This window comes from Kitasatospora sp. GAS1066B, from assembly GCF_041262605.1.
In the GTDB taxonomy this organism is placed as follows: domain Bacteria; phylum Actinomycetota; class Actinomycetes; order Streptomycetales; family Streptomycetaceae; genus Kitasatospora.
The window spans coordinates 1-57,450 of the sequence record NZ_JBGCCO010000036.1; the positions used below are offsets into that span (position 1 = coordinate 1).

The 57,450-nt window shown below is 68.4% G+C and carries 49 protein-coding genes and 9 pseudogenes; 34 read left to right on the forward strand and 24 right to left on the reverse strand.

The window, feature by feature from the left end:
- Positions 1 to 134 precede the first annotated feature (134 nt).
- From ABH937_RS31355 to ABH937_RS31365, 3 genes and pseudogenes are all read right to left on the reverse strand, one after another.
- Positions 135 to 2,744, reverse strand: a complete 2,610-nt coding sequence (locus ABH937_RS31355; protein ID WP_370220189.1) for a ricin-type beta-trefoil lectin domain protein — start codon at positions 2,742 to 2,744, stop codon at positions 135 to 137.
- Between the two features lie 865 nt (positions 2,745 to 3,609).
- Positions 3,610 to 4,929, reverse strand: a pseudogene (locus ABH937_RS31360) (transposase); the annotation flags it as partial.
- A gap of 19 nt (positions 4,930 to 4,948) precedes the next feature.
- Positions 4,949 to 5,967: pseudogene (locus tag ABH937_RS31365) on the reverse strand (IS5 family transposase).
- Positions 5,968 to 6,104: 137 nt separating this feature from the next.
- On the opposite strand from ABH937_RS31365, the gene ABH937_RS31370 reads away from it, so the two are divergent.
- Both ABH937_RS31370 and ABH937_RS31375 read left to right on the forward strand, forming a co-directional pair.
- Positions 6,105 to 7,355, forward strand: a complete 1,251-nt coding sequence (locus ABH937_RS31370) for an IS701 family transposase (RefSeq protein WP_370220190.1) — start codon at positions 6,105 to 6,107, stop codon at positions 7,353 to 7,355.
- Positions 7,356 to 7,559: 204 nt separating this feature from the next.
- On the forward strand, positions 7,560 to 7,886 hold the full coding sequence (locus ABH937_RS31375) for an antibiotic biosynthesis monooxygenase (protein WP_280694720.1): 327 nt from the start codon (positions 7,560 to 7,562) through the stop codon (positions 7,884 to 7,886).
- A 130-nt stretch (positions 7,887 to 8,016) separates the two neighbouring features.
- Here the strand turns inward: ABH937_RS31375 and ABH937_RS31380 are convergent, their stop codons facing one another.
- Together ABH937_RS31380 and ABH937_RS31385 are read right to left on the reverse strand one after the other, a co-directional pair.
- On the reverse strand, positions 8,017 to 8,730 hold the full coding sequence (locus tag ABH937_RS31380) for a creatininase family protein (protein WP_280694719.1): 714 nt from the start codon (positions 8,728 to 8,730) through the stop codon (positions 8,017 to 8,019).
- A 14-nt stretch (positions 8,731 to 8,744) separates the two neighbouring features.
- Complete coding sequence (locus ABH937_RS31385) at positions 8,745 to 10,031, reverse strand: hypothetical protein (protein ID WP_280694718.1); 1,287 nt, start codon at positions 10,029 to 10,031, stop codon at positions 8,745 to 8,747.
- A gap of 182 nt (positions 10,032 to 10,213) precedes the next feature.
- Between ABH937_RS31385 and ABH937_RS31390 the strand changes: the two genes are divergently transcribed.
- From ABH937_RS31390 to ABH937_RS31460, 15 genes are all read left to right on the forward strand, one after another.
- A complete protein-coding gene (locus ABH937_RS31390; protein ID WP_280694717.1) occupies positions 10,214 to 10,660 on the forward strand; it encodes an ATP-binding protein in 447 nt (148 codons plus the stop codon).
- 163 nt (positions 10,661 to 10,823) lie between these two features.
- Positions 10,824 to 11,129, forward strand: a complete 306-nt coding sequence (locus tag ABH937_RS31395) for a hypothetical protein (RefSeq protein WP_280694716.1) — start codon at positions 10,824 to 10,826, stop codon at positions 11,127 to 11,129.
- 687 nt (positions 11,130 to 11,816) lie between these two features.
- Positions 11,817 to 12,269 carry a DUF397 domain-containing protein gene (locus ABH937_RS31400; protein ID WP_280694715.1) on the forward strand — a complete coding sequence of 151 codons (453 nt, stop codon included), beginning with the start codon at positions 11,817 to 11,819 and terminating at the stop codon, positions 12,267 to 12,269.
- 891 nt (positions 12,270 to 13,160) lie between these two features.
- Complete coding sequence (locus tag ABH937_RS31405) at positions 13,161 to 13,700, forward strand: hypothetical protein (protein WP_280694713.1); 540 nt, start codon at positions 13,161 to 13,163, stop codon at positions 13,698 to 13,700.
- A gap of 206 nt (positions 13,701 to 13,906) precedes the next feature.
- Positions 13,907 to 14,626 (forward strand): ATP/GTP-binding protein, encoded by a 720-nt coding sequence (locus tag ABH937_RS31410; RefSeq protein WP_280694712.1) that lies wholly within the window; start codon positions 13,907 to 13,909, stop codon positions 14,624 to 14,626.
- A gap of 69 nt (positions 14,627 to 14,695) precedes the next feature.
- On the forward strand, positions 14,696 to 15,388 hold the full coding sequence (locus ABH937_RS31415; protein WP_280694711.1) for an SAF domain-containing protein: 693 nt from the start codon (positions 14,696 to 14,698) through the stop codon (positions 15,386 to 15,388).
- 38 nt (positions 15,389 to 15,426) lie between these two features.
- A complete protein-coding gene (locus ABH937_RS31420; RefSeq protein WP_280694710.1) occupies positions 15,427 to 16,215 on the forward strand; it encodes a hypothetical protein in 789 nt (262 codons plus the stop codon).
- The gene (locus ABH937_RS31425; RefSeq protein WP_370220191.1) at positions 16,208 to 17,785 is read left to right on the forward strand and encodes a CpaF family protein; all 1,578 of its coding nucleotides are present in this window, start codon (positions 16,208 to 16,210) and stop codon (positions 17,783 to 17,785) included. The genes ABH937_RS31420 and ABH937_RS31425 overlap by 8 nt, the downstream gene beginning before the upstream one ends.
- Entirely contained in the window at positions 17,782 to 18,699 is a 918-nt protein-coding gene (locus ABH937_RS31430) for a type II secretion system F family protein (protein WP_370220192.1), read from the forward strand. The genes ABH937_RS31425 and ABH937_RS31430 overlap by 4 nt, the downstream gene beginning before the upstream one ends.
- Complete coding sequence (locus ABH937_RS31435; protein ID WP_370220193.1) at positions 18,696 to 19,595, forward strand: type II secretion system F family protein; 900 nt, start codon at positions 18,696 to 18,698, stop codon at positions 19,593 to 19,595. The genes ABH937_RS31430 and ABH937_RS31435 overlap by 4 nt, the downstream gene beginning before the upstream one ends.
- Before the next feature lie 47 nt (positions 19,596 to 19,642).
- Positions 19,643 to 19,840: a hypothetical protein gene (locus ABH937_RS31440; RefSeq protein ID WP_280694706.1), complete on the forward strand. Its 198-nt coding sequence runs from the start codon at positions 19,643 to 19,645 to the stop codon at positions 19,838 to 19,840.
- A gap of 153 nt (positions 19,841 to 19,993) precedes the next feature.
- Complete coding sequence (locus ABH937_RS31445) at positions 19,994 to 20,413, forward strand: TadE/TadG family type IV pilus assembly protein (protein WP_370220194.1); 420 nt, start codon at positions 19,994 to 19,996, stop codon at positions 20,411 to 20,413.
- On the forward strand, positions 20,413 to 20,859 hold the full coding sequence (locus ABH937_RS31450; protein ID WP_280694704.1) for a TadE/TadG family type IV pilus assembly protein: 447 nt from the start codon (positions 20,413 to 20,415) through the stop codon (positions 20,857 to 20,859). Before ABH937_RS31445 ends, ABH937_RS31450 begins: the two co-directional genes overlap by 1 nt.
- A complete protein-coding gene (locus ABH937_RS31455) occupies positions 20,856 to 21,290 on the forward strand; it encodes a pilus assembly protein TadG-related protein (RefSeq protein ID WP_280694703.1) in 435 nt (144 codons plus the stop codon). Before ABH937_RS31450 ends, ABH937_RS31455 begins: the two co-directional genes overlap by 4 nt.
- Positions 21,291 to 21,293: 3 nt before the next feature.
- A complete protein-coding gene (locus ABH937_RS31460; RefSeq protein ID WP_370220195.1) occupies positions 21,294 to 25,067 on the forward strand; it encodes a LysM peptidoglycan-binding domain-containing protein in 3,774 nt (1,257 codons plus the stop codon).
- 240 nt (positions 25,068 to 25,307) lie between these two features.
- Here ABH937_RS31460 and ABH937_RS31465 read toward each other — a convergent pair whose 3' ends face one another.
- On the reverse strand, positions 25,308 to 25,790 hold the full coding sequence (locus tag ABH937_RS31465) for a hypothetical protein (RefSeq protein WP_370220196.1): 483 nt from the start codon (positions 25,788 to 25,790) through the stop codon (positions 25,308 to 25,310).
- Between ABH937_RS31465 and ABH937_RS31470 the strand changes: the two genes are divergently transcribed.
- Together ABH937_RS31470 and ABH937_RS31475 are read left to right on the forward strand one after the other, a co-directional pair.
- The gene (locus ABH937_RS31470) at positions 25,750 to 26,151 is read left to right on the forward strand and encodes a DUF5753 domain-containing protein (RefSeq protein ID WP_370220215.1); all 402 of its coding nucleotides are present in this window, start codon (positions 25,750 to 25,752) and stop codon (positions 26,149 to 26,151) included. The genes ABH937_RS31465 and ABH937_RS31470 overlap by 41 nt on opposite strands.
- Positions 26,148 to 26,486 carry a DUF397 domain-containing protein gene (locus ABH937_RS31475; RefSeq protein WP_370220197.1) on the forward strand — a complete coding sequence of 113 codons (339 nt, stop codon included), beginning with the start codon at positions 26,148 to 26,150 and terminating at the stop codon, positions 26,484 to 26,486. The genes ABH937_RS31470 and ABH937_RS31475 overlap by 4 nt, the downstream gene beginning before the upstream one ends.
- Positions 26,487 to 26,629: 143 nt before the next feature.
- Here ABH937_RS31475 and ABH937_RS31480 read toward each other — a convergent pair whose 3' ends face one another.
- Both ABH937_RS31480 and ABH937_RS31485 read right to left on the reverse strand, forming a co-directional pair.
- A complete protein-coding gene (locus ABH937_RS31480; protein WP_280694722.1) occupies positions 26,630 to 26,998 on the reverse strand; it encodes a hypothetical protein in 369 nt (122 codons plus the stop codon).
- Between the two features lie 5 nt (positions 26,999 to 27,003).
- Positions 27,004 to 27,261, reverse strand: a complete 258-nt coding sequence (locus ABH937_RS31485) for a hypothetical protein (RefSeq protein WP_280694700.1) — start codon at positions 27,259 to 27,261, stop codon at positions 27,004 to 27,006.
- Between the two features lie 297 nt (positions 27,262 to 27,558).
- Here ABH937_RS31485 and ABH937_RS31490 point away from each other — a divergent pair.
- Positions 27,559 to 29,002 (forward strand): annotated as a pseudogene (locus tag ABH937_RS31490) (NF041680 family putative transposase).
- Between the two features lie 147 nt (positions 29,003 to 29,149).
- Here the strand turns inward: ABH937_RS31490 and ABH937_RS31495 are convergent.
- Positions 29,150 to 30,199 (reverse strand): hypothetical protein, encoded by a 1,050-nt coding sequence (locus ABH937_RS31495; protein WP_370220198.1) that lies wholly within the window; start codon positions 30,197 to 30,199, stop codon positions 29,150 to 29,152.
- A gap of 266 nt (positions 30,200 to 30,465) precedes the next feature.
- Positions 30,466 to 30,858 (reverse strand): hypothetical protein, encoded by a 393-nt coding sequence (locus tag ABH937_RS31500; protein ID WP_280694698.1) that lies wholly within the window; start codon positions 30,856 to 30,858, stop codon positions 30,466 to 30,468.
- Between the two features lie 73 nt (positions 30,859 to 30,931).
- Here ABH937_RS31500 and ABH937_RS31505 point away from each other — a divergent pair.
- Positions 30,932 to 31,036 (forward strand): annotated as a pseudogene (locus ABH937_RS31505) (transposase); the annotation flags it as partial.
- A gap of 23 nt (positions 31,037 to 31,059) precedes the next feature.
- A complete protein-coding gene (locus ABH937_RS31510; protein WP_280694725.1) occupies positions 31,060 to 31,239 on the forward strand; it encodes a hypothetical protein in 180 nt (59 codons plus the stop codon).
- A 735-nt stretch (positions 31,240 to 31,974) separates the two neighbouring features.
- On the opposite strand, the gene ABH937_RS31515 is transcribed toward ABH937_RS31510, so the two are convergent.
- Together ABH937_RS31515 and ABH937_RS31520 are read right to left on the reverse strand one after the other, a co-directional pair.
- Entirely contained in the window at positions 31,975 to 32,604 is a 630-nt protein-coding gene (locus tag ABH937_RS31515; protein ID WP_280694697.1) for a DoxX family protein, read from the reverse strand.
- Positions 32,605 to 33,355: 751 nt separating this feature from the next.
- Positions 33,356 to 34,840 (reverse strand): Dyp-type peroxidase, encoded by a 1,485-nt coding sequence (locus ABH937_RS31520; RefSeq protein WP_280694696.1) that lies wholly within the window; start codon positions 34,838 to 34,840, stop codon positions 33,356 to 33,358.
- 1,357 nt (positions 34,841 to 36,197) lie between these two features.
- Here ABH937_RS31520 and ABH937_RS31525 point away from each other — a divergent pair.
- Positions 36,198 to 36,386 (forward strand): hypothetical protein, encoded by a 189-nt coding sequence (locus ABH937_RS31525; RefSeq protein WP_280694695.1) that lies wholly within the window; start codon positions 36,198 to 36,200, stop codon positions 36,384 to 36,386.
- A 186-nt stretch (positions 36,387 to 36,572) separates the two neighbouring features.
- On the opposite strand, the gene ABH937_RS31530 is transcribed toward ABH937_RS31525, so the two are convergent.
- Positions 36,573 to 38,048 (reverse strand): hypothetical protein, encoded by a 1,476-nt coding sequence (locus ABH937_RS31530; protein ID WP_280694693.1) that lies wholly within the window; start codon positions 38,046 to 38,048, stop codon positions 36,573 to 36,575.
- A 930-nt stretch (positions 38,049 to 38,978) separates the two neighbouring features.
- Positions 38,979 to 40,394: a hypothetical protein gene (locus tag ABH937_RS31535; protein WP_280694692.1), complete on the reverse strand. Its 1,416-nt coding sequence runs from the start codon at positions 40,392 to 40,394 to the stop codon at positions 38,979 to 38,981.
- 238 nt (positions 40,395 to 40,632) lie between these two features.
- Between ABH937_RS31535 and ABH937_RS31540 the strand changes: the two genes are divergently transcribed.
- Both ABH937_RS31540 and ABH937_RS31545 read left to right on the forward strand, forming a co-directional pair.
- Positions 40,633 to 41,034 carry a replication-relaxation family protein gene (locus ABH937_RS31540; protein ID WP_280694691.1) on the forward strand — a complete coding sequence of 134 codons (402 nt, stop codon included), beginning with the start codon at positions 40,633 to 40,635 and terminating at the stop codon, positions 41,032 to 41,034.
- A gap of 322 nt (positions 41,035 to 41,356) precedes the next feature.
- On the forward strand, positions 41,357 to 42,130 hold the full coding sequence (locus ABH937_RS31545; protein ID WP_280694690.1) for a CAP domain-containing protein: 774 nt from the start codon (positions 41,357 to 41,359) through the stop codon (positions 42,128 to 42,130).
- 196 nt (positions 42,131 to 42,326) lie between these two features.
- Here the strand turns inward: ABH937_RS31545 and ABH937_RS31550 are convergent.
- Positions 42,327 to 42,494: pseudogene (locus tag ABH937_RS31550) on the reverse strand (transposase); the annotation flags it as partial.
- A gap of 225 nt (positions 42,495 to 42,719) precedes the next feature.
- Positions 42,720 to 43,274 carry a hypothetical protein gene (locus ABH937_RS31555; protein ID WP_280694689.1) on the reverse strand — a complete coding sequence of 185 codons (555 nt, stop codon included), beginning with the start codon at positions 43,272 to 43,274 and terminating at the stop codon, positions 42,720 to 42,722.
- A 250-nt stretch (positions 43,275 to 43,524) separates the two neighbouring features.
- On the opposite strand from ABH937_RS31555, the gene ABH937_RS31560 reads away from it, so the two are divergent.
- The 5 genes and pseudogenes from ABH937_RS31560 to ABH937_RS31580 form a co-directional block, all read left to right on the forward strand.
- The gene (locus ABH937_RS31560; protein ID WP_280694721.1) at positions 43,525 to 43,710 is read left to right on the forward strand and encodes a YidB family protein; all 186 of its coding nucleotides are present in this window, start codon (positions 43,525 to 43,527) and stop codon (positions 43,708 to 43,710) included.
- 469 nt (positions 43,711 to 44,179) lie between these two features.
- Positions 44,180 to 44,443: a hypothetical protein gene (locus ABH937_RS31565; protein WP_280694688.1), complete on the forward strand. Its 264-nt coding sequence runs from the start codon at positions 44,180 to 44,182 to the stop codon at positions 44,441 to 44,443.
- The gene (locus ABH937_RS31570) at positions 44,440 to 44,805 is read left to right on the forward strand and encodes a hypothetical protein (protein ID WP_280694687.1); all 366 of its coding nucleotides are present in this window, start codon (positions 44,440 to 44,442) and stop codon (positions 44,803 to 44,805) included. The genes ABH937_RS31565 and ABH937_RS31570 overlap by 4 nt, the downstream gene beginning before the upstream one ends.
- Positions 44,806 to 44,900: 95 nt before the next feature.
- Positions 44,901 to 45,428, forward strand: coding sequence for a hypothetical protein (locus ABH937_RS31575; RefSeq protein WP_280694685.1), 528 nt, complete (start codon positions 44,901 to 44,903; stop codon positions 45,426 to 45,428).
- A 12-nt stretch (positions 45,429 to 45,440) separates the two neighbouring features.
- Positions 45,441 to 45,782: pseudogene (locus tag ABH937_RS31580) on the forward strand (DDE-type integrase/transposase/recombinase); the annotation flags it as partial.
- Positions 45,783 to 45,862: 80 nt separating this feature from the next.
- Here ABH937_RS31580 and ABH937_RS31585 read toward each other — a convergent pair.
- From ABH937_RS31585 to ltrA, 3 genes and pseudogenes are all read right to left on the reverse strand, one after another.
- Positions 45,863 to 46,384 (reverse strand): annotated as a pseudogene (locus tag ABH937_RS31585) (IS30 family transposase); the annotation flags it as partial.
- A 119-nt stretch (positions 46,385 to 46,503) separates the two neighbouring features.
- A complete protein-coding gene (locus ABH937_RS31590; protein WP_348533721.1) occupies positions 46,504 to 46,899 on the reverse strand; it encodes a hypothetical protein in 396 nt (131 codons plus the stop codon).
- Between the two features lie 87 nt (positions 46,900 to 46,986).
- The gene (gene ltrA / locus ABH937_RS31595; RefSeq protein WP_370220199.1) at positions 46,987 to 48,207 is read right to left on the reverse strand and encodes a group II intron reverse transcriptase/maturase; all 1,221 of its coding nucleotides are present in this window, start codon (positions 48,205 to 48,207) and stop codon (positions 46,987 to 46,989) included.
- A gap of 1,162 nt (positions 48,208 to 49,369) precedes the next feature.
- On the opposite strand from ltrA, the gene ABH937_RS31600 reads away from it, so the two are divergent.
- The gene (locus tag ABH937_RS31600) at positions 49,370 to 49,786 is read left to right on the forward strand and encodes a hypothetical protein (RefSeq protein ID WP_370220200.1); all 417 of its coding nucleotides are present in this window, start codon (positions 49,370 to 49,372) and stop codon (positions 49,784 to 49,786) included.
- Between the two features lie 92 nt (positions 49,787 to 49,878).
- On the forward strand, positions 49,879 to 50,493 hold the full coding sequence (locus ABH937_RS31605; protein ID WP_280694816.1) for a hypothetical protein: 615 nt from the start codon (positions 49,879 to 49,881) through the stop codon (positions 50,491 to 50,493).
- Positions 50,494 to 51,108: 615 nt separating this feature from the next.
- Here the strand turns inward: ABH937_RS31605 and ABH937_RS31610 are convergent.
- A complete protein-coding gene (locus ABH937_RS31610) occupies positions 51,109 to 51,825 on the reverse strand; it encodes an ISAs1 family transposase (protein ID WP_370220201.1) in 717 nt (238 codons plus the stop codon).
- A 476-nt stretch (positions 51,826 to 52,301) separates the two neighbouring features.
- Between ABH937_RS31610 and ABH937_RS31615 the strand changes: the two genes are divergently transcribed.
- On the forward strand, positions 52,302 to 53,444 hold the full coding sequence (locus ABH937_RS31615; protein ID WP_370220202.1) for a hypothetical protein: 1,143 nt from the start codon (positions 52,302 to 52,304) through the stop codon (positions 53,442 to 53,444).
- A gap of 420 nt (positions 53,445 to 53,864) precedes the next feature.
- Here ABH937_RS31615 and ABH937_RS31620 read toward each other — a convergent pair whose 3' ends face one another.
- Positions 53,865 to 54,569 (reverse strand): zinc ribbon domain-containing protein, encoded by a 705-nt coding sequence (locus tag ABH937_RS31620; RefSeq protein WP_370220216.1) that lies wholly within the window; start codon positions 54,567 to 54,569, stop codon positions 53,865 to 53,867.
- Positions 54,570 to 54,713: 144 nt separating this feature from the next.
- Positions 54,714 to 54,985: pseudogene (locus tag ABH937_RS31625) on the reverse strand (helix-turn-helix domain-containing protein); the annotation flags it as partial.
- A gap of 420 nt (positions 54,986 to 55,405) precedes the next feature.
- On the opposite strand from ABH937_RS31625, the gene ABH937_RS31630 reads away from it, so the two are divergent.
- Positions 55,406 to 56,083, forward strand: coding sequence for a DUF4360 domain-containing protein (locus tag ABH937_RS31630; RefSeq protein WP_370147038.1), 678 nt, complete (start codon positions 55,406 to 55,408; stop codon positions 56,081 to 56,083).
- A gap of 480 nt (positions 56,084 to 56,563) precedes the next feature.
- Here ABH937_RS31630 and ABH937_RS31635 read toward each other — a convergent pair whose 3' ends face one another.
- Together ABH937_RS31635 and ABH937_RS31640 are read right to left on the reverse strand one after the other, a co-directional pair.
- Entirely contained in the window at positions 56,564 to 56,788 is a 225-nt protein-coding gene (locus ABH937_RS31635) for a transposase family protein (protein WP_370220203.1), read from the reverse strand.
- A gap of 144 nt (positions 56,789 to 56,932) precedes the next feature.
- Positions 56,933 to 57,274, reverse strand: a pseudogene (locus ABH937_RS31640) (IS1380 family transposase); the annotation flags it as partial.
- Between the last annotated feature and the right edge of the window lie 176 nt (positions 57,275 to 57,450).

Below are 57,450 nucleotides of genomic sequence, written 5' to 3' on the forward strand. Positions count from 1 at the left end.
CGCGCGCCGCGCCGGGGGCGCGGGGGGGGGGGGCGCGCCCCCGCGGGGGGGGGGGGGGCCCCGCGGCCCCCGCCCCCCCCGCCCCCCCCCCCCCCCCCCCCCCACCCCCCCCCCCCAAGACTCCGGCGGGCGCCCTACTGGTCTTGGGGGCTGATGAGGTACCAGTGGAGGGCTGCGACGCAGGACATCAGGGTGAAGGCGGCTCCGGCGGCCCTGTTGTTGCCTTCGCCGGCGCATTTGCCGGTGGGAGGGTTGTAGAGGTCGGAGTTCTCTTGCCACTGCTCGGCGGTGTCACCGGAGACGCAGTGGTAGAGGTGGACTGGGTTTCCGTCGTTGCTCTGATTGCTGTAGTTGTCCAGGCAGCGGCCGGGGTTGCTCGGGGTGCCTTCCCGCAGTGTGCCGTCGCCGGGCTGGGTCCACTGGTAGTTGGAGTTGCCGGGGATGCATTCCCATTGCCGTGCGGCTACGGCGTCGCCGGGCAGGTAGTGGTTGAGGCACACGGGCATGGGCGGCTGGGTGATGGCGCTCCCGCTGACGTTCCAGATCTGGCCGATCTCGTCGGTGTAGCAGTCCTGGATGGTCAGGGCGGCGGAGGAGTCTTGGGCGCCGTTGTTGAGGCATTTGCCGCTGGCGGGGTTGTAGAGGGTGCCGTCGGCGCGCGGCTGCCACTGCTGGGCGACTTCCCCGGTGTTGCAGGTGTAGAGCTGGACGTGGTTGCCGTCGCTGGTGTTGCCGCTGAAGTTGTCCAGGCACTGGCCAGTGCTTCCCGGCGGACCCACGCGCACGGTCCCGTCCCCCGGCAGCGTCCACTGCTGGCTGGCCTCGCCTGGCGTGCAGGCTTCCACTGCCAGGGTGTTCGCCGGATGGGCCAGGCAGCTGGGGCCGCTGTTGGTGGCCTGGAGCGTGCTGCCGACGGGATACCAGTTGGTCGTGCTGGCGCAGGGTTCGAGCGTGACGCGGTTGCCAATGCCTGGTTCGTCGTTGTCGTCGACGCACTTGTCGGTGGCTGGGTTGTAGAGGGTGCCGTCGACGCGCAGCTGCCACAGTTGGCTGCTGCCACCCGAGCAGGCCGTGTCCATGATGATCGGGTTCCCGGCCGTGTTGCTGCCGCCGGAGTTCTCCAGGCACCGCCCGGGTGAGCCGTCCCGGACCGTGCCGTCACCGAAAAAGGTCCACTGCTGGTTGGAGTTTCGGGGGATGCACTCCCATGCGCGGGCCGGGGCCCCGTTGCCGGTCAGGTTGTGCTCCAGGCACATCTGCAGAGGCGGCTCGGTGATGGTGCCGGTACCCGCGTCAAAGTTCCATATTTGTCCCGGTTCGTCGGTGTAGCAGTCCTGGATGGTCAGGGCGGCGGAGGAGTCCTGGGCGCCGTTGCTGAGGCATTTGCCGCTGGCGGGGTTGTAGAGGGTGCCGTCGGCGCGCGGCTGCCACTGCTGGGCGACTTCCCCGGTGTTGCAGGTGTAGAGCTGGACGTGGTTGCCGTCGCTGGTGTTGCCGCTGAAGTTGTCCAGGCACTGGCCGGTGCTTCCCGGCGGGCCCACGCGTACGGTCCCGTCCCCCGGCAAGGTCCACACCTGGTCCGTGTCCCCACCCGAGCAGGCCTGTACCGTCAGCCGGCTCTGGCCGTGGTCGAGGCAGCCCGGCATCGAGGCGCCGAGTTCCAGGGCGCCGCCGCTGGTTGGGGGGTCTTGGTACTGGAAGTGGAAGAGTTGGGTGGAGCTCGTTGAGCAGGTCCGCAGGCTCATCCCGGGGCTCGCGCCGGGTGGAGGGGGAGGACCGCCGGAGGGCGCCGTGGTGTCCAGGCACTTGCCGGACCCGATCGGGCTGCCGGTCGGCAGGTTGTAGATCTGCCCGTTAGCGTAGGCCGCCCACTGCTGGGCGCTGGCGCCGTTGCAGGTGTAGAGCTGGATCACGTTCCCGTCGCCAGTACCCCAGGCGTAGTTGTCCAGGCAGTACCCGCCGTTGCTGATCGTGCCGTCGTCGTTCACGGCCCACTGCTGGGTGCTGGACCCGGCGGCACAGGAAGCCAGCCGCAGCCGGGTGCCGGGGCCGACCGGGCCAGAGCCGGGATCCAGATCCAGGCACTGGCCGGGCTGTGTCAGCAGACTGATCTGCCCGACCTGGGCCGAGGCCATCAGGGTCGTGCCGAACTGGACCGCTAGGTGGTCGGAGTAGTTGCCGTAGGTCAGGGCCTGCAGTCCCGCCGTCGTGTCGTTGGTGATCATGTAGTCGAGCTGGGTTCCGGAGGAGGGCCGGGTGACCTGGGGGTCGAAGCGACTGCTCCTTGGCCCCCGGCGCGCCACGGGGTTGACGATGTGCGACCCGACGGGCAGTGTCCCGAAACCGGCGACACCCAGCCGTATGAGGTCGCGGTTGAAGTCGCCCAGGACTGCCCAGTTGCCCACCCCGGCCCCGGTCATCCGATTGCTGATCGCGGTGACCATGTTGGAGGCGTCGTTCCTCGTGGAGTTCGAAGGCCCGCTGCCGGAGTGGACCGTCCACCAAGCCGAACCGTCCGGGTACCGGATCCCGAAGGCGGGCCGGGAACTGGGACTGACACTCTGCGTGGTGTTGTCCCACCGTTGCGGCTGCTGGATCCACACGTTGGTCGCCTGCTGATCGCTGATGATGGCCAGGCCGTTGCGCACGGCGGTACTGCCCGCAGGCGAAGCAGAGGACCGGAGCATCGGCATGAAGTAGATGTAGTAACGCGTGCCGTTGACGTCCCATGTGTATTCGCTCACCACGAACTGCCGAGGCGCTCCGGTAGAGGGATCCGGCGCCGGGTAGGTGATGGTGTTGACGCTGCCGGGAGTCCTCGGGATCGTCCAGGGGCCGGCAACCCAGCTGAGTCCCGTAGCCGTGGCGCCCCGGGGGCGAGATCCCACCTCCTGCATGGCGACCACGTTCAGCGCCGGCCGACGTGGGTCCTGGTTGTGACGGGTGAGCGCGGTGCTGAGGGTCGTACGCAACTGGTTCCAGGCAGTCTGCCCGGCGCTGCCTTGAATGTTCCAGGTCATGGAGTTCAGCGAACCAACGGTCGCGCTCGCAGGCTGCGCCCGGCCCACGCCTACGGCGACCAGCGAACCTGCGACCAGGACTAGTACGGCGACCCGTGAAATCAGCAGCAGCCACCACGCCCTAGGCGGCTGACTGCCGCCTCTCATCTTGAGCACGAACCCTCCTCTACGAGCGGGCGCCGCACCTGGGCTCCCGAAAGGGATTCCGCCCTGCGATTCCCAGCCAGGGCGGCGTCACTGGCATGCTACCGACAAATCGTTTGGTAATTCCCGCTCGGATGGTCACAGAGCAATCAACACCGTGCGTAATAGGCTCTGACCGGTAGTCATCAAGTGGCGGGTTTCGCGCGTAACTCCTCTGGCCTCCTGGCCGAGCCCGCCGTCGCAGCGGTCCTGGGCGTCACCGTCCTCGGTGAACGCCTGCCGGCCGCTTCTTGGTGCGGGCTGGCCGTCCTCGCCCTGGGCCTGGCCATCCTCACTGCTCCCGCGGGCATCGGGCGCCGGGAACGGTAGAGCGCCGGCACTGTTCCGGTCCGGTCCCAGGGTCGGGCCTTGGGACCGGACCGGAGCGGACTGCGGTGCGCCGAAGTCACCCCTCGTCGGTGGCGTCCGGGTCGCGCAGGGGCCGCAGGCCGCCGGTCAGGTCGGGGAGTTGGAAGGAGTACCGGCCGAGCATGTTGATGTGATGGCGGACGAATGGCGACAGGCGGGCCACGTCCTCGTCACGGACGTCGAAGCCGTCCGCCCGAAGCTGCCGAACGGCTGCGTCCATGTAGCGCGTGTTGAAGAGAACCAGGGCGTTGAGGACCAGTCCCAGAGCGCCGATCTGGTCCTCCATGCCGTCCTGGTAACGCTGGTAGAGCTGCCCGGCCTTGCCGTGGAAGATCTTCCGGGCGAGCGCGTGGCGGCCCTCCTGGAGGTTGGCCTGCACCTTGATCTTCCGCCGGTAGGTCGGTTCGTCGGCCAGACGCAGGATGTGCAGGGTCTTGGCGATCCGCCCGTAGTGGGCGATCGCGTCGCCCAGCGGGGTGGGACGGCCGTCGCGTGACAGCATCCGGATCACGTCGTAGGCGCGCACCGCGCCGGTGTGGATGGAGCCGATGATCCGCAGGATGTCCTCCCAGTTCCGCTCGATCCGGACCAGGTCGACCCGGCCGCGGGCCGCGTCCTGGAACGCGCCGTAGTCGGCCGAGCGGTCGATGCGCCACATCTTCCGGTCCGGCAAGTCCGCCAACTGCGGCGCGTAGGTGAACCCCGCCAAGGTCAGGAGCCCGAAGACAATGTCGGAGTACGAGGCGGTATCTGTGACGATCATGTCCGGGCGCTTGCCGCCGTCGCGGTCGTAGAGGACGTCCAGCACGTACAGCGAGTCGCGCGGCGTGCCGGCCACCACCTTCCCTCCGAGCCCGGCCGCCTGGTCGTTGATCATGTTCAACCAGGTGGCGCCGCCCCGCCGTCCGAAGTACTTCGGGTTCGGCCGGGCGTAGACCGAGGGCACCGGCACCACGAACCGCATCCCGTCGACCGAGGCGACCAGGCCGCCGCCCCATGCGCTGGCGAGGGGGATCGCCGCCTGGGTGGCGATCAGCGTGGCGTTGGCGGCCCGGTAGGTCGTCAGCCGCAGATACGTCTGGTCGACGTGGGACAGCCGCCCGTACTTCAGCGCGTCGATGCCGCTGATGACCGGGGTGTAGCCGACGTTGCAGCCGTGCGCCACCAACAGCGCCGCGATGGTGACCGGTAGGTCCCTCAGTCTGGCCTCGCCGCCGGTGACCGAGGTGAACGTCTGGTCCGCGCCGGTCCAGGAGAACACCTCCAGCAGTACCTCGGGCAGGTCGACGCGGGGCAGCATCGCGTTCACCGCGGCCCGCAGCTCCAGCAGCGAGGCAGGTTCGGGCTCCGGCTCTAGGAGCTGTTCGGGGTTCGGATCATGTGGTTGAGGTGAGGTGCTTCAGCCACATGATCGAGCCTCGGAGGTGGAGTGCGGCCTCGAAGCTCTCCTGGCTCTTGTCGTAGCGAGTGGCCACCCCGCGCCAGGTCTTGAGCTTCTGGAAGCAGCGTTCGACGGTGTTCCTCTCCTTGTAGAGCTCGGCGTCGTGGCTGACGGGCCGGCCGCCTCGGCTGCCCTTCTTCTTGCGGTTGGCGGCTTGGTCCCTCTTCTCCGGGATGACGGCCCTGATGCCGCGTTTGCGCAGGTAGGCCCGATTGGCCTTGGAGGAGTAGGCCTTGTCCCCGGCGACTGCGTCCGCTCTGGTGCGCGGGCGGCCGACCGGCCCCGGGACCCTGATCTTCTCCAGCACGGTCCGGAACAGCGGGCAGTCCGCCGCCTGACCGGGTGTCAGGACGAAGGCCAGCGGCAGCCCGGCGGAGTCGACCGCGGCATGGATCTTGCTGCTCAGGCCGCCCCGGGACCGGCCGAGTCCGGCAGCCTTCGCACGGGCTTTGCGGCGACGCCGCGTTGCGGCAGGATCCGCGCCCGCCCGGTCCGCGGCGGCCGTGTCCGCCGGGGCTTGCGGTGCACCACCCGCCACACCGGCGGTTGGCGCGGCAGTGGAGCCCCTTTTTCCTCGGTCAGTGCCTGTTCGAGGGCGTCCAGGGTCTCCCCAGCGACGGCCAGGCCGGACGAGTCCTGGTGCGCGCGCACCACCGTGGAGTCCACGCTCACCAGCTCCAGACCGACCAGCCCACGCCCGGCCGCCTCCGCGATCAACGCGTCCATCAACCCCTGGAACACCCCGGCCCTGGCCCAGTTGCTGAACCGGGAGTACACCGTGGACCAGGGCCCGTACCTCTCTGGGACATCACGCCACCCGGACCCGGTCCGGAAACGCCAGATCACCCCGTTGAACTGATCCCGCACCCGCCGGGGCAACGGCCCCGTAGCCGCGACCGGCAGAAGGGGCTCGATCAGCATCCACTCGGCATCCGTCACATCAAAACGCGCCACACCCGAGTTCTACCAGCAGCCAGCACCACAAAGAGATCCAAACCCCAGACAGCTCCTAGTAGGGCTTGGTCAGGTGTACTCGCTGTGGCGTGTCTTTGTCTCGGCTGGCGCGTTGATGGTGTGTGACACCTGGGGAGATGGCCGAGGTCCGGGAGGATCTGGAGGCGTTCACGGCGGAGATGTTCGAGGCGTTCACGCGCGCGGATCAGCACCGCTGGGGTCAGGCGTATGTGCGCGGGCTGCTGCTGGACGGTCGTCGTAAGTCGGTAGAGCCAATGGCGGCCCGGCTGGGCGAAGACGGCAACCGGCAGGCGCTGGCGCACTTCGTCACCTCCAGCCCATGGAGCCCCGCGCAGGTGCGGGCCCGGCTCGCGTGGCGGATGCACGAGGCCATCAAACCGAGCGCGCTGATCGTCGACGACACCGGCTTCCTGAAGGACGGCGACGCGTCCGCGTGTGTGTCGCGGCAGTACTCCGGCACCGCGGGCAAGGTCACCAACTGCCAGGTCGGGGTCTCGGTACACCTGGCCCGCGACCACGCCTCGACGCCGGTGAACTGGCGCCTGTTCCTGCCCACGTCCTGGGACCCCGCCTCGCCGCAAGCCGACCCGGACAAGGTGGCCCGGCGTGAACGCTGCGGTATCCCGGCCGACTTGGGGCACGTGGAGAAGTGGCAGCTTGCCCTGGACATGATCGACGAGACCCGGTCCTGGGGCGTCGAGGTGCCCCTGGTCCTGGCCGACGCCGGCTACGGCGACACGGTCGCCTTCCGTCTGGGCCTGAACCAGCGTGGCCTGCGCTACGTGGTCGGCATCTCCAGCCGGCCCACCGCCCATCCGGCCGCCGCCCGCCCCATCACCCCGCCCTACAGCGGAACGGGGCGGCCGCCGGTGGCCAAGTACCCGACCCCGGCCCTCAGCGTGAAGTCGCTGGTCATCAAGGCAGGCCGCGGTGCGGCCAAGCCGGTGTCCTGGCGCGAGGGCTCACGCCCCGGCCGGGGCCGCACCGGGTTGAAGCGCATGTACTCGCGGTTCGTGGCCCTGCGGATCCGCCCCGCCGGACGCGAGATCCGCGAGGCCACCGAAGGCATGGAACCGGCCGATTGCTGGCTGCTGGCCGAATGGCCCGCCAACGAGACCGAGCCGGTGCAGTTCTGGCTCTCCGACCTGCCCGCCGACACCCCGCTGACCACCCTGGTCCGCCTGGCCAAGCTTCGCTGGCGCATTGAGCACGACTACCGGGAGATGAAACAGGCCCTGGGACTTGCCCACTTCGAGGGCCGCACCTTCAACGGATGGCACCATCACGTCACCCTCACCTCCCTCGCCCACGCCTTCTGCACCCTGCGGAGGCTGACCCGTGCCCCAAAAGAAGCGACACCGGTCTGAGCCTCTATCAGGTCGTCCGCGAGCTGCAGTTACTCCTCGCCACCTGGGCCGGCGCATGCCCTACCTGCCACCGCGACATACCCACACCCACACGAACCTGACCAAGCCCTACTAGATCTGACTGCACAAGTGATGCCTGCTCGGCACGGGTGATCTGTCCGACGCTCTGCACGCCTGTCCCGGACGCTTGGTGCAGGATGGGGCATGAGCGTAGTCAAGATCAACGTACTGAACGTCCCGGCTGAGCAGCGCGAGACGTTGGAGAAGCGGTTCGCCTCCCGCGCGCACGCGGTCGAGAACTCCGACGGGTTCGAGTGGTTCGAACTCCTCCGCCCGGTCGAAGGCACTGACACCTACCTCGTCTACACGCGCTGGCGCGACGAGGAGTCCTTCCAGGCATGGCTTGAGGGCCCCATGAAGGCGGCGCACCGTGGCGGCGGGAAGGGCGGCGAGCAGCCCAAGCCTGCCGCCTCCGGCTCAACACTCTGGTCGTTCGAGGTCGTTCAGCAGGCCGCTCCCAAGACCGCGTAGGACAGCAAGCGGGCGGCAGCCCGCCGCACGTGCCCCGCGTCCGATCCGGCTGCGGGGTCCGTGCGCGTTCTGGCACACGTATCCGACCGGCCTGCCAAGTGAGAGCTTCGAGTCGACGCTTCGGGCTCGACTACGCCCCGCTGATAAGAGCGAGATGGGCGGCGGCCGACTGGGAAAGGCTGTCCAGCAGGGCTTTGCCCTTGGCAGCCGTTCCCAGAGAGGGCTGACCGATGATGCCGTTCCGGGCGTAGCCGGCCATGCCCAGAGTCAGCAGGTGCGGCCGGTCGGTCGCCAGGTGATCATCGTCGGCGACTCCGCTGCGGACCAACTCCGGTGCACCGTGGAGCAGGATGGATACCTCCAGTTCGCCGCCGTGCATGTCCTCAAGGCCGCTGCTCTCCAGGGCCGCGTGCTCACGTGCCCGGTGCCAGTCCTCGCGGACCGGGAAGAGCGCGAGATTGCGGCCGGTGACATTGGCTTCCTGCACCACGTTGGCGAGCACGTAGTTCCCGCCGTGAGCGTTGACGATGAGCAGACCCGGTACACCGGAGGCCTGGAGCGAGCGCCAGATGTCGTTCACGATCGCGTACAGCGTTGCGGCACTGATGCTGACGGTGCCGGGCATGGACGCGTGTTCATGGGAACAGGCGATGGTGATGGGCGGCAGCAGGAACAGGTCGTAATCGTCGGCGATCCGGCTGGCAATCAGGCTCGCGACAACGGCGTCGGTCGTCAGCGGCAGGTGGTCACCATGCTGCTCGAAGCTGCCGATTGGCAGGACCGCCACCTTAGGGCCACGCTTGCGTTCATCGCCGGAGGTCGCGCTTGTGATCGTTGCATCCATGGAGTCAGCTTCACTCATCGAACTGCCTGAAGGCCATAGGACGCGGCGCTTCGGACGAGCCTGAACCTGGCCCGGAAAGCCGCCACCGACGGGACAGCGGACCACTGGGCCAAGGCACACTCGGCTGCCGCCAACTCACCCATGGCGCGGGCTGATTCAGTGTCGAGAGCGATCGACAGTGCGCGGCCGGCGGCTTCCGCCCCCTGCTCCGGCTTGCCAGCGGTGGCGTAGGCGCGGGCCAGGCGCGAGAGGTAGACCCCGTGGTCGTTGCGGTACACCTGGGGCAGTATCCGCAGCTCGTTTTCGAACGCCTCGGCTGCACGGCTCGGTTCGCCCAGCTCGATCAGGCAGTTGGCGCGCTGCATCTCCACGTAGACCGGTGTGCAGTACGACGTGTCGAGTGCGGCGTCATCAGATGGTGCGTCACCCCCGACTGCTGCGAGCTCGTGCGCCTCATCGAACTTCATCAGCGCGAACCGTGGGTTTCCGAGGAGTGCGTGTCCCTGAGCCTCCTGCTGGAGCGCCAACGCCCGAATGCTCGTGGTGGCCCCCGGCGCGCGCTGGGCCGCCCGCGCCAGTGAAACGGCCCGCTGTGCGTCTCGGCGGGCCGTGGCCTGGTTGCTCTTACGGAACAGGACGTACGCGGCCATCACGTCGTCGCCTGTCTCCTGCGACCACTCCATCGCCCGGTCCGACCAGTGGGTAGCCTGCGAGAAGTCGCCCAAGTCCTGGTAGAGCCACCCCAGGAACTCGGCGATCCGGGCACCGAGTGAGAGAAGATCGTCTCTGGTCGCTCCATCGGTCTGGCCCTGGAGTCGATTGATCACCTGGAGGTGGCGTTCCACAGAGTCGAGTGCATGGCGGGCACCGAGTAAGTTCACCGTCCGGTAGTGGTTGGGCATGAGCGCTCGGATGTGGTCGGTGAAGAACTCCGGGTCAAGGAACGGGTCCGATCCGGCCTCAGCCTCCTCGGACCTCGTTCCGGCGCGCGCTGTGGCGCCATCGGCGGTGGGCCCCTCCCATGCTCGTGCTGCCAGGCCGAGCATGTGCCCGGGGATGAACAGGCCGTCGGCGATCCGCTCGACAAGATCGATCTTCTCGATCTTGCGCTTACCGGCAATGACCTCACCAACGCGACTGGGCGTCAGGTCGCATGATCGCGCGATCACCGAGGGATAGATTCCGGCCTGCTTCAGCAGCCGAAACACAACTCCGAACTCCCTGACTCGGCACGCCGCGATCATCTCGGGATCAGCCAACAGTGCGCGCGGTAGAGCGCGGCGGCGTCCGGTCTCATCCATCGGTGATCACTCCCAGGGCGATCCGATCTCCGGACCATTTCCGGCCAGTTGACTACCAGGGAGTTTACCCACGTTGGGTAATCGCGCGGGGTATATCCCGTGACTGCTGGTTCGTGATCCTGGAGCCAGGCGCCGGAACCGCCGGGGCTGAAGGGTCGAACCAGACATGGGGTGATGCGGCCATGGCCATCGCCGAATCCGAAGTGGACGAGAGATCGACCGTGTTGGACGGGGTCAGCGAGTTCTGGCTACTGCGCAGCGACAGTTCGGCAACGCAGGCGCGGGCGCGGCTGCTGGGATTGCTGCGTAGGACCGAGAGCGGTGAGCGGTTCGTTGAGGCGGGCACGCTGATCGTGACCGAACTGGTGTCGAACGCGGTCAAGCACGGGTCGCGACGCGGGGAGCGGGTGTTCGTTCGACTCGATGTGAGCCCGGCGCGGCTGCGAATCGACGTCCACGACGCCAGCAGGGTGCGTCCGGTCGTGCGGGACGTTGACGCGCTGGAGGAGCACGGGCGGGGGCTGCGCGTGGTCGTGGCGCTGGCCGATGAGTGGGGTTTCGGCTCCCGCCCGTACGGCTTCGGCAAGATCGTCTGGGCGGTCGTGATTCCGGAACGGGGTGGCTGCTGATGGCGCCGCGTTGGGCTGGTCGGGCGAGCGGGACGGAACAGAGGCGCTGCTTCTACTGCGGCGCGGGCATCGCGCGGGCGGCGGCGGTGCGATTCATCCGCGTCGGTGGGCGTCGGCTGGCAGTGCATCAGCACCACCCGAAGCGTTCCGGAGAGGTGGCGTGGTGAGCGGCGAGACGCGAGTTGCGGCGGTCTACGGGCCGGTGACGGTGGAGCTGACTGGCATCACGGAGCCCGCGACGTTCGCGCGGGTGCCGGATGCGCTGGCCGCCGCCTGGGAGTCCGTGAAGGTGCTGCCGCTGAGCAGATTCGAGCGCATCTGGCTGGAGTGCATGCTGATGAGTCCCGACACGGAGCTTCTGACGGTCGAGGGCTTCAAGCGCGATGGGGCGTGGGCACTGTTGTTCAGGTTTGCCGGGTCCCTGCATCAGGTGCGGCTCCGCCCAGCGGCTCACGACACCTCAGGGTGACCGGCGCGGCGTCGTGCGGGGAAGTGCAGTCGCCGTTCGGCGGCCCGGCCACCCTGCCCGCCTCGGGATGAGCTGGGCGCGGTCAGCCCCTACCTTCCCAGGCTGGCCGTGCCCTGGGTCCGGGCGTCTTGTGGTGAGCGCGTCCGGGCCCACCCCTGCCGTGCGCGGGGACAAGTGAAGAGCTGACCGGACCACCCCGCATCCTTGGAGGGCCGTGGGGTGGTCCGGTGGGTGTTAACCCGGGCCGATGGTACCGGGCGCTCGGCATGTCCTCGAACGAGTCGCGCCCGGCCACTTGCTGACCAAGGGAGTTGGTGGGCTGTTGGACTCGGATGGCGACTTCGTCGGGGACCTGGAAGACCTGGCCCCGGACCGATGGCTGTGGCTGCCTGGGGCGGACTATGAGGCGGGCTGGCGGGAGGCGCGCGCCGAAGCAGAGGAGCTGAACGAGATGCTCGCCGAACTGGGCATTGAGCGTGCGCAGTTGAGGGCGATCGCTGACACCGACGCGCAGGGCATGGGCTGGGTGCGGCTGGTCGGGGTGCCGTCCGGGTGGCGGCGGCTGGAACTGCTGCTGACGCTGGCGCGGCAGGATCTGGGCGCGGCGGCGGGCGGCCTGGAGGAGATGGCTTGTCATATGCACGTGTTGGCGCGGGCACTACTCTTTCTCATGTTGAAGGAGGTGCGATGCCCGTCGAGCCCACCCCGCGCCGAAGGCGCCTTGGCACCGAGATCCGGCGCGCCCGCGAAGCGCTGGGTTGGAGCCAGGAGGAAGCCGCTCAGCGGCTCGGCTACAGGGCGCTGTCGACTGTCAGCAAGATCGAGAACGGCTCACAGGGCGTTAAGGTCCAGCAGCTGGCGCACTTCTTCGAGGTCCTCGCTCAAGACCATCGCCAAGGAACTCACATCATGAACAAGAACGACCTCGACCCCGCCTGGCTCACCAACCAGCTCTCCAGAGCCCAGTGGCAGACCGCCAGCAGCGGCGGCAGCACTTGCGTCCAGGTCGCTTTCCTTGATAATGACATCATCGCCATCCGCGACTCCAAGAACCCAGACAAAGCTCCGCATATCTTCGATGACGCCGAGTACGACGCATTCGTCGCGGGCATCATGCGTGGCGAACTGCGCAGATCCTGAAGCTCCCGCCCAGCCGCTGCGCAGCTCGCCCGTACTGGCCAGGCGGACCGCGCTCGCCCTACGCCGAACCCGAAAGCCCCGGTGAACTGCTGACCCCAGTCATGGTCGCCGGGGCCAAGTCGTTCTGGCCGCCACCTGCTTCAACGCTCTGCGTGTCACGGCCCCAGAGCTGCCATCCCACGAGTGCATGCACGTCATCCCAGCGGAGCACGACGAGACCGAGCCTCGCAGGGATCAGTCTTGGGTGGTCGCCGACAAACGCTGCGCCGCTGGCAATCGCTCCCAGCGCCATGGACCGGCCAGTGAGTTGAGTGAGGCGCCGTTGCCGCTGGAGGTCACACGGCCACGCCGGGGGTCGGGGAAGCTCCTGTTTGGCGCAGGTGCGACCGGGGCAACCGTCGGCGCCACCGTGGCTGACACTACGGCGGCCTGAATCAGGCCAGAGGACTCTGCGGTGCCACGATCCAGGCCGCTATTCGACTGAGTATCGCAGGAGTTCTGACTTTCCGTTAGCGATATGGACCCATTTACTGCGGTTTGCGGCAGCGCTGCGTAGGCGCGACACCACAATGAGGTAGGAAAACGGCTCGTTCTCTCGTAGTGTTGCCAGTGTGACGTACGCGCACGGAGGAAGTGAGTCCTGCGTGCGACCGGTCTGACCATAGCCTTCACGGGGGCTGCTGGGACGACAGGTGACGGGTAGCGGCATCAGCCAGTTTGGAACTCGGAACGCGGCCAACCGTCCGTAGACGTTCTCGAGATTCTTCGGCAGCACGCGCACCTTTGGGCCATTGACGACACCTCGGGGGATTGACCGTGCATCACAGGGCTCGCTCTTCTACCTCATCTGCCGGCCTGCGCGCGCTCTCGGCAGCATCCGCAGTTCTCGCGATGGGTGCCCTGCTGACCGCGTGCGAATCGACCGTCAAGAAGCCGGTCGCGCTTCCCTCCGTCTTAACCTCGACTTCCGCGTCCCCCACGCCATCACCATCTCCTGCATCTACAACCGACCCCACCGGCGACGCCGTCAAGCAGGTCCTGGCCGCCTACCAAGGCATGTGGACCGAGGAACTCAAGGAATACGCCCAGGGCACCTCAGACGGTGTCGACGTCGAGCGGTACGCCCAGGACAAGGCGCTCGCCAACGTAAACACTACGGAGTTCTACTACCGCCAGCACGGCATGGTCACCAAGGGCTCACCAACGTTCTCACCGCAGGTCAGCGGTGTCGATCTGGGCAGTGCTCCCCCGCGGGCGATCATCAGGGACTGCATCGACGGCACGCAGTTCTACGCCGTCTACCAGTCGAATGGCCAGCGGGTTCAGCAGGTTGCGGACTCTGGCCGGCATCCACTCAACGCATCTGCCGCCGTCTTCGAAGGCCGCTGGGTCATCATGGACACCAATATCGACAGGACTCAGACATGCTGAGACCGGTCCGCTGGTGGGCAGCCTCGTTGACATTGGCGACGGCGGCGCTCGGAGCCGGTGTGGCCCATGCAGACGGCGGTGTCGATTGCCCGCCCAACGTCACGATCTGCTACGTGGGAGCTGGTGGCGGAGGTGCTACCGGCGGTGGAAGCCCGGGCGGCGGCGGCAACACTGGTGGAGGCGGTGGAGGCAGCAACGCGCCCTGCATGCACGGGGACCAGCAGGTCCCGTGCTCGGACCCGAGGTGGGGCTGGTACAACCCCGCCGACGGCTGCTACTGGGCACTGATCACCCCTCAGCCCGCTGACACCGACCCCGTCTGGGTCTATGCCACCGGTGCGCCTGCCACGCACAAGCCGGGGGATGGACAGCTCTACAACGTGTCCTGCCCCTGGCCGGGAATGGAACTGATGGGCGGCACAACGTTCAGTGCCACTCCCCCGCCCGGCTTTGGCGGCGCGGTGGACCCGGCCGCGCTCGCCTCGCAGATGACCACGCAGATGGGTCTGCTCGGTGCGGATATCGGCACCGCCCCGCGCAAGGGCGGCACGTCGCTGGTCGGCCTGCCGGTATGGCTGTGGAACAACGTCTCCGACTCCACCTGGGGCCCCAAGACGGCCAGCGCGAACGCGCCGGGCATCACGGTGACCGCGACCGCGCACGTGGACCGGATCATCTGGTCGACCGGTGACGGGGCGTCAGTGACCTGCACCGGCCCCGGCGTGAAGTACGCCCCGGCTTTCGGCACGCAGCAGCCCGACTGCGGCCACACCTACACCCAGCCCGGCACCTACACGATCACCGCGACGAGCAAGTGGATCGTGTCGTGGACGGCGACAACCGGCCAGTCCGGGCAGATCCCGGTGGACCGCGTCTCGACCGCCACCGTGCAGATCGCCGAGGCCCAAGCCGTCAACACCCAGTGACGCGGCGCACCTCGACGCCGTGTCCGCCCCGCCAGCCCTCTCGCACCTGCTGTTGAAGGAAGAACGTCGATGGCACTGATCACCCAGAAGCGGCGCGCTGCCCGAGCCGACGATCCCGGTCGCCAGCAGAGCACGGCGCTGCCCATCACCGACAGCGCCCCCAGGCGCAGCCGGCGGCCCGCGTTGGTCGCGATCGGGGTGGCGCTGGCCGCAGTCGGCGGGCTCAGCTCGGCGTATTTCGTGACTGCGGCCGGGCACCGCACTGATGTGATCGCGGTGGCGCATGACATCCCGGCCGGGCAGGTGATCACGTCGGATGACCTGGTGCGTGCGTCGATGATCGCGGATCCGGCGCTGCACCCAGTGCCGGTGTCCCGTGCGCACGATGTCCTGGGCAAGACGGCGGCGATGGACCTGCCGGCCGGCAGCATGGTGACGGACCGTTCGGTTAGCGCCGGGCAGCCGCTGACGGCAGGCAAGGACACGGTGGGCGTGCTGGCCAGGCCCGGCCAGCTGCCAGCGGAAACGCTGCAGCCGGGGCAGGCGGTGATGGTGGTCCAGACGCCCGGCCAGCAGGACGCGTCCGGCGCGACGGCGAGCCAGCCGTCGACGATCAGCGCGATGATCGTGCAGGTCGCGGCCCCGGACGCGAACGGGGCGCGGGTGGTCGACCTCGCGGTGTCCCCGGTGGACAGTCCCGCGCTGGCGTCCTGGGCGGCGACGGGCCGGGTAGCGATCGTGCTGAAGGCGGCGCAGCGCTGATGGCCGTCGTTGCTCTCGTGTCGGCGAAGGGTGTCGGGGTGACGGCTTCGGCCCTCGCGCTGGCCCTGTCGGCTCCCACGCGCACGCTGCTGGCCGAGTGTGACCCGTCCGGCGGCATGATCCGCAACGGCTACCTGCAGGGCGCCGCCACTGCGGCGATCGGCCTGCACCGCCTTGCGGCGGCCCACCGCTCGGGCACGCTCGCCGAGGTCTTCGAGCAGCACCTGGTGCCGCTCGACCAGGCCGGCGGGCGCCTGCTGCTGCCTGGCATCACCGATCCCGCCCAGGCCGCGTCGCTGGCCGGCACCTGGGAAGCCCTGCACACGCTGCTGCGGGTGATGGAGCAGGACGGCTTCGACATCGTCATCGACGCCGGGCGCGTGGTGGTGGAATCCGCGACCCGCCTGAACGAGCTGCACTCCCCCGCCGCTCTGGTGCGCCGCGCTGATGTGTTGCTGCTGGTGGTGCGGGGCAGCGCTCCGTCGGTGGCCTCGGCCGCGCCGGTCGTCAAGACGCTGCGCGAGGACCTGGACGGCCACGGCACTGGCTCCGGCGCGCTGGGCCTGCTGGTGATCGAGGACGGCCCCTACCGGCCCGCCGAGATTGGCGCCCACCTCGGCGTGCCGGTCATCGCCGCGCTTCCGCACGACCCCGCGACCGCCCAGATCCTGACCGACGGTGGCAGGTTGCGCGGCAAGCTCTCGCTGGCGCCGCTGATGCGGGCCGGGCGCAGCGCGCACGAGCAGATCACACTCGCGGCAACGCGGCGCCGGCTCCAGCTGGCGCCCCGTGCCTCCTGGTCTCCGGCGGGGGTATCCCATGTCTGACGTCATGTCACCGCCACCGGCCGGGGCAGGCGCGTCGCGCGCCGAGCGGTTCAAGGACGCGCTCCTGCAGGGACAGTCCGGCCCTGGCTGGGCCGTCGCACCACTGGCAGCCCCGGCGGCGCCTGCGGTGGCGCCGCTCGTGCCCGGCCCGGTCCGCCCCTGGTCAGTACAGGCGGAACCGAACGCGAACGTGGGCGGTCTGGCGGTGCCGTACGCCCACGTGATCGAGCTGCGGCAGCGGGTGGCCGAGCAGCTGGCGCAGGCCTCGGCGGACACCCCGGGCATGAGTCTGGCGGACCGCCGACAGCTGGGCCAGAGCCTGGTGAACCGGGTGGTCGCCGAGTGGGCGACCGCCTACGCCGCCACCGCCGCTCCGCTGAGCGCTGCGGACGAGCGGGCGGTGCGCAGCGCGGTGTTCGCCGAGCTGTTCCAGGCCGGGCGGCTGCAGCCCTACCTGGACGACAGCGAGACGGAGAACATCATCATCTCCGGCCACGACTCGGTGACGGTCGACTACCGCGACCGGCCGGCCCGGAGGGTGGGGCGGATCGCGGAGTCGGATGGTGAGCTGATCGAGCTCATCAACCAGCTCGTGCGCACCCAGGGCCAGGGGGAACGCTCGCTCACCCCGGCCAGCCCGCTGCTCAACACCAGGTTGGCGGACGGGTCGCGGCTGGCGGCGACCGCGTATGTGACGCCGGTGCCAGAGATCGTGATCCGTCGTCACCGCACCCGCTCTCAGGGACTTGCGGACCTGCAGGCGTGGGGGACGATCGACGCCACCCTGGCGGCGTTCCTGCGGGCGGCGGTGTTGGCCGGCAAGAACATCGTCGTCGCCGGCTCGCAGGGCGTCGGCAAGACCTCGCTCATGCGTGCGCTGGGCCGTGAGATCCCCTCTTCGGAGCGGGTGGTGACGTTGGAGGGCGAGTACGAGCTGTGGCTGCACACCGACCCCGACGGGCCCACGGTGGTGGCGATGGAGGCACGCGAGGGCAACGGCGAACGCGGCCCGGACGGCCGCCCGTCCGGTGAGATCACCCTGGACGAGCTGTTCGTCCAGTCGCTGCGCATGAGCGCGCGCCGGGTGATCGTGGGCGAGGTCCGCGGCCGCGAGGTCCTGCCGATGCTCCACGCCATGGGCGAGGGCGAGGGCGGGTCGATGTGCACGCTGCACGCCAAGACCGCCGAGATGGCCGTCGAGCGTCTGGTCCTGCTCGCCATGCAGGCTGAGGGCACCCAGATGACCGACTCCCTGGCGTATCGGTTGGTCGCGAACGCGGTCGACCTCATCGTCTACCTGAGCCTGGTCGACGAGACCGCGATCGGCGGCAGCCGGCACCGCTTCGTCTCCCAGGTGGTGGAGATCACCGGCGTCGGTGAGGGCGGACGGCCCTCGCGCCAGCACATCTTCGGCCCCCGCGAGGAGGCAGGGCGGCGCGAGGTGCGCGCGGTGCCGCTCATGGCCCCGCAGTGTCTGCCGGACCTGGAGCGGGTCGGTTTCGACCGGCGCCTGCTCCAGCAGCCCTGGGGCGCGTGGGAGCGCCCGCTTCAGGCGGTGAGCCGGCTGTGACCCTCACCCCCGAGGCCCTGGTCGCCGCCGTCGCCGGCGCCCTGGCCGTGAGCGGCGCTCTGATCGCTGTTGTCGGCCTGGTCGGCACCACCTCCGCGCCCGTTGCCCGTCCCAAGGGCCCGCTCGAGCGGTGGCTGCGCGCCGCCGACGGCCAGGACGGTACCGGGCCGCTGAGCATGTGGGCGGATCGGCGTCTGCTGGTGTCCGGTGCCGGCGGCGCGGGCCTGCTGGTGTGGCTGCTCACCTCCTGGCCGCTGGGCGGCCTGCTGACGGCTGCCGCCATCGTGGGCATGCCGTGGATCCTGCAGCCCGGGCGCGGCAGCAAGGTGCAGATCCTGCGCCTGGAGGCGCTGGAGGAGTGGGTGCGGCGCCTGGCCGACATCCACACCGCCGGGATCAGCCTCGAGCAGGCGGTGGCGTCCAGCGTGCGCAGCGCGCCCAAGACGATCGCACCGTACGTGGCGCGCCTGACGTCGCGTCTGGCGTCGGGATGGCAGGCGAGGCTGGCCTACCGAGCGTTCGCCGACGAGCTGAACGACGCCAGCGTGGACAGTGTCGCCGCTCTGATGATCATGCATGCGGCGGATCGGGGCGCTGGGCTGAGCGCGGCGCTGCGGGAGCTGGCCGGGCAGCTGTCCGAGGAGGTGCTGATGCGCCGCAAGGTCGAGGCGGACCGGGAGAAGCCGCGCACCAACTTCCGCTGGGTGTCACTGTTCTGCATGGGGGCGTTCGCCCTGTCGATGCTCTCCGGCGCGTACGTCCAGCCTTACAACTCGATCACCGGGCAGTTGGTCCTGCTGATCCTGGCCGCCGCGTTCGTGGCGGTCCTGGTGTGGATGCGCCGCATGGCGCTCACCAAGCCCGCTCCCCGTTTCCTGCCGCCCGCCGACCGCGACCTTGGGGAGCCTTCGTGATCGTCTCCGCGCCCGCCCTCCTGTCCGGCGCGGCGCTTGGCCTGGGCGCGACTGTCGCGGCCGCCGGGCTGATGCGCCCGCGCGCCGACCTGGGCGACCTGCTGCGCCGATCCGACGCCAGTCGGCTGGAGAACCTGGAACCGCGCGCCGTCGCGGTCCAGACCTCGGCCTGGGACCGCGCGGGCGCCCGGGTGCTGGCCCTGGTCGGCGAGAGCGCGTTGCGCCTGCCCAGTCAGGAACTGGACCTGCTCGGACGAACTCCCGCCCAGCACGTCGGCAAACGGCTGTCCTTCGCGCTGGTCGGGCTGCTCGTGCCCTCCGTCACCATCGCCATGGTCGCGCTGGCCGGCATCTCCGTGCCGTTCACCCCGCCGGCGCTGGCCGCGATCGGCCTGGCCATCCTGTTCTCCCTCATCCCCAACATCCAGGCCCGCGAGGACGCCGCGACCGCCCGCCGCGAGTTCCGCTACGCCATCGCCAGCTACCTGGAGATGGTCTGCCTGGAGCGCGCCGCCGACGCCGGACCCTCCGAAGCACTGCGCCGGCCCACCGAGTTGGGCGAGGGCTGGGTGTTCGCCCGGCTGCGCGACGCGCTCGCCCGCGCCGAGCTGGCCGGCATCCCGCCGTGGGAGGGCCTCAAGCAGCTCTCCGAGGAACTCGGGGTGCCGGAGCTTGGGGCGCCGGCCGACATCATGGCGCTCGCCGGCGAGGAGGGCGCGGCCGTCTACTCCACGCTGCGGGCCCAGGCTCGCAGCCTGCGCGGCGTCCTGATGACCGACGCCCAGGCCGAAGCCAACGCCGTCTCCGAAAAGATGATCGTCCCGGTGACAGCCCTGGTGATCATCATGTCCATCTACATGGCCTACCCGGCCATCACGAAGATCATGGCCGCCTGACCGGCCATCACCATCCCCAAAGATCCCCACGGAAGGCTCGCACCACCATGATCTCCAACGATCCGACCCTGCAGTACCTGATCACCCTGCTGCGCGCCCGCTTCGCCGAACTGCGTGAGGAGAAGGAGCGCGGCGCCCTGTCCATCGAGATGGCCATCCTCGTCGCTGTCCTGGTCGCCGGCGGCATCGGCCTCTCCATCTTCCTGGCCGCCAAGTTGACCGAGAAGGAGAACGCCATCAAGTAGGCCCGGATGGCCCGCACCGACGCGGGCCGCCTGGGTCGGGCCCACCCGCCGCCGCGCTCGACCCCCTTGCCAGGGCCCGCGCCGCGCCGCCGGGCCCGGCAGGACGACACACCGCCCAAGACCGCACCACCGACTCGCTTCCGGGAGGACGCGTTGCCCCGACCGCTGCGCCCTCTCTCCTGGGCGCGTACCCGCTTCGCCCGCGCCGGCCGCGACCGCGGCGCCCTGTCACTTGAACTCGCCATCGTCTTTCCCTTCATCATCGCGGCGATCTTCACGGCCATCATGGCGGGCCTGTGGTACCACGCCCGCAACGTCGCCCTGTCCGCGGCCCAGCGCGGTGTGGAGACCGCCCGTGTCCAGGGCGGCACCCTCGACCAGGGGATGAGCGTCGCTGGCGACTTCCTCGACCGGGCGGGAAGCAGCATCAGCGGACGCGCCGTCACCGGATCCGACGGGGCAATTGTGAGTATCGAGGTCACCGGCCGGGTCGACACCTTCATCCCGGGGCTGAGCCTGTCGATCGACCAGCACGCCAGCGCCGCCCGCGAGCGTGTGACGGCGGTGCCGTGATGCGGCCCCTGATGCGGCGTCACCGGGACCGGGGAAGCCTGAGCCTGGAGGCGGCGATCCTGGCGCCCGTACTGCTGCTGGCCATTCTGCTCATTGTCGCGGCTGGCCGCAGCCACCTGGCGGGCAATGTGGTCGATGACGCCGCCCGTGAGGCCGCCCGCGCCGCCTCCCTGGAACGCGACGGCATCACTGCCCGCAACGAGGGCAGCCGGGTCGCGCAGCAGACCCTGCAGGACCAGGGACTGAAATGCGTCTCGCTGTCCGTCGACGTGCCCACCGGCGGCTTCGCCGCCGCGATCGGCACCCCGGCCAGCGTCAAAGTCACTGTCAGTTGCACCGTCGATCTGTCCGACCTGACCATCCCTGGCGTGCCCGGCAGCACCACCGTGACTGGTACCTTCACCAGCCCGATCGACCCTTACCGAGGCCGGGTGACGTCCCCATGACCGGTGTCATCGCCCGCCTGCGGGCCCGCCTGGCCGGTGGTGAACGCGACCGCGGGAGCATCTCGCTGTTCGTCGCCACCGCCTTCATCGCGATCCTGGCCGTCTTGGCCCTGGTCGCCGACGGCGCCGGCAAGCTCAGCGCCCTCAACCACGCCCAGGCCACCGCCCAGGAAGCCGCCCGCGCCGGGGCGGACACCGTCAACGCGGGAGCGGCGATCTCCGGCGACGGCATCACCATCGACCGAAACGCCGCCCAGCACGCCGCCACCGCCTACCTCGCCCAAGCCGGCGTCAACGGCAGCGTGTCCTTCGGCAGCGACGGCAGCATCATCGTCGACACCACCCAGACCTACACCCCGCAGTTCCTGCCCGTCGGCGGCGGAACCGTCACCGGCCACGCGAGCGCCAAGCTGATCCTCCAGGGAGGCTGACCCATGCCCCACCGCACCACCTCCCGCCTCGGCACCACCCTCCGCGGCCTGACCGCCCTGATGGCCCTGGCCGCCCTCACCGCCGGAGTACCGCTCGCGCTCGCGCGGGTCGGCATCCTGCCCGCACACGTCCCGTCCTGGCACGACATCACCACCGCGCTCACCTCGCCCGACAGCGGCGTGCTGTTCCTCGGCACCATCACCGTGATCGGCTGGGCGGCCTGGCTGTCCTTTACCCTGTCCGTGGTGGTCGAGGTCGGCGCGCTACTGCGCCACCGCCAGGCCCCGCGCATCCGCGTCCTGGGCCCCGCCCAACGGATGGCCGCCACCCTGGTGGCCGGCGTCGTCCTGCTCCTGCCGACCACCGGCGCGTTCGCCGACGCCCCCACCGCCAGCGCCGCCACAGCCACCGCACCCGCCGCCATCCAGGCAGGCGCCGCCGCGACCGCTGTCCCAACCTCGGCGGCCGCCGGCCAGCAAGCCTGGACCGGCCCGGTCCACCAGGTCGTACGCGGCGACACTCTATGGGACCTCGCACAGCACTACCTCGGATCCGGCACCCGCTGGCACGACATCGCCCAGCTCAACATCGGCATCCGCCAGACCGACGGCACCGTGCTGACCGCGGACGTCCTGGACCTACAGCCCGGCTGGACCCTGCACCTGCCCGCCGACGGCCAACCGGCAACCCCCGCCACCACGCCCGGCACGGTCCCGACAGCCGCGATGGCCACACCCAGCCCGGCCGCAACGACCGCTTCCCCCACGCACACCGTGCGGTCGTCCACCGAGACCCCGTGGGGCCTGGCGATCCGCTACCTCGGCGACGGGCAGCGCTGGGCGGACATCGCCGCCCTCAACCCGAACCTGCGCCTCGCCGCCGACACCGCCCTGCCCCAGGGCACCGTCATCACCCTGCCCGCCGACGCCAGCCCCGACAGCCCTACGGCCACGGCCGGCGCGAACGCACCGAAGGCAAGCAGCACCACAACCGCACAGCCTGCCGCCGACCGTACCGACGCCCCGACACAGGGCGCGGGACCAGGTGCAGGGACACGGCAGGTGACAGTGCACCAGGGCGACAGCCTCTCGTCCATCGCCGCCGCCGACTACGGCGACGGCGACAAGTGGCCGGTGATCTTCGACGCCAACCGCGGCGAAGCACTTCCCGACGGCGGACGCTTCACCAACCCCGACCTCGTCTACCCCGGCCAGCAGCTCTACCTCCCCGCCGCCCAGAACCCGACCGGCGGAGCGCCCAGCGCCCCCGCACCGGTGGCCCAGGCGCCGGCCGCCGCCCTGCCGACAACCGCTCCGGCGGGAGACGGCAGCCACGCGGACAACGGCCAGCAGCACGGCGGGCAGGAGACCGCTGCACCGAGCACAGCGCCGACACCAGCCCCGGCCGACACCCCGTCAGCCGCCCCCGCCACACCCAGCACCTCCCCCGCCACGCCGGACAACACCCCGATCCCGACACCCGCTGCCGCCGAGGCGGTCGTCCGCTCGCACGCCGCCCCCACCCATTCCCTCGCGCCGGCCGAGGTCTGGCTCGGCGCAGCGGCGATGGCCGCCGCCCTGCTCGGGGCGGTCGCCCTGCGCCGCCGCCTGCAGCAGCGCCGGGTGCGCCCCGGACGGCACATCCCGCTGCCCGCCGCCAACGTGGCCGCCACCGAGCAGTCCCTGCGCGCCACCCAGCGCCCAGGCGCCTTCGACCTGCTCGACCACTCGCTACGCACCCTGGCCCTGCACCTGACCCAGATCGGGCGCGAGCTCCCCGCCCTCGAGGCCGTCATCGTCACCGACACCCGGGTCGAACTCCACCTCGCCGACAGCGAGAACCCAACACCGGTGAGGCCGTTCACCGCCGGCGCCCGCCAGGGCGTGTGGGTCTGCGCCGCCAGCGCCGCGCTGGCCGGCGAGGACGAGCTGGCCGACACTGGCACCCCCTACCCTGCGTTGGTCTCGCTCGGCTGGACCGCCCAGGGCCACCTCGTCCTAGTCGACTTGGAGCACATCGGCCTCCTCCGCCTCGGCGGCGACCCCGTCTTCGCCCGGCACGTCCTGCAGGCCCTGGCCGTCGAGCTGGCCACCACCCCGTTGCCCGGCTTCCTGGAGATCACCACCGTTGACAGCACCGCGCCCGGCCTGGAAGCGGCCGTGCCCGAGCGCGTCGAGCGCGCCTACCTGACCCGCACGGCGGACATCTTGACCGCCCACACCGCCGCACAGCGCCGCGCCCTGGCCCACGCCGGCGCCGGCGCCGGCGCCGGCGCCGAAAGGCTGCGGGCCGCACGCCTCGCGGACGCGGCCGGCGACTCCTGGACACCGCACATCGTCCTGGCCGACCACCTGCCCGAGGGCCCCGACGTCGACCGGCTCACCCAGGCCGTGCTGCAGCAGCCGCACCCGGCAGCCGCGATCATCACCACCACGCCGGGTCCGGTACCCGACGGCGGCTGGACACTGGCCTGCAACGGACCCGACCAGACGGTGGTCCTGCCCGGATCCGGCCTCACCGTGCACCTGCAAGGCCTGGCCGACGAGCACTACGCCGACGCCCTCGACATCCTCATCCTCGCCGCCAGCAACGCCGACGCCCCCGCCCCGGCCTGGATCACCCAGGCCGCCCAGGACGACCCCAACGACGTGCCGCTACCGGCCGCGCCCGCCCGGAACGAGGACGACGAAGACGAGGCTGCGGACGAACACGAAGACGGGGACGGGGACGGGCTGCCCGCCGAGTACGCCGAGCTGGAGCAGGAAGCGCTGGCCGATGGACCCGACGCACCCGGGGCGGCGCCCGCCGCCCCGAACCCGGTCGCACAGGAGCCGCTCGACGAGCAGCCGACCCACGGGGCTGGCGGTCCGCAACCCGCCACCGGCCCCTCCCTCGCGGACATCCTCGCCGAGACCGATACTTCCTCGAGCAACCCGCACCCCGTCGCCGTCGCACGGCCCGCGGTCCCGGCCCCGGCCCCGGCCCCGGCCACGCGGCTCCCCCAGCCCAGCGCCGCGCCTGACGGCCCGTCCGTCCTGGTGCTCGGCCCCATCGCCATCGAAGGCGCTGCCGGCCGCATCGACTCCAACCGGATCCGCCCCGCCACCGAGCTGATCACCTACCTCGCGCTCAACCCCGGCGTCGACCACCTGGCAGTCGACTCCGCGCTGCGGCCCGGACAGGTCGTCACCAAGGAAGTCCGCAACGCCCTCATCAGCAAGGCGCGCGCCTGGCTCGGAAAAGCCCAGGACGGCACCGCCCACCTCCCCCACATCCAGAACACCCCCGACAACCGCTACCGCCTGGCACCCACCGTCACCTGCGACTGGGACCACTTCCTGCGTTTCTCCCGCACCGGCCACGCCGACCCCGGCGAGGACGGCACCCTGGCCCTGCGCCGCGCACTCGCCCTCGTACGCGGCCGCCCCTTCGCCGCCACCGACCCCGGCCGCTACGCCTGGGCGGAGCCCGCCATCCAGGGCATGGTCTCCGAGATCACCCACACCGCCCATGAGCTGTCCACCCGCTGTCTGGAGACCGGCGACATCCCCGGCGCCCTGTGGGCAGCACGGCGCGGCCTGCTCGCCGCCGAGGAGAACGAGATCCTGCACCGCTGCCTCTTCCGCGCCCACCACGCCGCCGGCGACCTGGACGCGCTACAAGCCTCCGCCGCCGCCCTCACCCGCATCAACCACGAGCTGGGCGACTACGACTGCGAAGCCGAGACCGCCGCGCTGCTCCAGGAGCTGCTGCCCCGCCGGGTATCCGTTCGCTGACCGCGAGGCGGTAACAGCGACTGACGACGTGTGGGTCACCGTCCTTCCCCGCAGCGGCTGTCAGCTGGACGAGCAAAGGCGCGATGCCGGTGTCGCCGCTGGTGTATTGCGCGCCACGGATGAGGATGGCGGGGCGTGCCGCGCCGGATTGGCCCGTGAGGGCGGAGGCAGCGCCGGCGAGTTCGTGAACGCGGTTGATGTCGCCGGGGGTGGCGCTGGAGCAAGTATGCGGCCGACTGGTCAGATCCTCCCACCGGGCCAGGACACCGCTGTGTCGACCGGGACTCCGTACTCCGCCCCGGGCACGTCCCAGCCATACAGCTCGCGGAACTGGCCGTAGAACCACGCCGGTCCCGCAGGGGAGTCGGCCAGCACGGTGGCCGGGTCCTCCCACCGCTTGCGGACACGGTCCTGGACGTCCTGGTCCATCTCCCAGTCGTCCAGGCGGATGCGGCCCTGCCCGTCTAGGTTGAGCGGCCGAGTACCGGCCAGTTGCTTCCACAGGTCCTGCGCCTGGTCGGCCGTGGTGCGCCAGCCCTGCTGGCCCAGCACGGTACGCAGCAGTGAGGTGTAAAGGGCGATCGAGGGGATGGCGGTGGATGCCTGGGTGACGGCGGTTCCGGCGACACGGTGAAGGCGCGGCCGCGGCCGTCCAGCAGGTCGGCGTTGAAACAACGTCGCGCTGCGCAAGGAACGCCTGGAGACGCCTGGTGATCCTGTCAAGCTGTGGGCGATCCTGTACGAGCCGGCGCTACGGTACGTGGTCGGCGACCCGGACCTGATGCGCGCCCAGTACGAGGAGATCACCCGGCTTTCGATGTTCGACCACGTGACGGTGCAGGTCCTGCCGCAGTCCGTCCGCGGCTACCTGGCGCTCGGCGACTTCAGCGTTCTGGGCCTCGGCGACACGCTGCCGGCGACGGTCCAGGTCGACAACGCCGGGGCCGGGATGTCCATGACCGACAAGCCGCGCGACGTCGGACGGTTCACGCGGATGTTTGAAGCGCTGTCCCGCTCGGCTCTTCCGGCCGAGTCGACACCGGATTTCCTGCAACAACTCACCCGAGAGGTACTCAGCACATGACCACCAGGCCCACCACCGACCTGGCCCAATGGCGCAAGTCGACCTATAGCGGCAGCGGCAGCGGCAGCGGCAACAACTGCGTCGAGGTCGCCGACCTCCGTGCCACCGAGCACCAGGCCGTCGCCGTGCGCGACTCCAAGAACCCCGACGGGGCGGCCCCGCGGCGTTCGGCGCCTTCGTGGCGTTCGCCCAGTACTGCACCATCTGACCCTCAATCGCAAGGGCTGCCTCCCCCGTCCGAAGCAGGGGGAGGCAGCCCTTCACTGTGCCGTGCCGGTGTTCCATTCCCGATGAGCGGCGAGATCACGCCACCCTCACAGGTCAGTGCAAGGTGAAGTCGATTCTTGGGAGTACTCGGCCCCGAGCCGCTTCTACTGTGGCTTCGGGCTGTGTCGCAGGCTGCGTTCCCTCGACCAAAGGAGTGCACCCACGGAACGGCGCGGTTCAGGCTGGCGCCCGCCGAGTGCGGCGCGGCGGTTCAGGACGTCAGATCGATGATCCGGACCGGCTGGCCCTTCCAGCGGATCGGGTCGACGGTGGCGACGACGGCGCCGTCCGGGCGCTCCGGGGTCGGTGCGGCGGCGTAGCGGGTGTGTGCTTCGGCCCAGGTGCTTTCGGCGGCCAGCGCCAAGGCGGCTGCGAGGTCGAGGTCGAGCACCGTCACGGCCGGCAGGGCTGCGAGGTGTTCGGCGGTGCCGGGGCGGGTGCGGTCGGCTTCCACGAGGGCGCAGGTGGGGGCGTAGAGGTACCAGCCAGCTTCGGCGTGGGCGCGGTAGATGAGGCGGGAGGCGAGGATGTTGCCGCGGCCGGCTGCGACCATCGCGGTGTCGTCGAGGACGACGTGCAGGGCGGTCACTGGCCGCCCGCCTGGGCCAGGCGCCGGTCGAGCTCGGCGTCCAACTGCTGGGCGCGAGCGGCGTCGGGGTCGTAGCCGTTCCAGGCGTGGAGCTTCTGGCGGGCCTGCTCGGCACGCTCGGCACGCTCGGCGGGGGTGAGCACGGTGTCGGCGAGGCGAGCCAGGTAGGCGCGCACGGACAGGTGCTCGGCTGCGGCGACCTCGGCGAGGCGGTCGCGCGTCTCTGCGGTGACGCGGATGTTGGCGTCGGGCATCAGGGTCCTCCTTCTCAGTCGCTTCCAGGATACGGGTACGTACCCGTATCCGTCTAGCGACGGGTACGTACCCGTACCCGTCATGATCAAGCCAGGGCAATACGTGCGCGCGCCCTTCCGGTCCATCCGTCAGATTGCGAAGTTCAGCAGGGAGCAGCGGTGAGCTTGTGATTTATCGTCTGACTTCGAACAAGCGGACCTGGTGATCACTCATCCGGGTGTTTCCAGGACGGCGGTACGGCCTTCGCGTGATCCTGAACTCGACTAAGAGGGGCAGGACTTGACGCGAAGGCCGTGATGGTGAGTCTGGTGGAACAGGGCGGGCAGTGCGAGCCGTTCGCGGAACTGTCACGCTTCCGGGAGGTCTTCTGCGACTGCCTGACCGAACGGCGCGACGCGCTGTTCGAGCTCGCCGACGCGGTGCTGTGCACCGACGGGCCAGTGAAGACCCTGGTGGATCTGGCGCTCGCGCCCGAACACGTCGCGGCCACGGCGCGCTGAACAAGGGCTGCCTCGACGTCGAGCAGTTCCGGACCGAGCTGGCCAGCCTGCCGCTACCGCGCGCCGCCGACGGCCGTCTGGTCCTGGCGGTGGACGTCACCCCGTGGCTGCGGCCGGATGCCGCCACCAGCAACGCCCGCTCGTTCTGCCACACCTACGGCCGCGGCGAGAACAAGCACCTGATGATCCCCGGCTGGCCCTGCTCGTGGGTCGTCGCCCTGGAATCGGGCCGGATCTCGTGGGTCGCACCGCTGGACGCCGTCCGGCTTCGGCCCGGCGACGACCTCGCCGCGGTGACCGCCTCGCAGCTGCGGGACTTGGTCGAGCGCCTGATCGCCGTGGGCCAGTGGCATCCGGGGACCCCGCGGTGTGGATCGTGGCCGACGCGGGCTACGACGTGATGCGCCTGTCATACCTCCTGCGCGACCTGCCCGTCGAAAACCTGGGACGCCTGCGCTCGGACCGGTGATGCGCCGTCCGGCACCGACCCGCGCGGAGTTCGCCGCGGCCAACCCCGCCGGGGGCCGGCCACCCAAGCACGGCAGCGAGTTCATCTTCAAGGACAGCCGGACCTGGGGCGCCCCGGACGCCGAGACGAAGGCGGAGACCACCCGCTACGGCACCGCCCACGCCCAGAGCTGGGACCGGCTCCACCCCGAACTCCAGCAGCGCGCCGCCTGGCGGGACCACCCCGGCAAATCATCCGCCTCCAGGTCGACCACCTGCCCAGCGGCGGCGACCCCAAGCCGCTGTGGCTGTGGTGGTCACGACCGACAGCCTGCCCGGCAGAGACCGATCTTGCCTGGCAGACCTTCTTTCGGCGATTCGACCTCGAGCACTTCTTCAGGATGATCAAGCAGACACTCGGCTGGGCCGCTCCGAGACTGCGCGCGGCCGAGGCGGTGGACCGCTGGACCTGGATCGTAGTCGCCGCCCACACCCAACTCCGCCTCGCCCGCCCCCCCTGGCCACCGACCTACGACGGCCGTGGGAGAAGCCGGCCGAACCGAACAGGCTCACCCCCGCCCGGGTCCGGCGCGGGTTCCGACACCTGCACGCCGGAACCTCAACACCAGCCGCAGTGCCAAAACCCTCCCGGCCCGGCCCCGGCCGCCCACCCGGCTCGAAGAACCGCCGCCCCGCGAACCACTACGACGTGGGCCTGATCCTGGCCACCGGCGAGCCCTACCGCAGGCCGGCCCACCACAAGGTCGGCACCAAGCCACGCCGCACCGGATAAATCACAAGGTGAGACGCTGTGTTCAAACCGTTCCTGCAGGTCATTGCCCTGACGTAGCAATGGCGCGTGACGTGGCGTTCGGATTGGCGTCACGGTAACGCTGATCCGAACGCCTGGTCACTTGGCGGCAGAGCCGTCGGCCTGATGTCAGTGGTGCATCCCGGGTCGTTCATTCGGTGTTCGTGCCGGGTGTCCTGCTTGCGGTGGGGTGTAGGTACCGGTCTGGCGACGGTTTGCTGCTGCTGTGCGCAGTCTGTTCAGGTTGTCCAGCGAGGCGTTGAGTGAGGGGTGGGCCGGGGCCGTCAGCTGGGGAAGGTTCCGGTTCTGGTGCTGCGTGGTGTTGTCGATCTGGGGTTGGGGGGCTGCGGGGAGGTCGGTGTGGGTCGGGGCGACGACTGGCGGAGGAGCCACCGGATGGATCTCGGGGGCGTGCTCCTGTGCGGGGCTGGGGTTGGTTGCGGGGGTGGGATTGGTCGCGGGTGGGGTTGAAGTGGCCGGCTGCTCGGGGGTGGGTGCGGTGCTGGGGTTGGTGCGTCGGAAGGGCTTGGTGGCGACTCTGTAGAGCCTGCGGGTGCTCTCGCCGATCTTTTCGGCTGCGTAGATCGAGTTCTGGCGGATGCCGCGTGGGGGTGGTTCGGCGGCGGACATACGTCCGCCGCGGCCTGGGTAGAGGGTGCTGCCGTCCTCGAAGGTCAGAAACTGGTTCCCGCGCCTGGTCTCGCCGTAGGTCTGGAGCTTGTGCAGTCCCAGATTCTGGGGATCGGTTCCGCCGAAGAGGATGTCGTATCCCTGGTTACCGTGCTTGAGGTAGTAGTGCTCGTTGAAGTAGTGCCTGCCATCGTCGAGGTTCGGTTCGGCGCCACCGATCCTGCGGGCGCCTGTGTCGGCGACGATGCAGTCGCCGATCCGCTCGTGGCCCACTCCGTGCTCGGGGTCTTGTTTGCGGTCGGGGAAGCCGGCGGCCCGCAGCAGCATGACCGCGGTGCCGGTGAGGGTTCCGCAGTCCCCTTCCAGCTTCTCCCCGTTGAGGACCCCGTTGGGGCTCTCCTGTCGCTCGGTCACCCTGAAGCCGCTCTCGACGATGTTCCGTACCACGCGCCCGACGATCTGCCCACCCTCGCCACGCTGGTTCATCTCCTGCACGGTGTCCGCGTCCGGCACTCCGCTCAGGAGCAGGGTCCGCGCGTACTCAGGCAACTCATCCACACTCGTCGGAACCGGCATCACCCATCACCTCAACCCGAAGAAGACTCCACCAGGTAACACCAGCTTCTCTGCACAGGGCCTGGTCGTTAACCGTCGCACTACCGGTACTTCTACGTAGAGCTCTCCGGTGTCGGTGACGGCGGACCCCAGGGTTGAGGAACATCCAGATCATGGACTGGGCAGGAGCCGAGTCACGCGGCGAGCGCGACCTCAGATGCGTCTGAACCTGTAATGCCTGGTCAGGAACTCAGAGGACGTTAAGTCCGTCTTTGGTAGCGGCCGCGTCCGGGTTGGTCGAGGAGTCCCTGACGAACGCGTCGTCCCAAGCGGGAGCGGGTGGTGTTGATCGAGGGCTCGTCGGTGGGCAGCCCGAGTAGTTCGTGCAGGTCACGCACCCGGAAGGTCCGCCTGGGGTGCTCGTTGAAGGCGGTCACGATGCGCTGGTAGACGGTGGAGGGCTCTGCGGGGGCTTGTGTGGGTTCGGGCAGGGCGATGCCGTCGATGACCGTGCCGGTGGTGACGATCTCGGCGAGGCGGGCCTCGGCCAGGGCACGGGTGAGTTGGTCAATCTGTTCGCGCAGGCAGTCAGCGCGTGCGGCGGTCTCGTCGTGTTCGGCCTGCAACAGCCCCATGAGTTCGGTGACGTTCACGCGGCCAGCTTGATGTCGTCGCTGACATTCCCCTCGTAGCGTGGAGTCGTGATCAGAGGGGAAGTTGAGGGTCATGACGCGGAAGAGGCGCTCGTACGACGCGGAGTTCCGCGCGGGGGCGGTGCGGATCGTGACAGAGACCGGGAAGTCGGCTGCGGAGGTCGCGCGGGACCTGGGCGTACACGAGAGCACGCTGCAGAAGTGGGTCCACCGCACGCGGGCCCGGGCGGACGCGGAGGCGGCCGGGGGTTTGAGCGAGTCCGAGCGCGCCGGCTGCGCGAGGAGAACACCCGCCAGCGCAAGGAGATCGCCGAGCTGGGGATGGAGCGCGATGTCCTCAAGCGATCGGTGGTCCTGTGGGTGAAGGAGGCGATGAAGTGACGGTTGCGGGCTTCATCGCCGACCAGAGGACCGAGCACGGCGTCCCGCACATGATCGCCTGCCGGGCTCTTGGTGTCTCCGAGTACTGGTTCTACAAGTGGCGCCGGCGCCCGGCCGAGCCGACGAGGCGGGAGGTGCGGCGGGCCGAACTGGCCGATCGGATAGGCCACTTCTGCGCCGCTTCCGGCAACACCTACGGCTCGCCCAGGATCACCCCCAGGACCTGTGGGCGGAGGGCTGGCAAGTCTCGGAGAACACTGTCGCCAAGATCATGGCCGAGCTCGGGCTCCAGGGCCGCGAGCCCCCGCGCCGCCGGTCGCTGACTCAGCAGGGCAGACGCAAGGCGGCCCGCGACCTGGTCAATCGGCACACCGGGCTGCATACTCCTCCAGCGGACCCGGCGCGGGTGGACACGGACACCGTGCGGTCATCAGGAACCCCCTGCGGCCAGCGAAATCCCAACTTCAGACGTATCGCTGACCTGACCTACCGTCAACCCTTGTTACTCGCCGGTGCAACAAACCACCGGTAGCTACCCGGCCTTTGGGCTTGACCCCGGATGGGTTGGACACCTGACGGACTGACAACAGGCACTTCCCCGCGGGTAGGTGGCAACGCCGGTCCGACTGGCGGCGAAACGGCTGCCCCTGCCCCTCCCCCAGCCTTCGGCCGGGGATACCCCGATCGCGGGAAGCCGGATACCTCCCTGGCGTAGACGCCGGCATCCTCCGGTCCTCAGGTGACGCGTCGAGTGACTACCACGATGCTGGCGGTGAGCAGGACGAGGTTCTTGACGACGAACTCTCCAGTCATGGTCAGCATGAGCGGGTTGCCATGATCGAACGCCATCTGAGGCAAGAAGACCAGTACACCGAACGTGCCGATCATGTGGGCGACCAGGAGCGGCAGGGTCAGCTTGAGGAATCGGCCGGCGATGAGCCAAAGGCCGAGTATGACCTCGAACCAGCCCACTGCGGCGACAAACCAGCTGGGTGTAGGAAAGGGGACGGTACCGACGACGAGTGCGGCTGCGGGGCTCACATCTGCGACCTTGAGAGCGCCGAACCAGATGTACACCAGACCCAGACAGCCGCGTAGGGCGGTTAAGGCGACTCCGTGAAGCACGGGGGCGGGCTGGCTGGGTTGCCCGGTGCGGGGCGGCCACCACAGGTGACCGAGGGCAGCGTCGTCGTCGATGCGCGACTTCAGGAGTCGTTGGACTACGAGCACGGTGGCCTCCGGAGAAGTGGTTGAGGGATAGCTTGGAAAGACGGCGGGCCGCCGACCGGCTGACGCGTGCCCACTGGATCCTGGACTGATGTCTGCACCGCGCACGGTCCATGATTTGGTCGCTGGCACGGTCATGGAGCAGCGAGATTAAGCACGGACAGGTGGGCGCAGCTGGAGTCCGGACGTCCGAAGACGGGTCTACGTGGCGGCCGTGGCCCAGTAATCGACAGTGCTCAACAGCATCTGATGCCGCGTAGGTTCGTGGTTTGGGCCTGTTTGGAGTTGTGAATCAAGCAGTGGCGCTTAGCTGTCGGGCCTCTTTTCTCGCGTGTGGCCAGGCCCTGCCACGAATGGATCGTGTTGGTGGAGCGCGCCACTGTGTTGCGTGATCTGTCTTGCGTGGGATGTGGGAGACCGGCCGGCCGCCGGCGCTGCCGCGCTCCTTGCGGCCTGGTCGGCCTTCTCCGCCACTGCCACAGTCGGGCCTGCTGACGGCGTGGCGACCAGTGCGGCCAACACGCCGGCCTCCCACCGCTGACGAAGCGATCGCAGGCCGGTTACCAGTCCCCGAACACGCAGGCGTCTTACGCCACTGGCCGCCGGTGTGGAACTGCCGCCAGATCACGCCCTCGAACTGACCGCGCAGGCGGGCTACGGACAGGGCCGGACCGCCCCTACCAGCAGGAACGGGCTCAGCCAACCCAGCAATCGCGATCGTCCGGCTCACCCCGCGTCACAACAGCGCTCCACCGGCCTGACCCGGCCCACGGGATCGAACCGGACCACACCGATCGCACTCCGGACTAGCCTTGGTTGTGCGGACGCGGAGTCATCCACAGATGCCCCGCGACCGGCAGACCAACCGCCTGGAGCGTGGCAGCGGAGACTACGCAGGGCCGGTCTCCAGCTCGCCGTCGACAAGGCCGCGAAGGGTGGTGATCGCAGGTGTGAAGGCGTAAAGAGCGCCCTCGGTGCGGACGAAGGAACCGAACGACAGAGAGACGCCCCCGCTCGCGGACGCGAAGCTCACATCGCCCCCGGTGCCGATGACGGGATCATTTCCGGTCCGTGACCTCGGGAAGCCCGCGTTGTTGATCCAGGCGCGCTGGAGGAACTCGAACTGGCTCACCAGATCAGCCTGGTAGCTGACGAACATCAGGCCGCGCGGAGTGTCGGCGCCGCGGTCCGAAGACGCAGCGGCGGGGTCGAAGGCCGGCCCGAACGGGATACCCCGACGGATGAGGCGATGAGCGTCGGCACGGCTGAAGTCCACGGTGCCATCGCCCGGCTGTCCGAATCCGGCCCGGGGATTGGTCTTGCGCAGGTGTGAGAAGAGCGGGGTGTTCAGGCCGTCCTGGTCGTCGTGGAAGTCGATGCTGTTGTCGGGCGCCATACCGGGAGCGGGCGGAACGTCGGCCAGGGGACAGCGGGCGATCGGGGTGCCGGAGGGCCAGCGGCCCACAAGGCGGGCAGCGAGCCACTGGTCAGTGGCAGATTCGGGCGCGACACTGGCCTTCTTCAGCACGTCGAGCTGGGGTCCGAGCTGGGCGTGCCAGCCGGGGACGTCCTGGGCCAAGCGGCGTATCACCTGGAACGAACCGCCGGTGGCCCAGCGGGGCAGACCAGAGCGGTTGCTGCCCGTGCCGACGACGAACAGCTCGGGCGGCAGGATCCGGGTCCCCGGCCTGCCTAGGGCGTTCTGGCCGTCAGGGTCCGCCGGGTCGAAGCCGCGCACGGCGGGCTGGCTGACGCCGTCGGCGAAACCGAAGTGCTCGTGGCCCCTCAGCGGGCCCGGAAGTGTCGCACCGTCCTGCTCGAAGACCACCGACGCGTTGTGATCGCTGGCAAGCCTTCGGTGGCGGTCGACGGTGCTGCGCAGTCGCCCGGGGTCGTCCGAAGCCAGGGTCAGAACAGCATGGACGACCGGGCCGTCGCCGGCGCCGAACAGCCAGCTCTGTGGGGCGCTGGTGCCGGTGTCGCCTACGGTGTTGGCCCGCTGGGCGGGTCCCTGCCGAAATGCGTCGCCACCGCCGGTCGGGAAGGGTTCCGTATCCGCCAGCAGAGTCAGTCCACGATAGGTGAGGCTGAGGCCTGCCCAGTCCGCGGACATCGAGCCGGGGTCGCGGCCAGCGGCCTGCTGCCGGACCTTACTGAACTGAGCGTTGAAAGCGGCGACATCACGAGTGGTGGAGACCTCGGGGATGACCTGCCTGAGCCAGGCACGGGCGGTAGTCGTGTCCTGGAATCCGAGCATCAGAAAGGACTGCTGGTCCTTGCGGAAACCGGCGAGGATATCGCCTTGGATATCCTCACTGTCACGCAGCGGCAAGTCTTCGGAAAAAGCTGTTCGACCCTGCTTCGGCGGGGTCACGACCGACTCCGCTCGGGCCGCCGGGGCACCGGCCAGTATCAGGCCAACTGCGCCAAGTGCGGATAGGCCGGCGGCTGCGGTCACGGTCCGACGGGACGGTAGTGCCGAGCTGTCACCGCTGGGCTTGTCGTTCTCTGACAGCATGTCAATGCTCCCTCGTCGGTAGGATATCGGCTTGCAATTTTTCGATGGCTCTCTTGGGAGGCTGACGGCGTGCAGGGAACGCTGCGTGCGACAGTCGCGGCCACCAGCCCGGCTGGAGTTCCTTGCGGAGGGTCCTCTGAGCGCGATGCGACCATGCCCTGTTGTCCGCCGAGCCTTCACAGAGTTTGGCCACGCTGTATTCCCCCAGACGAGGAATGATCACAGAGGCCTGTCGGAAGGGGCCTTCCGCGGTGACAGCGAAGGCACCGCAGGCACTATGGAAGGACACACCGGCCGGTAGAGCGTGTCCCCGCGAATCCACGGACGAGTGTGGGCAATCCCCTCGTACACTGCTTGTCCTCACGTCCTTGTCCCCTGCCGTGCAGTGACGGCTTGCTCCAAAAGGCCTGTCTCATCTCTGGAGGCAGAGCTAAGTTAAGGCGCCCCGCAGGCAGGAGAGAAGCTACGAAAGGAGGGCTGACGGCAGCGGCCTTCGTCGTAGGAGAAACCAGCAGCAGTGCGGAAGCCTGTGTCCTTTGTGCGCAGTGCGAACTCGTCAACACCGAACATGCGCGGCGTAGTCGGTGCATTCTCGGGTAACTCGTATCAGCCGCAGCAACGTAGAGCGGCTCACCGGGGCTGCGAGCGTGTTCGCCAGCCGGGCGCCGGTATGGTCCGCGAGAATGAGGGTGGCACCTGCTTCAGAGCAGTCTGTAGGCCCTGGCTCCGCCGTCCGTGACGGAAGGTTGGGCCCGGTTCCTGCTCGACGAACGCTGCCTGCGGGTAGGCTTGTTGGCGCCGGAACCCGTCCGAACTGCAACTCGATGACCACACGGCGCTGGCCGCCGCGGTGTCATCAAGACGGCGCACGTATCGGCTGTGCACCCGCGTTGAGGTGGTTCCACACGCCGTGCACTTGGCCCGGCCGGTCGTCGTGGCGGCTTGGACGGTCACCAGCTCGTCTCGGATGGCAGAGCTGATGCAAAGTCGGATTTCAGTCGTGATACGCAGGTTACGGGGGATGCCGAAGAGGTCGAGCGGGGCTGTGTGTGGTGCGAGGGCCAGCCGGCGGCGTGCGTCGGCGATTGAACTTCCTGTCCTGCGCATGAAGTTCATCGTGATTGATCTCAACGTGGCCATGTTCTGGGCTCCGTGGCCGGTACGGATCCGGGAGGCGTCCTCACCCAGCGTCACGTCCCGCACATAGTGGACCGTGACCGGTTTGGTGGTCAGGCTGGGCGGGGATCCAGGCGCCTCGGCCGTCGAAGAGCCGGGTGATGGCGTCGAGGAGGTCGCGGCCCTGCTTCGCGAGGGTGGACAGGTAGCCGCGCACGTCGAAGAAGCGCTCGGCGCCGAGTACGGTGCGCCAGCCTCCGGAGATCTTCTGCTGGATCTTGGCTAGCCTGATGGCCAGCTCGCTGGCGTTGTCCGCACACCTGGACTCTGCCGGCTCTGGCGTGAGGCGTCCAACTGGGTCAGGACCAGGCCGGTGGCGTGTTCCAGTGCGGCGAGCCGGTGGATCTTCCGGCCGTTCGCCTTGGCCACGCCCCGCAGGCTCTTGCCGTCCACGGCAAGCAGAGTCGCCCTGTCAGTTGAGCCCGTGACTCTGGGTGGTTTGCCGGGTTCCGGCTGATTTTCTCGTCCTCTCCTGGTAGTTGGCCGACGTCTTCGCTTCTGGCCCCCGCGGGCGCGCACGGTTAGCGGCCTCTTCCAGCGCTGTGAAGTTCTCTATGCGCTGAGAGCAGGTCTGAACGAGCACGGCGGCTCCGGAAGTAGCGTCCGCGACGGCCAACATGGCTCTTTGAGCTGACATGGCGAGGACGGCACTCCCCTCGCGGACAGTCTGCTGCACCGCCCCACGCTGCTTCATGCGCTCTTCCAGGGTCTTTTTGACCATGAGTCCGACATCTTTGAAGGCAAGTACAAGTGGGCCCGCCACCGGGATGGCACCCACACCTTCGTTGACCAACATGTTCGCAACGGTCACACTCTCAAGGTTCGCCAGGTTCCTGTCGCGTCCCTCCTGGGCCTTCTGCCGTCCGGCAAGGCGCGCCTTGTGCTGCACATCGTGCTCTGCCTGGAGGGCGTCCACATCCGTCGGGATCCGGCGGAACTCCGGTCCAAGAGCCGAGCCTTCAGCACTTTCAGCCGCGCCCGCCCGCCCGTCCGCCAGGCGGAAGCCGCACTTCTCCAGCAGCTCCTTGCCATGCTGCCGGTCAAGGTGCAGGCGCGTGACAGGACCCGTGACCGGGTTCTCCAATCTCACCTGAAGCTCCTTGAACACAACCTCACGTGCAGCATCGACATCCCTGGCCGCCTGGTTGAAGTGTTTAGCGAACTGACCGATGGCGGTGTTTTGGTTGATTTCCACTCCGACGATCTGTTTGAGCTGCTGCTCCAGTTCCCCCTGCCCGGACCAGACGGCGTAGATGTTCCGGGCGAAATTTGCCCCGATAAATCCCGCGACTGAACCACCATGGGTCGCGGCGACCGTCACCGAATCGCCGAGTACACCTTCGCTGACCCGAAGCACAGACCCGATTGCTATGTCCCGGATATCGCTGTCCTTGACCCTCTCATCCTTGACGGACTGCTGCGCCTGGCGCATGTTGTGTTCGTCCGACATCGGTTTGGCATCAGGGTTGTCGAGCTGAGGCCGTTTTTCACTCGGCAGGACAACAGGGTCGTTGTCGCCGGTGACGGACCTCATCATCAGCGTGAGGTCGCGAAGATCGCGGAGCTGGTCGCCCAAGGCCTCGGAGAATATCTCGACAGTGCTGTTGAGAGCGACGTTCGTGAGCCCCACGACCTCCTTCGTGGTGTACCTGGCTTCGGCTGAGGTGTTCTGGGTGGCAGCCACGACAAAGCCAACAGCCGCGCTCAGCGGCCCTAAGAACGGCATCCGTAGCGCGGCAATAGCGCTCTGGCCCGCGGCGCCCAAGTACTGAGGCGCCGCGGACGGGAGGTAGTCCTGCGTACGACCGGCGACTGACATGCGGTCCAAACCTGTCAGCAGCTCACGCGGAAATATATTCCCGTCCTCTAGGTAGTCGATATCCGTCACGGCTCGCCGCCTCCTTGTCCATATCCAGCGAGCCAAACCCGGCAAGCCACGGACTACCCGGTCTGTGAGCCAGCCGCTCATCCCCGGCGTACACCTATTTTCCGCTCCCCATGCGAGCTCCTGCCTCGGGAGACATACCGAGGTGGGCCCGGAGAACTGGGCCTTCCCCGCGACGCCAACAACGGCAGCTGCGCGCCACCGGCGCGAACGGCGTCACCCGTTGCAACCCGTTTTCTGAACCCGAGGACCGGCGGGCTCTGTAGGCTGGTCGCAGGTGGCTCCAGGCCAAGTGCGCCATGGCGAACTTGAGAACGATCAAGGTTTCCCTGGGTCGTTCGGTCCTGCGCCACGCCCGCCCACCGGACGCACCATTCACCCCACCCACCCCCACCGGTTCCGTTCGCAGAGCGTGCGCTGAAACCGCTCAGCGAGCGGATGGCTTCCGCAACCAGCTCGGATCGGGGTGGCGGGCGGCTGGCGTCATGCTCCGGCAAGCCGGACGCGCGGCACCACTGAAGTGGGCCCGCGGTGCCCATCTTCCGGCCAACCGGCAGGGTCGCCGCGGCGGCGTCCAGGCCGAGCTCGGTCAGGCCCCCAGATCCCCGCGTTGGCGCTCTTCGAGGGGACCGGCTTGCGCCGCTTGGGCTGGGCGGGCTTGGGGGCCGCGGCAGCGGCGTCTTCTTCGGCGTGCCCCGAGCGTGCCCTGCTTCTCGGTCAGCCGGCTCTCATACAGCTCCATGTCCCGCAGCGCGCTGGCCGTGCTGTACCACTCCTACGGCGAGGGCAACGGCACGGCCCGCACGCATGCCGAGGAGATCCGAGGACGACGGTTGACGGGGCTTCGCCGAGTCCGGGACGAGGTAGTGGAGCGGCTGGACGACCGGGACGGGCCGAGGCCGAGCGCAGCGGAGCAAAACGCAACGGAGCAAGCTATCGCGGGGGGACTCCATGCCTGCGGTGCGGGGGGTCCGGCGGTGGGAGATGAGGTGGCGGAGAGCGGCGGGCGGTGTTGGGGGCGTGTGTGTCGGCGTCCTGCTGGCGGGCCACCGGGGAAGGTGCTGCCTTCTTGCGTGCGACGGTCAGCGCGGCCTCCACGGCCAGGTTCTTGCTGCGCTTGCGTACGACGGCATCGTGGCAGGCGAGGAGGAAGTCGACGATCGCCGGGTGCGGTCCGGCTTCGAGCCCGGGCTTCACCTTCCTGGGCGAATGGAAGGTCACGGACATCGGGCCGGCGTCCTCAAGGGCCTTGAGCGCCTGGCCGTCCCATGCGCGCGTTTCCGGGATGCTCACACGCGCGCCGGTCGGCGCGAAGCCCAGGACCTGGTGGTAGAGCGCTTCTCCTCCCCGGGCGTAGCGCTCTTGGGTGCTTCCGGAGACGTAGGCGTTGTATGCCTCGAAGTACTTCTGTCCGAGGATTTTTCCCATCACCGTCAAGTACCTGCCCAGATGCTCGACCTTCTTGACGGGGTCCCTCTCTTCCGCCAGCGGCGCGTAGAGCTCCGCGGCGTATTTCTGCTGCTCCGGCGACAGGTCCTTGGTATCGAACGGGTGCTTCAGCCTGACTGCGGGAGGGTACCTGTTGAACATGTTGATCAGCGCGACGACTTCCTCAAGTCGTAGGAGGGCTTCCTTCCTGCGCTCGATGTCGCGTAGCGCCGGGTCCGTTTGCTTGACCAGCCACCGTGTGTGCGGGCTGTCCTCCATCAGCTGAGGCCGCCATCGGTCGAGGCCGAGTTGGCGCCGGGTCCCTCCGTAGGTCCCTTCGTAGTGGCCCCGCAGGGCCTTCTTCTCCCCGGCATCGAGGGGAGGTTGCCGCAGAGCCGCTTCGATGGTCGGCAGGGGGAAGAGGGTCTCGGGGGAGTCGATGTAGCTGAGAGTGGTCTGGGTGTCCTTGGCCGTCAGTCCTTCGGCGAGTTGTAGCCGGGCCAGGTCCTGCTCCAGTTCCAAGTGGAACCACTCGTGCAGAGCGCCGATGGAGCAATGGACCGCTGTTGGGTCCGCCTCCAGAGGGCCCGGGGGGACTGTGTAGGTCGTCGTCCAGTTCCTCTGATCGAATTGCGAGCCGAATCCTTGGTCGGGGATGCCTTGCTGGACGACGGCGGTGGAGGGCCGGTAGCCGTATCGGAGGCCCTCACTGTGGACGAAGTTGTGCAGGGCCTTCATGAACGCTTCGACCCGGTGCTCGGGGATGATGACCGGGGGCGGCATGGCGTCCGGGCGCGGCCGTCCTCGGGGCGGGCCGCCTTCCGGGCGGGCCTCAGGGACGGTTTCGCCGAACTGGCCGACCATGGCGATGGTGAACTTCAGGTATTCCGTCAGGAATTCCTTGTCTCGCAGGACCGGCATCGTCTCCTCCTTGGGCTTCCGCCTGGTACGGCTCGCCCTGCGGGCCGGTTGCCGAGGCTGTGGGGAAGATATCCCCGTCTTGCCCCACTGGGCCGGCCCGCGGGGAGACAAAGCGGGGAAAGCCCCGAAGGGCGAGGTCCTGGTTGAGGGCGTGGTGCTGGCGCAGTCCTGGCGGCTGCCGGCCTGATGCCTGACCGAGCACGGCAAAAGCACGGTCACGCGCACGCAGGTGGCGTTCGTGGCCGGCGCCCAGGCGGCGGGAGACGAGTGCGCGCCGCTGGACTTCCTGCTGAAGGTCTACCACCGCTACGGCGAGGGCAACGGCGGCACGGTCATCCCGGACGGGCTGCTGACCTACACCGTCGGCGGGACGGCGCGGGCGTTCGTCGGGGTCGACCGCGGCACGATGGGCGGCGAGAGGCTGGCGGCGAAGTTGATCGGCTACGCCCGCTTCACGGCCACCACCCGGTCCCCTTTACACCTGCGCGAACAGCGGGCGCCCAAGGGCCCTGCCGGCCTGGCAGCAGCACTACGTATGGTTCCCCAGGCTGCTGTTGGCTGGAGCGCCAGCGCCGGCACATCGTCTGGGGCGTGGCCGCCTTCGCCCAGTACAAGACCCGCACCGGCACGGGTTGGATGACGGCAAGGGCGGCACCATGCCGTCAAGCTCGGTATCTGGATCTCCAACACCAACATCCGCCGCGCAAAGCTCACCGAGGAGCAACTGGCCACGCTCGCCGAGTTGGGCCTGAGCTGGGCGTAGGAAGCGGGGCTTCTGGGCGCGGCCGTCATCACTGCACCTATCGGGTGATCCAACATGCGGGCTGGGCGTCAGACAGGCGCGACCGACATGTCTCTACGAGCACAGCCATCGGCCAGCAGACGCTGTCCAGTCCGTCTCCCCCACCGAATATCGCGGTTCGCACTGCTCGGCCGCGTCCTGACGATCCTCGGAGCCCGTGATGTCCTCTCGCATCCGTCTGACCGCCGCCGGCCTCGGCATCGCTGCCGTCCTTCCCGCCCTCAGCCTGCCGGCCCAGGGGGCTCATGCCGAGCCGGACGACCGGACGGGGGCCATCGCCGTGCACAACACCGAGCGGGCGAGCGTTCCCGCGGTCGTGAACGAGAGTTCCCGCGCCCCGCTGCCCGCGCTGCGGGAGTCCCTCACGCTGGATGCCCAGGCTCAGGCATGGGCTGACAGCCTGGCCCTGCGCGATGGGGGTCTGGTGCACTCCACACAGACCCAACGCACTGTCGCCTATGCCGACTCGGAGGGTCGGACCGTCACTGGATACACCGGGGAGAATCTCGCCTACTTCACCGTCACCGTCACCGCCGACGACGCGAACGGGACCGCCGAGGTAGCCGCGACGCGGCGCAGGGTCATGACCGAGGCCGCCGAGCGCTGGGCCGCGGAGAAGTCCGCCTATGCACTCCTCCTCGAGGCCGACAGCGGGAGGTTCCCCACTGCGGCTCAGCTCCGGGAAGCGAACAGTACTCTGAACGGCGAAGTCGGCCATTACACCCAGATGGTCTGGCGGGCCACTACCAGCATCGGCATCGCCGTGGCGGAGGCCCCGGTGAAGGGCACAACCGTCAGCGACACCTGCTCCCCGCGGGGAAGCACGGGTTGCCCAGCGGACGGCCACCTGCAAGCCCCCGGTCAGCTGTACCAGTGGTACGTCGTGGCCCGCTACGGGCCTGGGGGCAACATCAGCGGCGACAAGCCCTACTGAGGGATCCCGCCGAATGCAGCTTCGGCGCGCTCGCCTGCGTGGCCCATACACCTCCCTGCCACAGCACAGGTCGCCGTCGGCTGCCTACCAGCCGACGGCGACCTGGTGCAGAGCATCGGGGCGGACGAGCAGAAGACAAGCCGTAAGAGCCGACAGCACAGCAGCCAGCCTGAACGAGTCGGCCTGCGCTCGACCCTCGTGAGAGCGAGCGCCATTTCGCACCGTTGTCGACGATGTACAAGATCGCGTCCATGATCTCGCGTCGCGGATGCGCCTCCGGGCGGCCGCCGCGGACGGTACGGCAGGCCGGAACAGGTGGCAGGGGCTCCAGGGCACACTCGGCGTCGGTGGTGTCCGAGCGGTAGCGGCGTTCGTGCACGCTGGTCACCGCCTTCCGATCCGTCTCGATCGATGCCACATGTCAGCGGCGGTTCTCACGGGCGTGCCCACCGACGAGGCGTCCGTCAACATCACCCGCAGCCGCCCTCGGACGCCTCACTCGCCAATGCTTCCTCACCCAACCCGGACGAGGCCGCTACCAGAAACGGGCTTAACGTCCACTCAGAGAGCGCCATCACCCCCTGGGTGTTCACATGAAGCACCGCCAGGAGTTCGGGGCGTAGAAGTCAACGAAACGGTCGACAGCGCGGTAGCCGCCGGATGACCAGATGCACACATCGGGCATGCTGATGCCGTACAGGCTCGCTCCGGCGCGGCTGTAGTCCACGCAGTGCCAGTCATAGACGGTCGCCCCGGTCAGCACCACTCCATCATGATGTAACGCCCGCTGGCAGTAGGCCGCCAGATTGGGGGGCACGTAGACCAGCGATGCCACCCGCCAGCAGGACACAGAGGTGGGATCGTAGAAATTCTCAATGCGATCCGTCGTGTTGCCCTGCCCGTACTGCTGCTGGCAGGCAACGTCGAAGTAGATCCGGGACCGTGCGCCTTGGGAAGTGACGCAGTGCCAGTCGTACGCGGTCGGGCCGTCGAGGACTGCGGCTGTGTCACCCCGCGAGGCGCAGTAGGCGTTCAGATCGGGGGTTCCGATCCGGTAGTGGGGTGGGATCGAGGCGTTGGCGCTGGAGGCGGCTGCCAGGAGTAGCGGTATGGCGCAGAGCAGAACGAGCAGGCGGCGTAGCACAGGCGATTCCTCTCCAATCGTGGGAGACAGGCAGTCTGATGGGCAGTCATGCACTGTCGTCCATTGGATGGCAGGAGCCTACCCACAGGTGCAAATTCTTGCAGAAAATTGCAGCAAGATGGCTGGAATACTCACCTACACCGCCACCTACAACGGCGACACCAACCACACCGCCAGCACCGCCCACCTCCTCTAACCCCCACCCCAAACCCCACAGCAACCGTGCCCCCGCCAAGCGGGGGCCACGGTCATACCGCACCCAGGCGAGGCCGTTGCGGCGCTTCCCGCCGAAGCCGTGTCGAAGGTGGCCGAGCAGGCCGCCGTCTCCCCGCGAGAGACCGCCGACGAGATCGCCCAGACCCTGTCACGAGCCGTGGACAGGCTCACGCCGGGCGGTGAACCTGTCCCAGGGCGGGCGCCTCCCCGGAAGATCTGATCAAGCTGCCACTCTGGCTGCTGCCTCGCACACGCGGACCGACCTCACCCCGTAGCTCAGCCGGTCCACGCTCCACGCCGCGTCCGCCCGCCACCAGCCGCCGACCCCGCCCCTGGAACCGCCGGTCCGACTGCGCCCGGCCACGAGCCGACGATCACCAGAGACCCGCGCGCTTGGGGCCGTCCTCTTGGGGCGCACCCGATTGCATCGCGACGTCTTCGCGGGTCAGGCTGTGGGCCGCGTACAGGACAGACAGGTGGAGGTCGAGGGCGGTGTGGTAAGGGCGGCACAGGAGGCTAGGAGGGCTGGCGCCAGCCTCGGGGGCTCCGGCGATCAGGTAGAAGCGGCCGGGCTGCAGGCCGCCCAAGGCCTGTCCGGGGCGGCGATCCCGTTCGCCGGACCCGCGTCGGGGATCGGGTGTTTCGCCGTTTGCTATGCGGTGGTATCAAGTGCTAGCTATGCTCGAGATATGAGCAAGCAGACCAACATCCGACTGGATGACAGTACGCGGGCGGCTGCCGAGGATCGGGCCAAGCGGCGGGGCCTGAGCCTGCAGGGGTACGTGGCCGATCTGATCGAGCAGGACGTGAATGAGTCGCGTGCTGCGTTCATGGCCGCCGCCCAGGCATTCCTGGCGTCCTATGCTGCGGAGTTCGAGGCGGAGTTCGGTGAGGACCGGTACCCGGGTCTCGGCGCCCGGGCGGCGGCGGACGCGCCAAGGAACGCCGCGTGAACCTGAAGGTCGATCTCGCGTGGATCCTGGCCGTTGCCCAGCAAATCCCCGGGGACCCGCAGGTCGTCGACTACGGCGTTCCAGTCGCGGCGGAGACCAGGCACCGCGCGGAGATCCTGGACCACGAGGTCTACCCCGAGCCGCACCACAAGGCTGCAGCGCTGCTGTGCGAGCTGGCCAGGAACCCCTCGCTGGAGGTGCGCAGTCTGCTGTACGCGGCCACCGTCACCGCCGCGTACCTAGCGGCCTGCAACCTGCCGGTCAGCCCCGGACTGGACACCGTCCTCCCGCTCGCGCGCGCAGCGCGGGACGGCCTTCCTGTGCGGGAGGTCGCCGCTCAGCTCAAGTCCTGGACGAGCTGAGGAGGCGTCCGCGGCAGCGCGCAGACCAGGCAAGGATGCTGCTTGAACCGCCCCGGGTTCGGTGGGGACTCGATTTCGTGTAAGGACTTCGAGTCATGGCACGTCCTTCCTCCTACCCGCCTTGGCTGCGCTGTCGTGCGGTGCGCATGGTCGCCGAGGTCCTCGGTGACTACCCGAACGAGTCGGCCGCATCGCGGGCCGTCGCGCAGAAGCTGGGCATCGGCTCCGCCGAGACGCCGCGCAACTGGGTGCGTCGGGACCAGGTCCACTCCAGGCAGCGTCCGGGGACGACCACGGAGGAGTCCGCGCAGATCAAAGGCGATGAAGAAGGAGATCGCCGAACTCAAGCGGGCCAACGACATCCTGAAGGCCGCGGCGAGTTTCCTCGCGGCCGAGCTCGACCGGCCACACCTACGCTCGTAGCGTTCATCGACGAGCACCGGGACCGCTTCGGCGGTGTCGAGCCGATCTGCCGCGTGCTCACCGAGCACGAGTGCAGCATCGCCCCCTCCACCTACTACGCCCACAAGAAGCGCCTCACCGAACCCTGCGCCCGTTCCGTGCGAGACGACGAACTCAAGACCTTGATCCAGCGGGTGCACGACGCCAACTACCGTGTCTAAGGGGCCCGGAAGATCTGGCGGGAGCTGAGCCGGCAGGGACACGCGGTGGCCCGCTGCACCATCAAGCGCCTGACACGCGAGATCGGCATCGCCAGCGCCGTGCGCGGCAAGAAGGTGATCACCACGATCGCCGACCCGGGCGCCGAGCGTGCTCCGGACCTGGCGGACCGCGAGTTCGTGGCCACCGCCTCGAACCGATGCTGGGTCGCCGACCTCACCCACATCGCCACCTGGGCGGGCGTCGTCTACGTCGCCTTCGTCGTGGACACCTTCTCGCGCCGCATCCTCGGCTGGTCCGCCACAACATCAAAGGAGGCCCAACTCGTCCTCAACGCACTGGACATGGGCCTGTGGCAGCACGACCACGAGGGCCGCCCGCCCACGCGCGCCGAAGGAACTGGTGCACCACCCGGACGCGGGTTCGCGAGGCGGATTCAACCAGTGGTCGCAACACCGAGTTGTTGGATCGATAGTAGGTGGTCGTTGAGGGCTTCGGCGGGAGTCTTCCAGTCGAGGCTCTTGCGGGGTCGGCTGTGAGCGTGGCAGCAACCGCTTCGATCTCCTCAGCCGTCCACCGGGACAGGTCGGTGCCTTTCGGGAAGTACTGGCGGAGCAGGCCGTTCGTGTTCTCGTTGGTGCCGCGCTGCCATGGGCTGTGCGGGTCGGCGAAGTAGACCGGGACGCCGGTCTCGATCGTGAACTGGGCGTGTGCCGACAGTTCCTTGCCGCGGTCCCACGTCAGCGATCGCCATAGTTGCTCGGGCAGGTGCCGATGGTCGTTGCAAGTGTGTCCTTCTACCATCGTCATGGCGCCGTAGCCGGCCAGTGGGTGGCCCGTTTTTGGTGCGGGGAACAAGGCCGCAGCCGTCCTGGCGGGGCAGGTGGACGAGCACCGTGAATCGGGTCGTGCGTTCGACCAGGGTGTCGATCGCCGATCGTTCGAGCCCGATCACCAGTCGGGTAGCGGGGACGCATTGCTGCGTCGCCGCCCCCTCAGAACCGTGCAAGCAGCTGTTCACCGCACACGGCTCAAGCAAGCCCCATGGGCTCGCGGGCAGGCGAAGTACTGGACTCGTCAGCTCGGCGGCTCCCTTCCGCCGTTGACACTGGTGTGGAGAAGACGGATTCGTTGATCGCCCGGCGTGCTTCCGCACAGGAATGCGACGTACTGCTTGGAGATCGCCTTCCTGATGACGGCCCGCCATGACTCCCATTCGTGGGGGCTTCGCGGCGGGTGGTCGGCGTGCAGCAGGAACCCTCCGCAGACCGGGCAACGACCGTGCTGGGCCTGAAGCAGGCGCACGGTGATGCCGTCGACCGGCGGAGGCGGTCCCTTGCGACGCCGCTCGGCCCAGTACGACTCCAGGGCTGGGTCGTCCGGAGACGCCCTGCCCTTGACCAACTGGTGCCGGACGATCTTCGTCCAGGAGAACTTGAGCAGGTAGGCACCGCTGTCGCGGTCGCCGAACACCCACCGGTCCTTCCTGGCCTTGTTGAACCGGCCGAAGTACTTGCTGGAGACCCAGTGCTTCGGCTTGTTCGGGTGGCTGTGCTTGGCCTACTTGTAGGCGAGCGTCCACATGTAGTTGTCCAGCGCCGTGAAGATCTCGCTGGACACCACCGTCCGGTAGTAGGCCGACCAGCCCCGCACGATGGGGTTGATCTTCTTGAGCACGGCCGCAGCGTTGGCCCCTCGCAGGGCCAGCATCTCGGCGTGCAGCCGTTCCCGGATCCGTCGTTGTGCCGCTGTGCTCGGCTTGATCAGCAGTTTGCCGTGATACCGGCGGACGTTGAATCCCAGGAAGTCGAACCCGACCTCCGCGTGGACGATGCTTGTCTTGTCCTCGTGGAAGGCGAGCCCCCTGGGCGTCAGCCATGCGGCCAGCCGTTCCTTGACCACTTCGGCCTGCTCACGACTGGTGCACATCGCGACGAAATCGTCTGCGTACCGCACCAGCACGGGACTTCCGCTCTGCGCACTGCCGGCGTCTCGGCCGGCGGTGTAGTAGCTGACCCCTGCGGCTTCCTCCATCCCGTGCAGGGCCACGTTGAAGAGCAACGGGCTGATCACCCCTCCCTGCGGAGTTCCCTCCTCGGTCGGGGCGAATCGACCTCGATCCACGCCCCCGGCCTTCAGCCACTGCCGGACCAGTCCCCGGGCGGGGAAGGTGCCGAGCGCGGCCATCAGCCGGGCGTGGTCGATACGGTCGAACGCCGCCGTCAGGTCCGCGTCGAGCACCCACACACGCTGCGGATTCTTCCCGTTCAGCGTGGAGTAGATGGCCCCGATCGCGTCGTGACAGCCGCGGCCGGGCCGGAAGCCGTACGACTTCGGCTCGAACCGCGCTTCCCACTCGGGTTCCAGTGCGCCCAGTGCCATAGCCTGAAGGCACCGGTCGACGATCACGGGAATCCCGAGGCCGCGCTTCTTCGCTGTCCCCGGCTTGGGGATGAACACCCGCTTGACGGGCTTGGGAGTCCAGGGTCGGGCCTGGTGCCGGACCCAGGGGGCCAGCGCGGCCTTTGACTGGGGAAGCAGCACCACCTTCCCGTCGACTCCCGCCGTCGCGCGTCCAGCGTTGATCTCCGTGACCCGCCGCACACTCAGGAGCGTGTTCGAACGGGAACGGAGCATCAGCTTCTGCAAGTTGCGGACCTTCTTGAGGTCCCCTGCCCGCGATGCCGTGAAGATTCTCTGCCGCAGACGCCGTACGTCCTCCTCGGCCCGGCGCCAGTCGATCGACACCCAGCCCAGGTCTTCGCCCTCGGGTCCGTTCACCGTCGCGGCGGCGGCCGGGACGGCCGAGGCCGCTCCGTCCGCATCCGTCATGGTGTCCAACTTGTCCCTCGGTTCCGTCGTCGTTGTCCAGTGAGTCCGCACAGGCTCACCCGGCCCACGTCAGCACCCTTTCGGGTCCAGGCAGCAGCCTGTATCCGGACGGTTATGCGGGGCGACCGGCGGAGAGGCCGATCATGCTGCCCCGGGTTCCCGTTTTCCTTTCGGCTTCCGGCGTTGGCTTCTTGGGCCGTCCTGTTCCCGCTGGGGAGTTGAGCCTTCCTCACGGTCGGCCGACCGAGCCACGACGGCCCGGACCCCAACGGGGTTTCCACGTTCCACACGAGTGAGATGCGACCGGGGTGGGTGCTCCCTATACCCCGAGGCGGCGGTGTCCACCTGGCTGGAGTGACCTCTACCGGCCAGCGCCTGCCGCTTCTCAGCGGCCAGCCATGCACCCCGCTGGTGCTTTCCATCGGCGGGGCTTGGGATCACGAGGCATCATCGGGAGTTCACTTGCGTTCACCCGTCCGGTCTTCCCCTTGCCGGTAACTCCCGGATGGAACGGGAGTCCTTGGGCTTTCCCCTGAGCTTGGCACCACGCCGTTACCGGTGTGGTTTGCGTCCAGGGAAGTGGTGTACGGGTTCCACCCGTTCCGGGGGTTTCGTCCGGTAGCGGGTGTTGCCTGAGAACGTAGAACGGCCACTGGTTGATCCTTCGAGATGTCTGACGTCACGAAGAGGAGACCAACACGATGACCGCACCTGACAGTCTGCCGTTCGCCGCGCTGCTGGAGGAGAACCTCGCTTCGGCGCGGAAGGACGTCACCGCGAGGCGCTACAACCGCGAGGCCGGCCACGGCCGCAAGGAGACCCGCGCGACCAGGGCACTCACCATCACCGGCCTCGACCTGAGCTTTCCCCACGCCGTCCAGGCCGTGCGCATCCCGCGATACCGCACCGACCTCAAGACCGCCACCGTCAGCCGCCAGACCGTCTACACGATCACGGACTTGACCTCACATCAGGCCTCGCCCCAGCGCCTCGGCCAGATCGCCAGATCGCCAGATCGCAGTGGATCATCGAGAACCGCCCGCACTTCGTCCGCGACACCACCTTCGCCGAGAACGCCTCGAAGATCCACACCGGCCACGGCCCCGAGAACATGGCGACCCTGCGCAACCTGGCGATCAACACGCTGCGGCAGCACGGGCACCGCAACATCGCCACCGGCCTTCGCCACGCCTCGTACGATCCCTTCAACAGCCCGCTGGACCTCCTGAACATACCTGACCAGCCGGTCTACACGATCCCCGAGACTTTGAAGCACCCTGGGCATCTGCCGCCGTGCTTCGGGCTGTCGAAGTCGACGGTGCACCGCAGGTTCACGATCTGGACCAGGGCCGGGCTGTGGGACCGGCTGCGGCGGGTGATCCTTGAGCGCCTGGTCGCCGCAGACGCGCTCGATGTGTCGCACGTGATCGTGGACTCGGTGCACGTGCGCACGAAAAGGGGCGCCAAGTACGCACGACAATACGCACTCCGGCCGTTTCCTATATCGAAGACAGCGTGCAACCGTTAAAAATCAATGCCAGAGTATCGCGATTCACAATTAAGGGAATCACTGCCACGCGTGCAGCACCACGGAAAGCGACAAGAGAAGGGCGGGAAGCTATGCCGGAGCAGCCAGGGAACAAGCAAAAGCCTCCACCGGAAGAACCTACACTGGAAGGTCGCTTCCGCCTGCAAACGACAAAGCTAAAGGGAAAACTAGACCGCATCAACGAGGCGACTCGGGTCGCGGACGATATCCTTCAATTAGGGTTCGTCAAGGATCCAAAATCAGAGCCCCCCTACCTGAGCGAAGTAATGAAGTACGCCGATAAAGCGCTTCGGGTGGGACTCATTGACGAAACAACTCGATCCGAGGTACTAGGGAAGGATAATAATCGAGACAGACTGAACCAGTTGGCCAAGGTGGTCAAGAACCAGAAACCTAAACTGGCCAAAGAACGCAAGGAGACCGCGCGCGATTTAGAGGCTGTCATACGGACTGGGCAGCATGTGGGGTCCCTTGCCAGGGGGGTGCGTCCAAGTAAGCTATCGAGAGCCCTTGACACTGTAGGCCTTAAAAACCTCAAGACACGTAGACTGGCGGCGCGGACGAAGGATATTGACACGCAAATAATGGGAACTTCCATGCCCGAAGTACTGAAACCTGCCGTGCAGAAATATGGGAAGGGGCTAGCGGAGGAACGAGCAAATAAGAGAGGCATCAAGCCGGATTAAAAGAAGTACATCAGGCCGGGCCCCCGATTCTCGATTTCTGGTACGGGGATTATCGATTACAGCGCCTGAACTCTCTTGAAGTAACCCAGTCTCTTCAGTTGGAGATCGACTGGTCCGCTACAGTTCGGCAATCTGCCAACGGGGGTAATTGTCCTGCATGCAGGCGAAGTTGCTGGATGCGCCGCTGCACGTCACGGATCTGGAGTGGGCCTAGGAGGTCAGTAACCAGGGGGCTTTGTGTGATAACGAACTGATCCCGTTTGCCGGGAAAGGACCCTCCGGCAACGAGGAGACCCGCCGTGTCCACCACATCCGCCCCGCACCAGCACACTTCGGTCCGCACGGTCCTGGGTACGCCAGCTGCGGCGCGCCGTCGGGCAGGACCCCAATCCGCTCTGCCGCCCGGTCGATCGAGCCCGCAGCCAGCTGCTGGTCGCGGCCGCGCTGGCCCTGGGCTGCCCAAGTACCGGGGTGCTGGCCGCGGCCTATACGGCCGTCAGCAAGGTCAGCCCGGCCCCGCTCAGACAGGCGGCCAGCAGGACCGACACCGAGCGCCGCACCGCCACACGACCGACCCGCCCACCGTGGCCACGACAGGCGCACCCGCACTTCATGTCATCGAACGTAGCGCCTCGCGGTGACGTCCTTCCACGGCAGTGACCGCAGTCGGCGGTGCAGCTCGGGCTGGTTGGCCTTGACCACGAGCAGGTAGTGGGCCTTGTTCTCCTCGACGAGGAAGCGCGCGTGGGTGCGTTGGGTGTGCAGGGAGTCGGCGGTGACAGTGACGCCGGTCAGGTCGAAGGGCTTCAGCAGCGCGGTGAAGCAGGTGATTTCGTTGGTCTTGTCTGGGACCCGCAGCTGGGTGATGGTGCGGCCGTGGCCGGTCATCGCGGCCAGCAGGTGGGCCGCGGGCACCTCGCCGTGCCGGGAGCCGCGGGCGGCCTTCCCGTCCACGGCCACCGAGTGCGCACCGCCGGGATCAGCACCGGTCAGATCGGCCAGGCCGGCGGGACAGATCAGGTTGACGATCCGTCGGATCGTGGCGGCGCTCGGAGCGACGCGTACCCCCAACGCGCCCGCCGCACGAGCGCCCAGCCGCGCCAGAGCGTGCTGCGGAGCACTCGCAGACCACTGGCCGATCGCCGCGTACGAGCGTGCGCCGACGACCATCGCCGAGGCGGCAACCAGCAGCACCGCCACGAACGGGTGACGCACGCCGCGCAGCCGACGCGGATCGGGCAGCGCCCGCAGCCTCCCCGCCAGCGAGAGCCCCGCCACATCCTCCAGAGCGGGCGACTTGACGAGCCAGACGGTGGCAGACTGGCGGCACATCGAAGCTCCAGCGGATCAAGGCGACTTGGCAAGGTCACCTCGTTCAACTGGAGCTTCGATGCATACGTAACGGGCCGACCCGGACCCTCCGGGCCCCGCTGATCTGCCGACTCACGTGAACACCGGGACTTTGAAACGCCCCTGGGCGGTCGGGCTCGCGCGGAGCCCTTGAATCAAGCCCGCTCCTACCTTCGTCCTGATCGACCATCGACTATCTGACGGTCTCCAGCGCCGGTGCGAGACTGTAAGTTCTGACTCGTAGTCAGAGTCCTTCCCGGGAAGCCGATCCGGACGCTGGCCACCTACCCATCGCGTTCGTAATGCCCGGGCCACTGGTCGCTTCGGCAGGGGTTCACCAAACTAGTTGGCTGAGGCACGACGCCTGGCCACTCAACACGGTGTCAACTCACTGCGCTGATAAAGCCGCTGGCATGGGCGGAAATCTCTCTACACATACTCATCCAAAGGCTGGAGTTATGAGGCTCTCCCACCAGATCGCCGTGGTCGCATCCCTCGTCGTCTCCGCTGCGGCCGTAACGGTACCGGCTCCTGCCGCAGCTGATGACCGGCCCAGCTCCATAGTGTCGCTGGGCGACAGCTACATCGCCGGGAACGGCGGCCGTTGGTTAGGCAACTCGACCTCGCTCCTCAGTGACCGCAACGGCACCGACCGCGCCTGGAGCCAGTCGGGATACGACGCCCACCGCGTGTATGGAACCTCCTACGACAACAACTGCTATCGCTCTGATGTCTCGGAGATCCGCAGTACGCCTGTGGTAGTTGACCAGAAGATCAACCTTGCCTGCTCGGCCACGAAGTCCGTGAACCTCCTCAGCAGCGCGTCCGGCGGACAGAGCTTCCGCGGGGAGGCACCCGAAGACGACCAACTGTCCGCTATCGCGCACAGGACCCAGGTGAGGATGATCGCCGTCTCGATCGGCGGCAACGATCTGGGCTTCGGTGAGATCATCGCCAAGTGCTTCAGCGCCTACATCACCTCACCCAGTTTCCTGCCGCTCCACTGCCGCGACAGCGCCCAGCGGCAGGTGGAGGAGAACACCGCGATGGTCAAGACACGCGTCGGTGCGGTACTGGACGATATCCACCGCGTCATGGAGAGCGCCGGCTACGCCCCTGACAGCTACCGGATCGTCCTGCAGGCCAATCCGTCGCCTTTCCCGCGCGGCTCCGAGATCCGATACCCCGAAGCCGGGTCCAGTCGGATGTCCGAGGGTGGATGCCCGATGTGGAACACCGACGCCGACTGGGCGCGAGACCAGCTCGCCCCTGAGTTCGCGACCCTGATGCACGACACGGCCCGGGCCCACCGTGCTGACTTCCTCGACATGCACAACGCCCTCCAGGGGCGGGAGGCCTGCTCTCTGTCGACCTCGCTGGTCGGCGACGGCGGACCTTCCGCGACACGCTCCGAGTGGGTCCGCTCGGCCGCTCTCATCCAGGGCAACGTCGAGGAGACGATCCACCCCAACGCTTACGGGCAGCAGGCCATGGGTCGCTGCCTGGGACTGGCCTACACGAACGGCCCGGGCGACTACGCCTGCACCAACACCCCTGGGCAGGACATGTCCGGTATGAAGGTTCAGAAGCTTCCGCGCTAAGCGGTCCCCCTGTGTCGTCGAGATCGCGTGCTGGGTGTCGGCACCCACAAGGACACCCACGTGGCCGCCGTAATCACCGCAGCGGGGACCTTCGTGGCCAGCCGGAGCTTCCATGACCGCCGATGGCCATCAACAGCTGCTGGACTGGGCCCAGGAGTTGGGACAGCTCCTGTCCCGGCCACCACGAGTCCGCCGGGCAGGATTCTGACGCTCGTGCTCGAAGCAACACTCCACGGTTCCCGTGGCGAGCTCCCAACACCACGCTGATCAACGAGCTCCAAGGCATCACAGAGACATCGGTGTCAGCCGAGACGGACACCACCATCGCCCGGCAGCCCGACGTGCGAACACCACAAGCAGCCGGAGCACGCCCACATTCTCCCGCCCCCGGCGCACTTCGAAGAACCGCTGGGCCGCAGATCAGCTTAATGATCCTGTGTCAGTGGTGTCTGGTTTGAGGATGTGTTCCCACCGTGGGGCGGTAGCGTGAGCGTGCAGGTGGAATCCTGCGCCCAGTGCTGCTCCTCGCGGTCTGTGCCGGTTGGTGGGTGTGCTGATCGTCGTCACGCCCTGGTACCGATCGGCTGCGCGGGGCAGCGGGGTCCGGTCCGTGTGAGCGTGTCCCTCCCGACGCTGGCCGGCACCACCGTTGGGTCGTGCTGGGGAGGGTGTCCGGCGTCGGACGGGCGTCGGACGGGTGGGCTTGTGCCGGGTGGGTCTGGTCTTGGACCGGTCCCACCCGGTCTTGGGCGTGGGTGTGATGACCGCGCCTATTTCGAGTTTGTCCACGACCGTGCGAATGGCCATGGCCCCGCTGGTGCGGTCGGTAACGGCTTTGCTCTGGTGGGTGAGGCCGCGTGCGGCGATGCGCTTCCAGGCCCCTTGGTCGCGGTCGCCCTGCCAGCCGCACGATGGGCGCAGGGCCCATTTCCAGCCCGCGGTGGTGGGCCGGTCGGGGGCTTTGCGGTGCCGCAGCGGGGTGAGGCACCGGGGGCAGCGCTGGGAGGTGTCGCGGGCCGGGACGGTGACCACGGCGATACCCACCTCGGCTGCCACGTGTCGCATACAGTCCACGATCTGTCCGCGTACCTGTTGGGACATGCGCGTGTTGATGGTGCGGCCCATGCCCTTGGCCTCCAAGGAGCGGAGCTCTTCGACATAGATGACGCTCGCCCGGGCGGCGATAGCCTGGTCCAGCGGGCAGCGGGCAGCGGGCAGCGGGCAGCGGACCAGGCAAGCGCGTTGTTGAGGTTCGAGCGTCGGTTTGCGAAGCGGCGCCAACGAGTACGGCCAGCCGATCCGCGCGGCGATCACCGGGGCCGGCATCGTGAGCCACTCCTGCAGCAGGGCCCGCATCTGCGGCTCGTAGGCGTCCGCGAGATGCCCCCGCAGGGCTCGCTGGAACCCGGCGGCAGGTCCGCGTTCAACGCGGCCCGCACCGTGTTCCGGGCCACCCCCAGCCGCCGCGCGATCTCCTTGATGGGCACGCCCTCCGCTCGATGCAGACGGCGTATCTCGGCCCAGTCCTCCACTTTCAGCACCCTCCAGATGATCAAGGGGGGGTCAATTCTGCGGGATCACCTGGGGGTCAGTCTTACGAGAGCGGCGACACCCGCAGGCCGCTTCGCGAGCCAGAACAGCGGGCTGGCCTCCCCGCAGATCCGCAAGTCCCGCACCCTGATGAGACTTATCGGGCCACAAGAGAGACTACGGTCCGTGGCCGCCAGCAGATGAGCACCTCCATCCCGGAACCACCGCGAGTTCTGAGGTCAGACCGTGCCCCCGCTGGCCGGCCGGAAGGCCATGCCCGCTGATGGATGGCGTGCCCGCCTGTGAGTTAGGCGTGAGCGCTGGATCCATCAGGGCGCGAACGGCGCCTTCCGCGGGCCGCGCAAGGCATGGCTGAAAGTAGCGCTTCCTATCCACTCAGTGACGCCTAGAGTGAACCCAACGTCATGCACATGACATATCTGCCGAAGGGAACCCTCATGCGCCGCCTGCTCACCATCCTCGGAGCAGCCGTCCCACTGCTCGCCTCGTCCATGCTCATGGGCGGCCCCGCACAGGCGCGGGCCCTGGACAATACGCCCGGCTTCACCGTCGGCCTCGTCACGCTCAACGGCTCCGGCTGCCCGGCCGGCACGGCCAACATCGCGGTCTCGCCCGACGACACTGCTTTCACCGTGACCTACAGCAAATACCTCGCCCAGGTCGGGGTGGGCGCGTCTCCCATCGACTTCCGCAAGAACTGCCAACTCGTGGTGCAGGTCAACGCCCCGCAGGGCTTCACCTACGCGGTCGCGGAAGCCGACTACCGCGGCTACGCCTACCTGGCCAACGGCGCGAGTTCCCAGGAGCAGGCCAACTACTACTTCCAAGGCATGTCGCCGACCGCCAACGTCACGCACAGCTTCACCGGCCCGATGGACAGCGACTGGCAGGCGACCGACACCACCAGTGTCGCCTCACTGATCTGGGCGCCCTGCGGGGCGACCCGGGACTTGAACATCAACACGCAGCTCCATCTGAACGCCGGGACCTCGAATCTCAGTACCACGACCAGCTTCATGACCATGGACTCAACGGACGGCAGCCTCACTACGACCTACCACCTCTCATGGGAGCAGTGCCACCGCTGACACACATCGAGGGGCTTGTCCGGCCGGCAAAGAAGTCGTAGCCGCAACAGGAATTAGCGGCTCCCTCCAGGAGGTTTGGGCGCTCCCACCCCGGCGGGGAACACGGGGGCGGGACCGTCACCTGACGTGAGGGGCCCCGAGGTTTCCGGACAGGGATCCAATAGGATCACCCTGAACGGGAACTCGGAGCCCCTCACTCCAGGCCCTTGAGACGGTCGCGGATCGACACACCCGACGGGCCGTTGGTCACGAACGGACGCGCGATCTGCCGCAGCGGCTTACGGGGATCACTCATCGGCGGCAGCCGCTTCAAGCGCCTTCCGGGCACGGTTCCTCGCCGACCGGCGGCCGCTTGCGCCTGATGACCACACTTCTGGACCACCACCGTTACCCGGCAGGCGAGTTGGCCGCCCTCTATCACGAGCAATGGAGTGCGACACGAATTAGTGGGCAGGTCCGGGCCAGTCGGTCAGAGCTTGATCAAGTTCCGGATGCGTCCGGATTGTTGGTGATGCCCAGGAGCGGAAGTGCTCGTTCGGGGTCGTCGTCGATGCTCTTCGCGCCCGAGACGACCGCGCAGGCGCACACCAGCAGGATCGCTGTCAGTGAGTACCAACGGCCCCGCCGCGAGCGCGGGTCGGGCACCGAGTCGCGGTAGGGGCGCAGGTCAGCGACCCGGCCCGCATCCAGCGGACCCAGCTTCACCAGCGCAGCAAGGATGGGAGAAGATACAGCGGCAGGCACGGGCCACCTCACGATCATCGGGCTTCAGACACCACAATGATCATGAACCCCGTGCCTGCCTGCCGTGCGCCCCAACGCACAACCCCGGAACTTGCAACCGCCCTGCGCCAGGCGGGCGAGGAAGTCCCGGTGCACCGCATGGAGTTGGCGGTTGTGCCCGTGCGTGAAGGCGCGCAGGAAGGTGCCCAGAGTGGAGGGCGCGCGCACCCTGCAGAACAGTCGGCCCATCGCGCCGTGCCGGAGCCGGTCGTCGTCGATGGAGTCGGCCCCGGCGCACTTGGCCGCCACCAGCGTCATCACCTTCGCGGCCGGATTGGCCCCGGCGCCGCTGCCAGCGCCTTCGATGCGCAGCCTGTCGCCGACCAGGGCGGGCAGACCGGCGCGCTCGGCCAGGCGGACCAGCGGGGCCAGCCCCGCGTCCGCGATGAGATTCGGCTCGTCGAACACGACGGAGACGACCGAGACAGCGTGAGAGGATTACACCTACGAGGTGCCTTGCCGATCGTGCGTGGTAGAGCCTAGAGAACTCCCATCATCGCAGGTCGCAAGGCATCTGTTCGTTCTACGGAACCTCCCCGACAGCTATCACCCAGTGGATCCGGGCTGAACACTGGGCGAGGCAG

Coding starts and splice junctions, on each gene's coding strand:
- ABH937_RS31410 (WP_280694712.1), top strand. CDS start 13,907: ATGCACGGGGACCAGCAGGTCCCGTGCTCGGACCCGAGGTGGGGCTGG.
- ABH937_RS31610 (WP_370220201.1), bottom strand. CDS start 51,825: ATGTGCCGCCAGTCTGCCACCGTCTGGCTCGTCAAGTCGCCCGCTCTG.
- ABH937_RS31425 (WP_370220191.1), top strand. CDS start 16,208: ATGTCTGACGTCATGTCACCGCCACCGGCCGGGGCAGGCGCGTCGCGC.
- ABH937_RS31385 (WP_280694718.1), bottom strand. CDS start 10,031: ATGGATGAGACCGGACGCCGCCGCGCTCTACCGCGCGCACTGTTGGCT.
- ABH937_RS31400 (WP_280694715.1), top strand. CDS start 11,817: ATGCCCGTCGAGCCCACCCCGCGCCGAAGGCGCCTTGGCACCGAGATC.
- ABH937_RS31515 (WP_280694697.1), bottom strand. CDS start 32,604: ATGACCGTGCCAGCGACCAAATCATGGACCGTGCGCGGTGCAGACATC.
- ABH937_RS31485 (WP_280694700.1), bottom strand. CDS start 27,261: ATGCCCGACGCCAACATCCGCGTCACCGCAGAGACGCGCGACCGCCTC.
- ABH937_RS31565 (WP_280694688.1), top strand. CDS start 44,180: ATGAGCAAGCAGACCAACATCCGACTGGATGACAGTACGCGGGCGGCT.
- ABH937_RS31440 (WP_280694706.1), top strand. CDS start 19,643: ATGATCTCCAACGATCCGACCCTGCAGTACCTGATCACCCTGCTGCGC.
- ABH937_RS31600 (WP_370220200.1), top strand. CDS start 49,370: ATGGCGACCCTGCGCAACCTGGCGATCAACACGCTGCGGCAGCACGGG.
- ABH937_RS31620 (WP_370220216.1), bottom strand. CDS start 54,569: ATGGGCCGCACCATCAACACGCGCATGTCCCAACAGGTACGCGGACAG.
- ABH937_RS31370 (WP_370220190.1), top strand. CDS start 6,105: ATGGCCGAGGTCCGGGAGGATCTGGAGGCGTTCACGGCGGAGATGTTC.
- ABH937_RS31450 (WP_280694704.1), top strand. CDS start 20,413: ATGCGGCCCCTGATGCGGCGTCACCGGGACCGGGGAAGCCTGAGCCTG.
- ABH937_RS31380 (WP_280694719.1), bottom strand. CDS start 8,730: ATGGATGCAACGATCACAAGCGCGACCTCCGGCGATGAACGCAAGCGT.
- ABH937_RS31630 (WP_370147038.1), top strand. CDS start 55,406: ATGACATATCTGCCGAAGGGAACCCTCATGCGCCGCCTGCTCACCATC.
- ABH937_RS31390 (WP_280694717.1), top strand. CDS start 10,214: ATGGCCATCGCCGAATCCGAAGTGGACGAGAGATCGACCGTGTTGGAC.
- ABH937_RS31475 (WP_370220197.1), top strand. CDS start 26,148: ATGACCACCAGGCCCACCACCGACCTGGCCCAATGGCGCAAGTCGACC.
- ABH937_RS31455 (WP_280694703.1), top strand. CDS start 20,856: ATGACCGGTGTCATCGCCCGCCTGCGGGCCCGCCTGGCCGGTGGTGAA.
- ABH937_RS31575 (WP_280694685.1), top strand. CDS start 44,901: ATGGCACGTCCTTCCTCCTACCCGCCTTGGCTGCGCTGTCGTGCGGTG.
- ABH937_RS31415 (WP_280694711.1), top strand. CDS start 14,696: ATGGCACTGATCACCCAGAAGCGGCGCGCTGCCCGAGCCGACGATCCC.
- ABH937_RS31535 (WP_280694692.1), bottom strand. CDS start 40,394: ATGCCGGTCCTGCGAGACAAGGAATTCCTGACGGAATACCTGAAGTTC.
- ABH937_RS31545 (WP_280694690.1), top strand. CDS start 41,357: ATGTCCTCTCGCATCCGTCTGACCGCCGCCGGCCTCGGCATCGCTGCC.
- ABH937_RS31605 (WP_280694816.1), top strand. CDS start 49,879: ATGCCGGAGCAGCCAGGGAACAAGCAAAAGCCTCCACCGGAAGAACCT.
- ABH937_RS31615 (WP_370220202.1), top strand. CDS start 52,302: ATGAGGCTCTCCCACCAGATCGCCGTGGTCGCATCCCTCGTCGTCTCC.
- ABH937_RS31460 (WP_370220195.1), top strand. CDS start 21,294: ATGCCCCACCGCACCACCTCCCGCCTCGGCACCACCCTCCGCGGCCTG.
- ABH937_RS31375 (WP_280694720.1), top strand. CDS start 7,560: ATGAGCGTAGTCAAGATCAACGTACTGAACGTCCCGGCTGAGCAGCGC.
- ABH937_RS31405 (WP_280694713.1), top strand. CDS start 13,161: ATGGGTGCCCTGCTGACCGCGTGCGAATCGACCGTCAAGAAGCCGGTC.